This window comes from Hallella bergensis DSM 17361 (genome assembly GCF_000160535.1).
Lineage (GTDB): Bacteria > Bacteroidota > Bacteroidia > Bacteroidales > Bacteroidaceae > Prevotella > Prevotella bergensis.
The window spans coordinates 6,258-63,928 of record NZ_GG704784.1 but is presented as its reverse complement, the minus strand read 5'-3'; the positions used below and the strand labels follow the sequence as shown (position 1 = coordinate 63,928).

32 protein-coding genes (1 of these 32 only partly in view) are annotated in these 57,671 nt (G+C 51.8%); 13 read left to right on the top strand and 19 right to left on the bottom strand.

Features of this window, described 5'->3' with window-relative positions; translation table 11 throughout:
- Together HMPREF0645_RS11785 and HMPREF0645_RS11780 are read right to left on the bottom strand one after the other, a co-directional pair.
- Positions 1 to 85: the beginning of a polysaccharide deacetylase family protein gene (locus tag HMPREF0645_RS11785; RefSeq protein ID WP_007175262.1), read on the bottom strand. 527 nt of this gene lie to the left of the window's left edge; 85 of the gene's 612 nt are visible here — the first part of the coding sequence; its start codon is at positions 83 to 85; its stop codon lies off the left edge, out of view.
- Positions 86 to 135: 50 nt separating this feature from the next.
- A complete protein-coding gene (locus HMPREF0645_RS11780; RefSeq protein ID WP_007175261.1) occupies positions 136 to 3,525 on the bottom strand; it encodes a DUF2723 domain-containing protein in 3,390 nt (1,129 codons plus the stop codon).
- A gap of 367 nt (positions 3,526 to 3,892) precedes the next feature.
- Between HMPREF0645_RS11780 and HMPREF0645_RS14015 the strand changes: the two genes are divergently transcribed.
- Complete coding sequence (locus tag HMPREF0645_RS14015) at positions 3,893 to 4,069, top strand: hypothetical protein (protein ID WP_211205384.1); 177 nt, start codon at positions 3,893 to 3,895, stop codon at positions 4,067 to 4,069.
- A 302-nt stretch (positions 4,070 to 4,371) separates the two neighbouring features.
- Here HMPREF0645_RS14015 and HMPREF0645_RS11775 read toward each other — a convergent pair whose 3' ends face one another.
- The gene (locus HMPREF0645_RS11775; RefSeq protein ID WP_007175258.1) at positions 4,372 to 8,484 is read right to left on the bottom strand and encodes a hybrid sensor histidine kinase/response regulator transcription factor; all 4,113 of its coding nucleotides are present in this window, start codon (positions 8,482 to 8,484) and stop codon (positions 4,372 to 4,374) included.
- 308 nt (positions 8,485 to 8,792) lie between these two features.
- On the opposite strand from HMPREF0645_RS11775, the gene HMPREF0645_RS11770 reads away from it, so the two are divergent.
- The 8 genes from HMPREF0645_RS11770 to pelA all read left to right on the top strand — a co-directional run bounded on the left by HMPREF0645_RS11770 (position 8,793) and on the right by pelA (position 24,720).
- Positions 8,793 to 10,436: a carboxylesterase/lipase family protein gene (locus tag HMPREF0645_RS11770; RefSeq protein ID WP_007175256.1), complete on the top strand. Its 1,644-nt coding sequence runs from the start codon at positions 8,793 to 8,795 to the stop codon at positions 10,434 to 10,436.
- A gap of 93 nt (positions 10,437 to 10,529) precedes the next feature.
- On the top strand, positions 10,530 to 13,595 hold the full coding sequence (locus HMPREF0645_RS11765) for a SusC/RagA family TonB-linked outer membrane protein (protein ID WP_007175255.1): 3,066 nt from the start codon (positions 10,530 to 10,532) through the stop codon (positions 13,593 to 13,595).
- A gap of 28 nt (positions 13,596 to 13,623) precedes the next feature.
- Positions 13,624 to 15,192 (top strand): RagB/SusD family nutrient uptake outer membrane protein, encoded by a 1,569-nt coding sequence (locus tag HMPREF0645_RS11760; protein ID WP_044123649.1) that lies wholly within the window; start codon positions 13,624 to 13,626, stop codon positions 15,190 to 15,192.
- Between the two features lie 107 nt (positions 15,193 to 15,299).
- Positions 15,300 to 17,645, top strand: a complete 2,346-nt coding sequence (locus tag HMPREF0645_RS11755; protein ID WP_007175253.1) for a glycoside hydrolase family 3 C-terminal domain-containing protein — start codon at positions 15,300 to 15,302, stop codon at positions 17,643 to 17,645.
- Positions 17,646 to 18,761: an esterase gene (locus HMPREF0645_RS11750; protein WP_007175252.1), complete on the top strand. Its 1,116-nt coding sequence runs from the start codon at positions 17,646 to 17,648 to the stop codon at positions 18,759 to 18,761.
- A gap of 35 nt (positions 18,762 to 18,796) precedes the next feature.
- A complete protein-coding gene (locus HMPREF0645_RS11745; RefSeq protein ID WP_044123646.1) occupies positions 18,797 to 19,990 on the top strand; it encodes an esterase in 1,194 nt (397 codons plus the stop codon).
- Positions 19,991 to 19,997: 7 nt separating this feature from the next.
- Complete coding sequence (locus HMPREF0645_RS11740; protein ID WP_007175250.1) at positions 19,998 to 22,334, top strand: beta-glucosidase; 2,337 nt, start codon at positions 19,998 to 20,000, stop codon at positions 22,332 to 22,334.
- Between the two features lie 334 nt (positions 22,335 to 22,668).
- Positions 22,669 to 24,720, top strand: a complete 2,052-nt coding sequence (pelA, locus tag HMPREF0645_RS11735) for a pectate lyase (RefSeq protein ID WP_245544034.1) — start codon at positions 22,669 to 22,671, stop codon at positions 24,718 to 24,720.
- A gap of 163 nt (positions 24,721 to 24,883) precedes the next feature.
- Here the strand turns inward: pelA and HMPREF0645_RS11730 are convergent, their stop codons facing one another.
- From HMPREF0645_RS11730 to HMPREF0645_RS11690, 9 genes are all read right to left on the bottom strand, one after another.
- Positions 24,884 to 25,447, bottom strand: coding sequence for a flavin reductase family protein (locus tag HMPREF0645_RS11730; RefSeq protein ID WP_007175248.1), 564 nt, complete (start codon positions 25,445 to 25,447; stop codon positions 24,884 to 24,886).
- Positions 25,448 to 25,721: 274 nt separating this feature from the next.
- Entirely contained in the window at positions 25,722 to 26,174 is a 453-nt protein-coding gene (locus HMPREF0645_RS11725; protein ID WP_007175247.1) for a YqaA family protein, read from the bottom strand.
- Positions 26,147 to 27,088 carry a hypothetical protein gene (locus HMPREF0645_RS11720; protein ID WP_007175246.1) on the bottom strand — a complete coding sequence of 314 codons (942 nt, stop codon included), beginning with the start codon at positions 27,086 to 27,088 and terminating at the stop codon, positions 26,147 to 26,149. The genes HMPREF0645_RS11725 and HMPREF0645_RS11720 overlap by 28 nt, the downstream gene beginning before the upstream one ends.
- A 2-nt stretch (positions 27,089 to 27,090) precedes the next feature.
- Entirely contained in the window at positions 27,091 to 28,359 is a 1,269-nt protein-coding gene (purD, locus tag HMPREF0645_RS11715) for a phosphoribosylamine--glycine ligase (protein ID WP_007175245.1), read from the bottom strand.
- A 75-nt stretch (positions 28,360 to 28,434) separates the two neighbouring features.
- The gene (locus HMPREF0645_RS11710) at positions 28,435 to 30,645 is read right to left on the bottom strand and encodes a S9 family peptidase (protein WP_007175244.1); all 2,211 of its coding nucleotides are present in this window, start codon (positions 30,643 to 30,645) and stop codon (positions 28,435 to 28,437) included.
- Positions 30,635 to 32,179 carry a THUMP domain-containing class I SAM-dependent RNA methyltransferase gene (locus HMPREF0645_RS11705; RefSeq protein WP_007175243.1) on the bottom strand — a complete coding sequence of 515 codons (1,545 nt, stop codon included), beginning with the start codon at positions 32,177 to 32,179 and terminating at the stop codon, positions 30,635 to 30,637. Before HMPREF0645_RS11705 ends, HMPREF0645_RS11710 begins: the two co-directional genes overlap by 11 nt.
- 30 nt (positions 32,180 to 32,209) lie before the next feature.
- Positions 32,210 to 33,100: a serine O-acetyltransferase EpsC gene (gene epsC / locus HMPREF0645_RS11700; protein WP_007175242.1), complete on the bottom strand. Its 891-nt coding sequence runs from the start codon at positions 33,098 to 33,100 to the stop codon at positions 32,210 to 32,212.
- Between the two features lie 829 nt (positions 33,101 to 33,929).
- Positions 33,930 to 38,321 (bottom strand): acyl-CoA dehydratase activase-related protein, encoded by a 4,392-nt coding sequence (locus HMPREF0645_RS11695; protein WP_007175239.1) that lies wholly within the window; start codon positions 38,319 to 38,321, stop codon positions 33,930 to 33,932.
- A 238-nt stretch (positions 38,322 to 38,559) separates the two neighbouring features.
- Positions 38,560 to 39,792, bottom strand: a complete 1,233-nt coding sequence (locus HMPREF0645_RS11690) for a hypothetical protein (RefSeq protein ID WP_007175238.1) — start codon at positions 39,790 to 39,792, stop codon at positions 38,560 to 38,562.
- A gap of 254 nt (positions 39,793 to 40,046) precedes the next feature.
- Here HMPREF0645_RS11690 and HMPREF0645_RS11685 point away from each other — a divergent pair, with 254 nt between their 5' ends.
- A complete protein-coding gene (locus HMPREF0645_RS11685) occupies positions 40,047 to 40,736 on the top strand; it encodes a GIN domain-containing protein (protein WP_007175237.1) in 690 nt (229 codons plus the stop codon).
- Positions 40,737 to 42,126: 1,390 nt separating this feature from the next.
- Here HMPREF0645_RS11685 and galK read toward each other — a convergent pair.
- The 7 genes from galK to HMPREF0645_RS11650 form a co-directional block, all read right to left on the bottom strand.
- Positions 42,127 to 43,287, bottom strand: a complete 1,161-nt coding sequence (galK, locus tag HMPREF0645_RS11680; RefSeq protein WP_044123621.1) for a galactokinase — start codon at positions 43,285 to 43,287, stop codon at positions 42,127 to 42,129.
- 34 nt (positions 43,288 to 43,321) lie between these two features.
- Positions 43,322 to 44,563: an MFS transporter gene (locus HMPREF0645_RS11675; RefSeq protein ID WP_007175234.1), complete on the bottom strand. Its 1,242-nt coding sequence runs from the start codon at positions 44,561 to 44,563 to the stop codon at positions 43,322 to 43,324.
- Between the two features lie 96 nt (positions 44,564 to 44,659).
- Positions 44,660 to 45,754: an aldose epimerase family protein gene (locus tag HMPREF0645_RS11670; RefSeq protein WP_007175233.1), complete on the bottom strand. Its 1,095-nt coding sequence runs from the start codon at positions 45,752 to 45,754 to the stop codon at positions 44,660 to 44,662.
- A gap of 97 nt (positions 45,755 to 45,851) precedes the next feature.
- A complete protein-coding gene (locus HMPREF0645_RS11665) occupies positions 45,852 to 47,159 on the bottom strand; it encodes a bifunctional folylpolyglutamate synthase/dihydrofolate synthase (RefSeq protein ID WP_007175232.1) in 1,308 nt (435 codons plus the stop codon).
- Between the two features lie 92 nt (positions 47,160 to 47,251).
- Positions 47,252 to 48,424 carry a molecular chaperone DnaJ gene (gene dnaJ, locus HMPREF0645_RS11660; RefSeq protein WP_007175231.1) on the bottom strand — a complete coding sequence of 391 codons (1,173 nt, stop codon included), beginning with the start codon at positions 48,422 to 48,424 and terminating at the stop codon, positions 47,252 to 47,254.
- Positions 48,425 to 48,464: 40 nt separating this feature from the next.
- Positions 48,465 to 49,073, bottom strand: coding sequence for a nucleotide exchange factor GrpE (locus HMPREF0645_RS11655; protein WP_007175230.1), 609 nt, complete (start codon positions 49,071 to 49,073; stop codon positions 48,465 to 48,467).
- A 77-nt stretch (positions 49,074 to 49,150) separates the two neighbouring features.
- Entirely contained in the window at positions 49,151 to 50,770 is a 1,620-nt protein-coding gene (locus tag HMPREF0645_RS11650) for an ABC-F family ATP-binding cassette domain-containing protein (RefSeq protein ID WP_007175229.1), read from the bottom strand.
- Positions 50,771 to 50,943: 173 nt separating this feature from the next.
- On the opposite strand from HMPREF0645_RS11650, the gene HMPREF0645_RS11645 reads away from it, so the two are divergent.
- The 3 genes from HMPREF0645_RS11645 to HMPREF0645_RS11635 all read left to right on the top strand — a co-directional run bounded on the left by HMPREF0645_RS11645 (position 50,944) and on the right by HMPREF0645_RS11635 (position 57,065).
- A complete protein-coding gene (locus HMPREF0645_RS11645; RefSeq protein WP_007175228.1) occupies positions 50,944 to 51,855 on the top strand; it encodes a glycosyltransferase family protein in 912 nt (303 codons plus the stop codon).
- Between the two features lie 344 nt (positions 51,856 to 52,199).
- Positions 52,200 to 55,229 (top strand): PEP/pyruvate-binding domain-containing protein, encoded by a 3,030-nt coding sequence (locus tag HMPREF0645_RS11640; RefSeq protein ID WP_007175226.1) that lies wholly within the window; start codon positions 52,200 to 52,202, stop codon positions 55,227 to 55,229.
- An 18-nt stretch (positions 55,230 to 55,247) separates the two neighbouring features.
- On the top strand, positions 55,248 to 57,065 hold the full coding sequence (locus tag HMPREF0645_RS11635; RefSeq protein WP_007175225.1) for a MutS-related protein: 1,818 nt from the start codon (positions 55,248 to 55,250) through the stop codon (positions 57,063 to 57,065).
- Positions 57,066 to 57,671: the final 606 nt, after the last annotated feature.

Sequence of the window (57,671 nt, the reverse complement as noted above, 5' to 3'; positions counted from 1 at the left end):
ACACGGCGTGTTCGTTGGTATCCATTCGCCAGATGGCATTAGGATACAGCCATCGGAGCCATTTGGCCGGTTGTTCTATGAACATCTGCCCGAATCAATGATGCTACCTGATATTCCCATACGCCTCTCCATTCGCTATTGTCCCAAGGGTTTTCCGCCCTTGTTGATGTAGAGACTGTAGAAGTTATCGATGTGTGCCTTTTGCTTGGCGGCCAGTTTCTTGTCCACCATCCCTGTGATGTCGGCTATTTGCGACATGATGGTGAGCTGAATCATGCAGTCGCGCTGCGAATTTTGGAACCGTGAACCATCGAGACTCAGGTAGTAACTTCCGTATTGGCTGGCCTCTTTCCATACATCATTGATGATGGCGAGCGCCTTTTTGCTTTGCCCGAGCAGTGCGTATGCCTTGGCGATGTCGGTTCCCCCGCTCATGTAGTTCATCGGAATGTTGTATGACGGCATAACCTTTTCAGCCTTCTGCAACACCTTGAGAGCCTTGTCGCGCTTGTTCTCGGCAAGCAAGTTCAGGGCGAGCTGGCCGAAGAGGCGCCGGTGGGTGTAGCACATGCGCATGGTGGTCTCGTCGATATACAGTCCCTTGGTTTCGAGCCCGCCATAGCGGTAGCGGTGCATCAGGTTGTTGTAGGTGGCTTCGGTGTCGAAGTTCTTGGTTCCCGGCTTGTTGGTGAGGAATGGCGTGATGCGGTTGGCAAGGCCTTCCTGCACGAAGCTGTCGCCCAGATTCATATAATTGCTCTCGCCTACGGTCAGGGCTACATAGATGGGTCGAGTCCAGTTGCAGTTGGCAATCATCTCGAGCATCATCAAGTCTCCCTTGTAGAGTGCACGTTTACCGGCCAGCGAGATAACCATCTGGTCGGGGATGGTGTCGCTTGCCATCATCATTCCACTCTTCTTCACGGCCTCCTTGTCGATGGGGACATAGAGCGTGTCGGTAGGAATCATGTGCATGGCTTCTTTGACTTTGCTCTCCTCAACGCCGAAGACGGATGCCAAAATACTGGTCTGTTCATTGGTGAAATCACCGCGCACCCAGTATTTCATCACGTTGGCCACCTCGAAAGGATTCTTTCCGAAGAGCTTCTCGGCGGTCTCGCGGTCTTGCTTGTACAGCTCCGTGATGCTTTGTTTCATGTTGGGCATCACTTCCACATATTCGTTGGTGCCCGAGCAATAGTCGAGTCGGGGCCACGTGATCGGTACGGCAGGCGAGTCGTAGGCCGGGCGCTTCATCTGGTCGATATACCAGTCGGTCTGCAAATAAGAGAGGTTGCACACGCGCGTGTCGGTCCTAACGCCTTCCACGTCTTGGTTATACCAGAGTGGGAACGTGTCGTTATCGCCGTTGGTAAAGATAATGGGGTTGCCCTTATCCTGCAAAGTCATGAGATAGTTTTGGCCGAAATCGCGACATACGTAGCGGTTGGAGCGGTCGTGATCGTCCCACGTCTGACTGGCCATCTGTATCGGTACGAGCAGGCAGATATGCGCAACGATAGCCGTTGCAACGACGTTGTCGAGTTTCAGATATTTCTTCATCAAGTCGATGATGGCCGCCACACCCATACCGCACCAGATGGCAAAGGCATAGAACGAGCCGGCATAGGCATAGTCGCGCTCACGAGGCTGCACCGGCGACTGGTTGAGATAGACCACAATGGCCAGTCCGGTCATGAAGAAAAGGAAGAACACCACCCAGAACTGGCGTATGCCGCGCCGGCCGCGGAAGGCCTGCCAGAACAGGCCGATTAGACCAAGCAGCAACGGCAGACAGTAGAATGCGTTGCGCCCCTTGTTCTCTTTCAGGGCGTCGGGCAGCTTGCTCTGGTCGCCCAAACGGGCATTGTCGATGAAGGGAATGCCCGTAATCCAATTGCCGTGCTCCAGTTCTCCATGTCCCTGAATGTCGTTTTGCCGACCGGCAAAGTTCCACATGAAGTAGCGCCAGTACATGAAGTTGCACTGATAGGAGAGGAAGAACCTGATGTTTTCGAGTTGGTTGGGCATCTTGACCATTACAGGCTCGCCGCAACGGTCATACGGCACCTGCGTACCCTCGACGCCCCCCATCCAGGCTTCATAGTCCTGCGCATGGCTTGCATCGTGCATGCGCGGGAAGAGCATGTTCTGGGCATAGACATATTTGTCTTTATGCGATACAACGAAATAGGAGTCTTTCTCCTCAGGCGAGGCTTTTTCCTTGCGGCTGTAGATGGGCGCGCCCTGTTTCATCTTGGGTCGGCACATCTGCCCGTCTTGTTCGAGAGCCACCTGCGAGGTATAGGCCTGCCCGTAAAGCAACGGACGGTCGCCATACTGGTCACGGCTCAGATAGCTGCCCAAGGTAAAGATGTCTTCGGGAGAATTCTGATCCATAGGTGGGTTGGCCTCCGAACGAATGACGATGAGAGCATAGCTGGAATAGCCAATCATGAGCATCAGCATACAGAGCAGAGCCGTGTTTTTGAATCGTGAGGTGACCACATGCACGGGCTTTTTGTTGATCATCCGTTTGTAGTTGAGCAGGATGGCTGCAACGACCAACACAATCGCTCCAATCACTACTGCGCTCCAACCATATCCGTAGAACGGAATGCCGATGAGGCCGAAGGCCAGAAGGAACGAAATGTTTTCGCGACGAGCGTTTTGACCGATATAGCTTTCGTAGATTCCCCACAGCACTGCGGCTACGAGCAACACAATATAGAGAATGAGCCCCGTGTTGAACGGCATGCCCAAAGTGTTCACGAAGAACAGTTCAAACCATCCGCCGACGGTGACGACACCCGGCACCACACCATAAAGCACGGCGGCCACGATGACAAATGAGATGAGCAGCGCCACGAGCGACCCCTTGGTCTCCACATCGGGGAACCGGCGATAACAGTACACCAGCACGATGGCCGGGATGCAGAGCAGGTTGAGCAGGTGGACACCGATGCTCAGTCCCATCATGTAGAAGATGAGCACCAACCATCGGTCAGCGTGGGGCTCGTCGGCATGGTCTTCCCATTTCAGGATGAGCCAGAACACAATGGCCGTGAATGCCGATGAATAGGCATACACCTCGCCCTCTACGGCCGAGAACCAGAAGGTGTCGGAGAAGGTATAGATCAGTGCGCCCACCAGGCCGCTTGCCTCGATGGCAATGGTTTTGCTGAGCGTCAGGCTGTCCCAATCCTTCACAATGAGCTTGCGGGTGAGGTGGGTGATGGTCCAGAAGAGGAACGTAATGGTGGTTGCCGACAGCAGCGCACTCATGGTGTTCACCATGCGCGCCACTTGACTCGGGTCGCTGACAAACTGACTGAACAGGTTGGCCGTGAGCATGAAGAACGGTGCCCCCGGTGGGTGGCCGACTTCAAGTTTGTATCCGGTAGCGATAAATTCGGGACAGTCCCAGAAGGAGGCTGTCGGCTCAATGGTCGAACAATACACCACGGCGGCTATCAGAAAGGCCAGCCAGCCCAGTATGTTGTCCACTAATCTGTACTGTTTCATTTATATCTTTGAATCAATGTGTTATTGCAATACGCGTATGCAACGATTGTGCAAAGATAGTAAAAAGCAGAGAGAGAACGGATAAAAGCATGGAGATTTTTAACCTTTGTTCTCATCTTGACCACAATTCTGGCGCCTGAGCCGGTCAAAAACCTTTTTTGCCGGCTTAGTTATTTCGCATTCACGGAGTTAAAAGGGTGTGCTTTTTTCTTGACAAACCCTGCTCCATGCTTCGCTTATTTGAAAATAAAAATGCTGTGGGTCGAAATTCGCAAAAGAAACGCTATTTTGTATAAGTCTGATAGTTAGCGTGTTGTGTATTTAGGCCATTATGTGCCCTGTTTTCTCACCTGCGGTTGCATATGGAATGGCGGTGCGGTTCAAGCGTTATCGCACCGCGAATGGGCTTTCGTCGCACCGCGATAAGGCTGTAACCGCACCGCCATCAGGCCGTTATCGCCTGGTCATGGCTTTTTCCGAGCCATCCGGACTGATTTTGACGATCGAAACATGGCGCATTTCTGCCCAGATGATGGAAAAGTAAGCGTTGGAAAACAGTAATCTAATTTTACAAATTTAGCACTTGCGAGGGAAGAGTGTAACAAGTGGTCCGAGCGCAACAAAGGCATACACGCACGAACTATCATTTCCTACATTACAACATGAACAAGGACATGCAGATTATCGGACGATTGAAGGCAATAGGTGTCGTTATGGGTCAAATTGCCTGCAAACCATTGCTGAATTACGATAACGCTGTCTCCCAACCTTTTCTTCATGGGCGTTGACGCCAGTCCAAGTGCTGAATCTGGGCGACTCTCATAGTCTACGCCTCATGCGCTTACCCTATTTTTTCCCTTTAGGGACTGTGCTTCCATACTCGCTTGGCGTAACGCCAAACTGTTTCTTGAAACTGGTGGAGAAATGGGAGGGCGTGGAGAAACCTGTCATATAGGCAATCTCAGATGAGTTGTAGCGCCCCTCGCGCAATAGCTTGGCGGCTCGGTTGAGCTTATAGGTCTTAAAGAATGTAGATGGATTCAGGCCTGTTAGCCCTTTCACTTTATAGTAGAACTTCGTGCGTGAGATGCAGAGTATCTCCGCCATGCTGTTCACATCCAGTTCGCTGTTGGCCAGTTCTTGGTCCATGAGATGATAGAGGTCAGTCATGAACGCCTCGTCCTGTGGCGACAGCTCGCCCTCGCTCACCTCGTCCATCTGCGTGGCCTGCGAGAGATGGGAGCGTGTTTTGGCGCGGTTGGTGAGGATGGAGCTGATAAGTGCAAGGAGATAAGTGGGTTCGAAAGGTTTTGTGACGTAGGCGTCGGCATCGGTCTTCAGTCCCTCCACCTGGCTCTCCACCGTATTCTTTGCTGTCACGAGTATCACTGGTATATGGCACATCTGCAGGTCGTCTTTGATACGTCGGCATAGCTCGTACCCGGTTGTGCCCGGCATCACTACATCAGAGAGCACAATGTCGGGTGCGTTCTTGGCCATCGACTGGAAGGCCGTCTCTGCGTCGAAGTAATACACCACGTGATAGGTAGGCGAGAGCAGTTCGCGCAGATAATGCACCACGTCGGTGTCATCGTCTACAATCAGTACTGTAGGCCGCGAGCTGTCGCTTTCCTCGCTTTCGTTGTCGTTTCTCAGAGTCATCTGTGCGGCCACACGCAGCTCAGCCGGCGTAACGAGCTTGAGCGTCTCGTCTACAGCCGCCCGCTCTTCGCTGGTGTAGAATTCGTCGTCGAGGGGCAAAAGGAGAATGAATACCGCGCCTGAGCCTTCTTTGCGGTTGGACGCTGTGAGGGTGCCGTGGTGGAGCATGGCCAGACTGCGGGCGTAGTAGAGTCCGATTCCCGTGCCACGGTTAAAGCCTCCACCCTGATTGTCTGCCTGATAATAACGTTTGAAGATAATCTCCAGTTGCCCTTCGGGAATACCCTTACCACTGTCGGCTACTACAATTTTGGCATAGCGTTGGGCTCGTTTGGCCACACCCGTGAGTTCTTCAGTCACGGTCTCGGCGGGCACAATATCGAACGAGACGGAGATGCGACCGCCACGAGGCGTGAATTTCAGGGCGTTACTCAGTAGGTTGGTCATAATTTTGTCCACCTTGTCGGCATCTATCCACATCAGGCAGGAGTCTTCGATGCCATAGCTCACAAGCGTGATATCCTTCGCCTGTGCGCTTATGGTGAAGTTTTCCACGACGGGACGGAGCGTGGCAATGATGTTATCGCGACGCACCTGTAGGTGTAGGGTGTCGTTCTCCAGCTTGTTGAAGTCCATCAGCTGATTCACCAGGCGGAGCATCCGATCAACGCTACGACCGACAATACTGAGCAGGCGTTTGTCGTCGCTGGTCACAGAGTCTTTGTGCAGCAGCTGGGTTATAGGACCCGATATCATGGTCAGCGGTGTACGGAACTCGTGTGAGATGTTGGCGAAGAAACTCATATTCATCGTATTAACGCGTCGTTCCTGCTCCTTCTCGAACTCCGCCCGACGAACTGCTGCGCGCTCGCGCTGTATGTTGCGGGTTATCCTGACAGCCAGTATAGCGAGACCGAAGGCCAGCAGCAGGTAGATTGTCCATGCCCACCATGAGTTCCACGGAGCAGGACTGATGGTGATGGTCAGTTCTTTCTCGTCTTCCACCACATTGTTCTCGATGTTGGTGGCTCTTACTCTAAAGGTATAGGTGCCGGCGGGCAGATTGGCGTAGAACGCCTCGCGATTGTTGTGCGCATCAATCCAGTACTTGTCGAAGCCCTCCATCTGATAGTAGAAATGCACACGGTCGTAGTCTGAATAGTCAATGGCGGCAAAGGCGATACTGAATCCGTTCTGCCGGTGATTCAAACGGATGTGGGGCTGGAGAGCCATGCTCTGTTCGATAGGACCGCCTTTCGATGGGCGCACCAGCTGGCTGTGTATCTTCAGGTTTTCGAATGTCACGCGATAGGCATGCTTGTTGGTCACCTCCATGGGGTTAAAGGCTGTAACGCCGTGGGTGCCGCCAAACATCAAAGTGCCGTCGGCGAGTATGGTTGAAGCACGGTCTTCAAACTGGTTTCCGCCGATACCGTCGGGTTCAAAGAAATTGGCGATGTGGCCGGTAGAGGCGTCATATTTGCTCATTCCGCTCATGGTGCTCACCCAGATATGTCCCTGCTGATCTTCCTCGATGCCGGAAATATCGTTGCAAGCCGTGCCTCGTACGGAGGTGAGTGAGCTGTCGGCAAGCGAATAGCGAAGCAAACCGTTACTGACGGTACCTATCCACACGTGCCCGCTGCGGTCCTGATGTACCGCTGTGGGGATGAATACTGAACGTGAGATGGCCTGCTTCATATCGCCCTCGCGTATGGGCAGATCGCTGACCATGCGCGAGCGTGGGTCGATGGTGCGGATAGGGCGATAGAAGGCTGCAACGAGGATGCGTCCGTCAGCAAGCTGGGTGATGCTGGGAATAAAGGTGAAGTCATTGTCGGCAAAGGCCTGAAGGCTCTTGAACTCTTTCTCGCCGGGCAGGAGGTAGCATACATTCACCGAGGCCGTAGTCACCCAGATGGTGCCGAGGTTGTCTTCGATGATGTGCATCGGGAATGTTACATCATAGTGCTCCACTACGGTCAGCCGTCCTCCCTCCATCTTACAGCGTAGCACGCCGGCATCGCTCACAGCCAGCCACACCTCGCCCGAACGGGTCACACAGAAGTTTCTCACATAGCTGTCGCCACGCCGCTCACGGTTGGAGCCGAGCAACTGGTCGAGCGTGATGCGCGCCGAGGCGTGTGTCTGGGTGTTGTAGATAATAATTCCTTGGTGGCAGGTCGATACAAGCACCTCTCTGTCATGACTTGCTATGGCGGCTACAGGACACCCGTCTACCAGTCGTTGCAGATAACGGTCGGCATTGAAATGGTCCTTTTGGCTATAGGCTACGGCAAACCCCTGATCTACCGAGCCCATCCAAAGGTTACCCTGTGAATCAGTAAAAAACTTATCCACCCTGAATCGTGGAGCTTCGAATGGGAATCCTGCCTCAGTCTGGTCGATGATGACATTCTCACGATTGTTGTAGTAAAACAACTTACCCTCCGTCGAGGAGAATACCATGCCGCCATACGGATAGTCGGTCATGGCCAAGATGGTGGCTGAAGTCAGTCGGCCCGACGCCAGTGCGGGGGGCAGAGGCATGAAATGGCGGTTGGTGGTGTCGAACAGCCGCATCTCGTTGTCGAAAGCTATCCACAATTCATGGCCGTTGCGTAGATAGGATGTGCGTGGCACCCGGTTGAGGGTGATGGTATGTATAAGTTTGCCGGTCTTGGTGTCGTATGCCTTCAGTGACGTGTCCCCCACCAGCCACGCCATATCCTTGGAGTCGATAAAGAGACGTGCAAAATAAAACGACGTGTCGAGTCCCCTGATGAACGGACGAATCACATCGTCTTTCTCGTTGTAGGCATAGATGTCCGTGCCGGTATTGAAAAGTATTTTGCCACTGCGTGTCTCGGCTATCTGCTGTATATAACGGTTATCCACCTCCAGACGGATGCGTCGGAAATTGTCTTCGTCGGTGTAAATACACGTTCCATTGACGGTGGATACCCACAGACGGTTTTTTGAGTCGCGGTAGACGGCGGCCACATGATTATCGGGTATAGAGGTGGAGTCGTCGGTGACAAAATACTGATAAAATTCTTTCGATACATAGCGGTTGAGACCACGGAAAGTGGCCAGCCAGATGTGCCCCTGCGCATCCTCGGCCATCGAGAGAATCTGGTGGTTGGAAATACTGTTGCTGATGACAAGGCTCTGCTCGTCGTCGGGCTTCACATCGTCGCACGAGTCTGTTCGTCCGCACGCTGACAGAAGAAGGGCAGATAAGAATGCAAGGAAAATCAGCACGTTTTGTCCGCCATCCGATTTCTGGTTTATCATATTCTGGTTTGCTTTCCGATTGTTCGAATTATTAGGTATAAATAGTGATGCAAAGATAGTAGTTCGTTTCAGAAACAACGAATAAAAAAAGTACAATTTTCCGTTTTCTGGTTTTTCTTCTCTTTTTTACTGTCTCGTATATGCTTGTGTATCAATGCTGTTTTACATATACGAAAGCATTTGAACAAATCGGACAGCCTGTTTTTTACAACTTGACAACCCATTTGAACGCTGGCAATAGACTTCCTACGATATCTACCATACTTTTGTCGGTGAAATAAAAACCTACAATTATCAAAACTCACAACATGATGAAAACAGCATCCATACTTCTTGTTTCGTTTCTCGCGCTTTCGTGCGGAGGACAGCAAAAGACAACTACCGGACAGCAGGAGGGTGAGGGGCTCGTCACCTCTGAACAGCAGACTGTGGCCACCACCCAGTACGGCAAGATAGCCGGCTATATAGATCGCGGGGTCTATATATATAAAGGTGTGCCCTATGGCCAGGCCGAGCGTTTCATGGCTCCCACGGCTCCCAAGCACTGGGAGGGTGTGAGAAGCTGCCGCACCTTCGGTCCAACTTGCCCGCAGGAGAAGCGTGCAGGATGGCAGAATGACGAGATAGCCTTCGCCTTCAACTGGAACGACGGATTTGCCGGCGAGGATTGTCTGCGTTTGAATATTTGGACTAAGGGATTGCGCGACGGGCAGAAACGTCCCGTTATGATATGGCTGCACGGCGGAGGATATGCTACCGGTAGCGGTCAGGAGTTGCCCTCCTACGATGGCAGAAACCTGGCGGATAGAGGCAATGTGGTGGTTGTGACCATCAACCATCGTCTGAACGTGCTGGGATTCTTAGACCTCTCTGCCTATGGCGATAAATATGCTCATTCAGGCAATGCGGGACTGATGGATATTGTATCCGCTCTCGAATGGGTGAAGGCTAATGTCAGCGAGTTTGGCGGCGACCCGACCAATGTGACCATTTTCGGTCAGTCGGGTGGTGGAGGCAAGGTGTCGACACTTCTGGCTACGCCCAGTGCCAAGGGACTTTTCCATAAAGCTATCATAGAGAGTGGCTCCATGCTGCGTACAATGAGTCAGCAATGGTCACGCCAGATTGGTAAGAGCACCGTGGAACAGCTCGGACTCACCCCAGCCACTATCGACCAGCTTAAGAGCATGCCTTACGAGAAGCTACTTGCTGCCGGTACTGCTGCCATAGCCAAAGTGAAGGCTGAGGCCGAGAAGGAGGGCATCACCACATTTATGTTTGGCTGGGCTCCTACGGTCGACGGCGACATCCTGCCCCGTCAGCCATTTGACCCGCAGGCTCCCGAGCAGTCGAAGGATATTCCTCTGCTTATCGGCACCACCAAGCACGAGTTCACCACGACTACTTATGTGCCGGCACTTCGTAACATTTCTGAGAAAGAGGCTGTAGAGCAATTGCATAAGAAGTACGGTGAGCGAACCGACGAGTGGCTGTCTGCCTTCAAGGAGGCTTATCCCGAATACGAGCCCAAGGACCTTATCGACATCGACCTGGTGTGTCGTCCTAATGCTGTGGAGCAGGGGCGTCTGAAGGCTGCACAGGGTGGGGCACCGGTGTGGATGTATCTCTTCACATGGCAGTCGCCGGTGCTCGATGGCATTCTCCGTTCTACCCACTGTATGGAAATACCCTTCGTATTCAACAACGTGGTCCTGCATGCCAGCATGACGGGCGGGGGTAAGGAGGCTGTCACATTGGGCGAGACCATGAGTGATGCATGGGTCAGCTTCGCCCGTACGGGCAGCCCTGTCACCAAGGCATTGGCTGATTGGGAATCGTTCACGAGCGAGGGCGGTGCTACGATGATTTTCGACACGAAGTGCAAAGTGGTACATAACCACGACAAGAAGCTCATCGACCTCTCTCGTAGCTTTCCCATACGCGGGTTTTAACCGAGTTTTCCACCGCCCGGTTTAGGCCGGGCACAAACCATAGGCAAATTTTATCAAACACTATTACCTAAAAAATAACTAACAAGCAAAACTATGAAAAGTCAATCACTGCGGCAAATTGCCATCATGGTTCTTCTATGGACCATGTGCATCCCTCTTGCTTTAGCACAGACTATGCTGAAGGTGCACGGAACAGTAACAGACAATCAGAACGAACCTCTCATCGGCGTCAGTGTCAGGGAGAAAGGTACGAACAATGCCTCTATATCCGACCTTGACGGTAACTACACGCTCTCGGTGAGTAAGGGTTCTACTCTCGTGTTCACCTATGTGGGCTACACCTCACAGGAGCAGAAGGTGACATCGTCTACGCTCAATGTGACACTCCTCGAAAACAAGAAGGTGCTGGAGGAAGTGGTCATCGTGGGATATGGTGTGCAGAAGAAAAGCTCTGTGACAGGTGCCATCTCCCAAGTTCGTTCTGAGGACATGCAGAACCGCACCATCAGCAATGCCCAGCAGGCTCTGCAGGGTAAGACGGCCGGTGTTCAGGTCATCTCCGCAGCTGCTCCAGGTGGTGCTCCTACCATCCGTGTTCGTGGTTATTCCTCTAACGGCCCCTCTAATCCACTATATGTTGTCGATGGTGTGCGCTTGAGCGACATATCGGGGGTCGACCCCAACGACATCGCCTCGATAGAGGTGCTGAAGGATGCTGCCTCGGCTGCTATTTATGGTGCGGAGGCTGGTAACGGTGTGGTACTCATCAGTACGAAGAAAGGTAAGGAAGGTCTGGGCAAGATCACTTACGACTTCCAGCTTGCCTCACAGGGATTGGCCAAGATTCCCACGATGCTCAATGCTGAGGAATACATCAATTATATGGATGAGGCTAAAATCTTCAAGCGTGCGGATGTCATGAATGTGTGGGATGGCAAGACCGATACCAAGTGGACTGATGTAGCCTTTGAGAACAGCCTCATGACTAAGCACAGCATAGCCTTCCAGAATGGAAATAATAAGGGCAATTACTATCTCTCGCTGGGTTATCTCAATAATAACGGTATTGTCAAGGGTGATGCTGATATTTACGAGCGTCTCTCAGCCACCATCAACGGCGAGTATGAAATCAAGCCGTGGATCAAGGTAGGATCGACCAATCAGGTTATGAAATACAGACATCGTGCTGTGTCGGAGGCCAACGAGTATGGCTCGCTGCTCACCTCTGTCCTTCTGATGGATCCGCTCACTCCCGATACTTATGCTCCCGACAATCTTCCCGCCAGTATGAAGAACGCTATCGACCAGGGCTACACACTCCTGAAAGACTCCAATGGCAACTACTACTCTGTGTCGCAGTTCTATCAGAGCGAGCAGTATCATCCTATGATCATGCGCGACAGCAGCATTCCCAAGAACAGCGGTTTTAGCATCAGTGGTTCTATCTATGCCGACCTCAAGCCTTTTGACGGCTTCACCTTCACCTCGCGCTTCGGCTACCGTCTGTCGGGCAATCGCTCCAGTACGACAACCCTGCCTTCTTATGGCAATTCGCGCTCGTTCACGCGTTATAATGCACAGAGCAACACCTCCTCAACAAGAATCTATTATCAATGGGAGAACTTTGCCAATTATATGAAAACCTTCGGAGGACACACCCTAACAGCCATGGCCGGTATTTCTTTCCAGCAATCGTCATACGACTACGTCACCGGTACACTCTCTGCTAATGGAGAGGATGCCCTCCTGAAGAATGAGCCGGGCTTTTATTACCTCAACTTCCCTAAATCCTCGGCTACCAAGGGTGTTGCCGGCGAGACCACTTACACTTCTAAATACTCTTATTTCGGCCGTCTCTCATACGACTATCTTGGCCGTTACATGCTCCAAGCCTCTCTCCGTGCCGATGCTGCCGACCTCGCCTATCTGCCGTCGACCAACCGCTGGGGTTATTTCCCCGCAGTGTCTGCTGGTTGGGCAATCTCCGAGGAAAACTTTTTCCAGCCACTGCTTAAGGTTGTATCCAGTTTGAAGCTGCGAGCTTCTTGGGGTCAGAACGGTAGTCTTGCCTCACTTGGCAACTATCAGTACTCCACCGATATGACCAAGGGCACTCCTTATGCCCTGTCACCCGGTCTGGCCTATACTACAGCAGTTTCACCTGCTACCATGGGTAACGACAAACTCAAGTGGGAGACGTCAGAGCAAATCAACTTCGGTATTGATGCCCGTTTCTTCAAGAACCGCATGTCACTGAGTATTGACTATTTTGACAAAAAGACCAAGGACCTGCTGATGACGGGTACTACTCCCTCGCTCATCATCGGTGGTACAACATCGACAGTGAATGCCGGTAATGTAAGCAACAAAGGTTTCGAGATGGAGCTCGGCTGGCGCGACCAAATTGATGACTTCTCTTACAGTGTGCGTGGCAACATGGCTACCCTGAAGAATAAGGTCACCTATCTCGATCCGTCACTCGTACGTGTAGGTGGTGCCAGTTTCCACAACCAGTTTGTTACCTATTTCGAGTCTGGTTATCCCATCTATTATTTCCGTGGCTATAAGTTCAAGGGCATCGACGCTGCTACAGGTGAGCCTGAATTCTACGATGTAGACGATGACGGCAGTTTTACAGAGAACGATAAAACTGATATTGGTAACGCCATTCCCAAGGTGACCTACGGTATCACCCTGACAGCTGCTTACAAGGGCGTGGACCTTACCGTGTTCGCTACAGGTGCTGCCGGCAATAAAATCTGGAACTGTATCAACCGACCCGACTATGTTCAGTCCAACAAGCTGAAGAAAATCTTCTATGATAACCGCTGGACGGAGAGCAACCCTAATGGTACAGTGCCTTTTGCTGGTGCAAGGGGTATGGAGACCTATCTGCGTTCAGACGCTCTTGTCTACGACGGCTCTTACCTCAAAATAAAGCAAATCCAGATTGGCTATACGCTTCCGAAGAGTCTGCTCCCGAAGAACTTCGTCAAGAATGTGCGTATATATGGTTCGCTTGACGACTTCTTCACCTTTACTTCTTATCCCGGCTTCGATCCGGAGACATCTGTAAACGCAGTGAATGGTATGGGTATCGACAAGGGTTCCTATCCTGGTTCCAAGAAGATGGTACTCGGTATCAATGTGGAATTCTAACAACTAACTTAAACTGACTTTTATCATGATGAAAAAAACAATTTATGCCCTCGCCCTTGGTGCAATGTGCCTTCTGACAACAGGTTGTGAGGACTATCTCGATATAGAGAAACATGGAAACATGGGAAGTCTGGAGACTTACTATCAGACCGATGAGGAAGTGCAGGGAGCCACAGCATCGCTCTTCCAGTCGTTGAACGGTGTCAGCAACAACTGGTCCTTTATCAACAACCTTCTCTCTGACGATGTGTGGGCTGGTGGCGGCTCGCGTGGTGATAATGCTACCTTAGAACAGTTGAACGAGTTTAACTTCGGCTCTGACCACGGCTCGGTACAAGATCTCTACAAGAGTCTCTATACCATGATTTATAATGCGAATCTCATTATCGAGAAGACGGCTGGCGACACCCCGCTGCAGAAGCAGGCCATTGCTGAGGCCTATTTCTTCCGTGCGTGGGCTAACTTTCAATTGGTAGCCCTCTGGGGTACACCAGCAAAGGTAGACCATCTTCTTGCACCTAACGAATACCGTCAGGGCAATGCTACCCCTGAGGAAATGTGGGCCTTTGTAGAGAAAGACCTCAATACAGCCATCAGTTCTGGTAACCTGCCCTCGAAGAGTGGTGTCAACGACGAGGCGAATGCCATTCGCATCACTAAAGAAACGGCACTGGCTATGCTCGGCAAAGCTCAGGTGTTCCAAGGCAAATACAGTGAGGCTGCCAAGAATCTCGATGCAGTGATTGAAAGCAAGAAGTACGATCTCTATCGTGGCGATTACGCCGACATCATCCAGCCGGCAGCCAACAACAGTTGCGAATCGATGATTGAGGTTCAACGACGCAAAGACGCGGAGAACGGAACGAATTACTACTTCACTTGGTACTACACCATGCTAGGATGGCGTACCGACAAACACCAGCCCACTAATCCCGGTTTCTATAAGTTTGCTCAGGGCACATGGGGCTTCTGCAATCCCCGAAAGAGTCTCTACGATGCGTTCGTAGCCACAGAGGGTAAGGATGGCTATCGCCTTAACAGCACGCTCCACACCTATGCCCAGATGAAAGACTTGGGCCTGGAACTACAACCTGGCAAGTCACTTACTGGGCACGAGGGCTATTACAACTGGAAAAACCGTGCAATGGCCGAGAACGAGATAGTCCCGTTCATGGGTGCGTTCATCTATACCAATATCAAGGTGATGCGTTATGCCGAGGTGCTGCTCCTTGCAGCCGAGGCACACGTTCAGAGCGGCAATGTCGCAAAAGCTACGGAATATGTGAATATCATCCGTGAGCGTGCCAAGCTGGCTCCGCTGGCTACCGTGACGATGGACGATGTGAAGAACGAGAAACGTTTGGAGCTTTGCTTTGAGAATGTGCGTTTCCTTGACCTCGTGCGCTGGGGCGATGCACCGAAGATGCTGGGCAATCAGGGAAAGGAGATTTATAACTTCTCGTCTGACGGTAAATCCTCCGTTCAGTTCACCAATACCAGTGCCGGTTTCGTGGCAGGGAAGCATGAGTATCTCCCCATTCCACTCAAGGAACTGGAGCTCAACCCCAACATGAAACAGAACGAAGGGTGGAGATAGAAAGCATAGGCCAGAGACGGGAAGGCGAAAGTTTGTTCCTGTCCTGGCCTTTTCACCATTACTAACAACTTTCCCCTTGTGGGAAATGCAAACGATAAGAAACAACAATGATGAAAAAAATATTCAGCCTCGCTGTCGTTGCTACCATGTGTGGTAATATGGCCGTGCAGGCACAGGCGCCGCAACTCAACGCCAACAATATCGACGAGGTGGTGCAGGCCATGACCCTTGAGGAGAAGGTACACATGGTGCTTGGCTGCGGCATGTCTTTCGGCGACGACGTTAAGTTCCCTGGCACCGCAGGCCGCACTTATGCCATTCCTCGCCTGGGCATACGCCCGGTGTATCTCGCTGACGGCCCCCACCGGCTCATCATGAAACAGAAACGCCCTTACGACAGCAACACATACATCACAACGGAATTTCCCTCCAGCACTACTGTTGCCGCCACCTTTGACACCGAGGCGGCAAAGGCTGTGGGCACCGCTCTCGGCAGAGAGGTGAAAGATTACGGGCTCGATGTGCTGCTGGCTCCGGGCATCAATCTGATGCGCTCGCCGCTGTGTGGCCGAAACCATGAGTATTATTCCGAGGACCCAGTGCTCACGGGGAAAATGGCCGCTGGTTATATCAAAGGCATCCAGAGTAACAATGTAGGTACGAGTCTGAAACATTTTGCCGTGAACTCCCAGGAGACCAACCGCAACAAGATGGACTCCCGGCTCACACCGCGTCCCTTGCGTGAGCTTTACCTGAAAGGTTTTGAGATTGCTGTGCGCGAGGCAGCCCCTTGGACCATCATGACCTCTTATAATAAGGTGAACGGGCGGTACACCTGCGAGGACATCGACCTCACAGAGAAAATCTTACGCGATGAGTGGGGATTCAAGGGTCTTGTTATGAGCGACTGGAACGCCGGTACCAATGCTGTTATCTCTATGATAGCTGGTAACGACATGATGCAGCCCGGACAGCAGAAACAGTATAATGATATACTTGAAGCTGCCAAAAGCGGTAAGCTTCCAATGAGCGTTCTCGACCGTAGCGTGCGCCGCACACTGGAACTGGTGGTGCGCTGCAACAGTTTCAACGAGTATCGCTATGCTAATCGTACCGACTTCTATGCTCATGCTGCAATAGACCGCAAGGTGGGAGCCGAGGGCATTGTGTTGCTCGAAAACAATAATATTCTCCCTCTGAGAAACACAAGAGTAGCCCTCTATGGTGTTACTTCTTATAGCATGGTACCTGCCGGCGTAGGCTTTGGTTCGGTCAATGTGGGCTACTATTGTGTGTCGCTCGTGGAGGGCATGCGTGGAGCAGGCTACACAGTCGACAACTCGCTGGTGAAGAAGTACACCAAACACCTCGCTGATGAGGAGAAACGCCTCTTTCCTAAAGGTCGCCCGTCGTTCACCCTCACTCCGTTGGAGCGTCCGGCCGAGTTTATTCCCTCTGTCGAGGATCTGGCCACTCAGGTGGCTGACAACGATGTAGCCATCATCACCTTAGGCCGCACCTCTGGTGAGGGTGCCGACCGTCGCATCCGTGATTTCGAGCTGAAGATCGGCGAGCGTGAACTCATCGAGACGCTGTCTAAGGCTTATCATGCCGCTGGCAAGAAAGTAGTGGTGGTACTCAATATCTGCTCGCCCATGGAGGTGGCCTCCTGGCGTGGAATGGTCGATGCCGTTGTATGCGCTTTCCAGCCCGGTCAGGAAGCTGGTAACTGTGTGGCCGATGTTCTCTCTGGCAAGGTGAATCCGTCAGGTAAGCTCCCCATGACTTTCGCCATGAAGATTGGTGATGCTGCTGCCGACAAGAACTTTCCCAACGACATGGAGTTCCGTATGCCCAATTTTGCAATGGGGACGGGCATGAACTTCAAAAAGAAAGAGGAGGAGATTAAGGCGAAAGTTGAGGAGAAAGACTATGACTACACCCTCTATGAGGAGGGCGTGTATGTGGGTTATCGTTATTTCGATACCTTCAATAAGCAGGTGGCCTATCCGTTTGGTTATGGAAAGAGTTACACTACATTCGCCTACAGCCTGAAGCGTGCCACTATCGAGGGCAACCGCTGTGTGGCTGAGGTGAAAGTGAGCAACACCGGTAGTGTGGCTGGCCGTGAGGCGGTGCAGCTCTATATTGCTGCTCCGAAGGGCAGACTCGACAAACCTATCAAGGAACTTAAGGCCTTTGCCAAGACAAGGATGCTGGCTCCGGGTGCGTCAGAAACTCTTACACTCACATGGAACCTCATGGATATGGCATCTTTCAATGAGAAGACCAGCGCGTGGGAATTGGCCAAGGGCGACTACACAGTGATGGTAGCTGCTTCGTCGGCTGACGTGCGCGACAAGGCTGTAGTGAAGGTGCCCAAGGCGCAACGCCAGAAGGTACATCGTGCCATGTTACCGAAAGTGAGGATTACAAACCTTACTCATAAATAGATGATGAAAAATAGAAGCGTTGCTGTGGCACTCTTTGCCACGATGGCCATTTCGGGCCAGGCTCAATCGTTCAATCGCGTGCCTACACCTAATGATACACTCCAATCTGTGCGTCAGCTGACCAATGGAGATGTGCTGTTCAGCATCTATGCTCCTCAGGCTAAGACTGTGGGCATCACAGGCGACATTATGCCTTGGGACCGGCAGCCCCGTGTGGTGAAGAATGATAATGGTGTGTGGACGATTACCGTGTCGGACGTGAAGGCCGGGGCTTATAGGTATGCTTTCTTGGTCGATGGAGTGAGAGTGTATGATCCTAAAGCACCGATGGCTCACGAGACTTCGGCTGTTGCCAGCCTGCCACAGAATGGTAGCGAGTTCTTCCAGATGAAGGATGTACCCCACGGGGCAGTGGCTCAGCGCTACTACCACTCGAAGGCTACTCATTCCACTCGCCGACTTCATGTGTGGACTCCTGCGGGCTATGAGAAATCTGACGAAGCACTGCCGGTGTTCTACCTGATTCATGGCGGTGGCGACACCGATAATGCTTGGCCCACAGTGGGATGTGCCGGTCATATCCTTGATAACCTCCTCGCCGAAGGCAAGATCAAACCAATGGTGGTGGTCATGCCCAATGGCAGTATTGAGGGAGCCGATCTCTACGCGGAGGTGCCGCTCTTTGAGAAAGACCTTATGGGCAGCATCATCCCCTTTATCGAATCAAACTATAGGGTGCTGACCGATAAGGATCATCGTGCGCTGGCAGGATTGTCCATGGGCGGTCTGGAAACACTTGAGACGTTCATGGCCCATCCGGATATGTTCGCCTACATCAATGTGATGAGTTCCGGCTGGTGGCAGGAGCAGAAACAGCTCTTCGAGCAGGGCGACCAACGACTGAAGGAGATTGCTCCTGTACTTAATAAAAGCGTCAGGCATCTTCTTTTCACCCAGGGTGGCCCCGAAGACATAGCCTATAAAAACGGGCTTGCCATGCTTGAGGTGTTTAAGAAACATGGAGTGAAGTACGACTTCAGCGAAATGCCGGGCGGACACACATGGCATGTGTGGCGTCACGACCTGTGCAATTTCGCACAGAAACTGTTCAAATAGATTATTAATGTTAAATACAATAACAATACATGATGATGAAAAAACTATGTTTTTTGGCAGTGACCATGATGGTCAGCCTATCTTCGTTTGCACAGCAGGCTCTGTGGGGTGTTCCACAGATCACATCGCCTGAGGTTCATGCAGACAACACTGTGACGTTCCGCATGAAGGCTCCTAAGGCCGTGAAAGTGCAGGTGACAGGCGATTTCCTCCCTACTCAGAAAATTCAGACTCCTTACGGAGAGTTCGACGGTCCGGGCGTGGCGGACCTTAAGGAAGGCAAGGACGGTCTATGGGAGTACACCACGACGGAACCGCTCGCTTCAGAACTGTATAGTTATTCGTTTGTGGTGGATGGTCAGCGCATGATGGACCCCTCGAACGTATATATGATTCGTGACGTGGGCTCGGTGACCAACGTATTTATCGTGAAGGGTGGTGTAGGCGACTTGTACAGTGTGAACAACGTGCCCCATGGCACCGTGAGCCGTATGTGGTACGACAGCCCTAATTTGGGCATGAAGCGCCGTCTCACGGTATATACCCCGGCTGGCTACGAGACTAGTGGTAAGAAGTACCCCGTATTCTATCTGCTCCACGGTATGGGTGGCGACGAGGAGGCATGGATTGCTCTCGGCCGCACAGCCCAGATTCTCGACAACCTTATTGCACAGGGTAAGGCCAAGCCTATGATTGTGGTGATGACCAATGGCAACGCTTCGCAGGAGGCTGCCCCCGGTGAGACACAGTATGGATTGGTGCCTCCTACTACACAGCTACCCAAGACCATGGAGGGCTCGTTCGAAACCGCTTTCCCCGATGTGGTGAAGTTTGTTGATAAGACATTCCGCACACAGGCCAACAAGAGGGGACGCGCCATCGCCGGTCTGTCGATGGGTGGTTTCCACTCTCTGCACATCTCAAAGCAGTATCCCGATATGTTCAACTACGTGGGGCTGTTCTCGGCAGCTATCCTGCCCGACAAAAAAACTGAGGCCCCTATCTATCAGAACTTCGAGAAGAAACTTGCCACACAGTTTGCCAAGAACCCTGCACTCTACTATATCGCCATCGGCAATCGGGACTTCCTCTATAAGGCCAATACCGATTTCCGCAAGATGCTCGACGAGAAGGGTTACAAATATACTTATAAGGAAACGGGCGAGGGACACATCTGGAAGAACTGGCGTATCTATCTGGCCGATTTTGTCCCCCGACTTTTTAAATAGACTAATTATGAAGAAAATATTATGTACAACTGCCGTGGCCGCTACGATGCTGGTGGCCTGCGGTCCTAAAGTTCCTCAATTGGGCGATGCTTCCATCGACGAGGTGATTGCTGCGATGACTCTTGAGGAGAAAGCACATCTTGTCATTGGCACGGGCATGGCCGGCTTTTCGGGCGACAGTGCCGTGGTGGGAGCTACGAAGAAACTCGTGCCGGGCGCTGCCGGAACCACCTATCCTATAGAGCGTTTGGGCATCCCTTCGGTCGTTTTGGCCGATGGTCCTGCCGGACTGCGAATCGACCCGAAACGTGAGGGCGACAACCAGACATATTATTGCACCCATTTCCCCATCGGCACGCTGTTGGCCTCGACATGGGATCAGGAATTGGTGGAGAATGTGGGTAAGGCCATTGGCAACGAAGTGCTGGAGTATGGGGCCGATGTGCTGCTTGCGCCTGCGCTCAACATCCACCGCAACCCACTCTGCGGGCGCAATTTCGAGTATTATTCAGAGGACCCCGTCGTGTCGGGTAAGATAGCTGCGGCCTATGTGCGTGGTGTCCAGAGTAATGGGGTGGGAACGAGCATCAAACACTTCGCCACCAACAATCAGGAGAGCAACCGCATGATGAACGACGCCCGTGTGACTCCTCGTGCCCTGCGTGAGATTTATCTCAAAGGATTCGAGATTGCGGTCAAGGAGTCTGAGCCGTGGACGGTGATGTCGTCGTACAATTACATGAATGGTGTCTATACTTCTGAGAATCCTGAGTTACAGACCACTGCGCTGCGCACAGAGTGGGGATACAAGGGTATGGTGATGACCGACTGGTTTGGCGGCAAGGATGCTGTGGCGCAAATGAAGGCAGGAAACGACATGCTCCAGCCAGGTGTCGACAAGCAGTACACTGCCATTGTGGCTGCTGTTAAAGACGGCTCACTCGATGAGACTGTGCTCGATACCAATGTGCGCCGCATTCTTGAGATGATTCTCAAGACCCCACGCTTCAAGGGTTACGAGTATAGCAACAAACCTGACCTCAAGGCCCACGCCAAGGTGACCCGTCAGAGTGCTACGGAGGGAATGGTGCTGTTGGAGAACCGCAACGGAGTGCTGCCCATGACTGCCAGTGTGAAAAACATTGCTCTATTGGGCTGTACCAGTTACGATTTCATTGCCGGTGGAACTGGATCGGGCAATGTGAATCGTGCCTACACCGTGTCGCTGCTCGATGGTTTGAAGAATGCGGGCTACACATTCGGCGTAGACCTGAAGAAAACCTATGAGGAATATATCAAGCAAGAAAACGAGCGTAACAAGCCGAAGGGCGACGATAAACTAACGGCCTTTCTGCCCACACCACGCCCCACAGAGATGTCTGTGAGCAGTGAGCTGATGACGCAACTGGTGGCTAAGAATGATATTGCTCTAATCACAATCGGCCGTAATTCTGGCGAGTTCATTGACCGTTCGCTGGCCGACTTCTCGCTTTCTGCTTCCGAGCTGGCCCTCATCCGCCAGACAACCGCAGCCTTCCATGCTGCTGGCAAGAAGGTAGTAGTGGTGCTCAATATCGGCGGTGTCATCGAAACCGCTTCGTGGAAGCAGCTTCCCGACGCTATTCTCTGCGCTTGGCAGGGCGGACAGGAGGGTGGCAACTCTGTGGCCGATATTCTTTCGGGCAAGGTGTCGCCTTCGGGTAAGCTCCCCATGACGTTCCCTGTAGCTTGGGCCGATGTTGCCTCGTCTAAGAATTTCCCTTCTGAAGGTCGCATGAGCGACTTTGGTTTCGATCGCAGGAATACCGACAAGAAGGAAAATCTATGGGATTACACCAATTATGAGGAGGACATCTATGTGGGTTATCGTTATTTCGACAGTTTTCACAAGCCTGTGTCCTATCCCTTTGGCTACGGTCTGAGCTACACCCGTTTTGAGTACAGCGACGCAGTCGTGAAGCCTGAGGCCGACGGATTCACCGTGACCCTGAGTGTGAAAAACGCAGGCACCGTTGCTGGCAAAGAGGTGGTAGAGCTATATGCTGCGGCTCCCGATGCCCAGAAAGCCAACAAACCCGAGAAAGAACTGAAGGATTTTGTCAAGACCAGAGAGCTGAAGGCGGGTGAGTCCACCAAGGTGACACTGAAGGTAAAAAGCGCTGACTTGGCCTCATTTGACGAGAAGACCTCATCATGGGTAGTGCCGGCTGGCACTTACAATTTCCTCGTTGGAGCCTCGTCGCGCGATATCCGTGCCACGCTACCCGTTACCGTAGCGGCATCTTCTGTGAAAGCTAACAATATTTTCAAACCGCAGACTGCGCTGAAGACGCTGACGCGATAAGTTGCATGCGGAAGAACGCATGATACTTCGGTAACACCTTCAGGTGCAGATAAACAATGGATGCTGAGTCACTTTGATGTGACACAGCTTCTATTGCTTTTGCTGGACAGACAGTTAGGTGTATCCCATCGATTTTCAACACAAAATGACTATTTTGTCGTATTATTTCCCTAATTTTGTCGATATATTAGACAGTTGGCATGGACGATGTATCTTTCACCCCCCTCCATGACCTCAACACACTACAAACTAAAAACTAAAACTACGAACAACGATGAGTTATCAGAAAATGATGCTGTCCCTGATTCTTGCTGCTGCACCATTTGTCGGCGGCATGGCACAGATGTCGAAAATCACGAATACGATGCGACGCACCGACAAGGCCTTTTTCAAAACCGAAGAGGCACGCCGCGTGGGCGACGAGATATTGCTCTTCCAGCGTGTAACTGGGGGCTGGCCCAAGAACATCGACATGACCCGCCACCTGTCTATGGAAGAGACTGAGCAGATAAGGCAGGACAAAGGCAGGCGCGACGACTCTACCACCGATAACAATGCCACGTCCACACAGCTTAAGTTTCTGGCCCGGCTGTGGCAGCAAACCAAGGACAACAAATATCGCGAAGGGTTTGGCAAGGGTGTGGAGTATTTGCTGAGCGGGCAATATGACAATGGCGGATGGCCACAGTTCTGGCCCCGCAATCGGGGATACCAAGTGCATATCACCTATAACGACGATGCCATGGCCAACACCATGCTGCTGCTGCGCGACATTGCCGACAGCAAGGAGCCTTATCAAGGCAAGCTCGTTGGCAAGGACTTGCGCCGCAGGGCGGCCAAAGCCTTCGACAAGGGTGTCGACTGTATTCTGAAAACCCAGATCATCAGCAACGGCAAGCCCACCGTATGGTGCCAGCAACACGACCATGTGACGCTTCGCCCGGCTTATGCACGTGCCTACGAACTGCCATCATATTGCTCGGCCGAGAGTGCTGCCCTCATACATCTGCTCATGTCGATTCCCCACCCTGACGAAGGAATAAAGCGCGCGGTACACGGTGCCATGCAATGGTTCGATGACCATAAGATAACAGGCTACCGGTATGTGCACGGCCGACGTGGCAATCTCGACAGACTCTCGTATCTCGAACGCGACAACACGGCCGAACCTATATGGGCCAGATTTTATGATTTGGAATATGGAAGTCCCTATGTGTGCGACCGCGACGGCATTCCCCGTCGGCATTTGGAGGAAATTGGTGCTGAGCGACGCAACGGCTACGCCTGGTACACCAACAAGCCGGCAGCGCTATATCCCCTCTATAACCAATGGGCTGACAAGCACGATCCTGTTGGCAAACTGCCGCTTTCGCTCAACAGCAAGGGCGGCAACGAGCGCGGTGTGTTCGAGATGTTTCGCAAGGATGTTGCCAAGATAACCGATTTCGACGCGGTGGTGCATGCCGGTGAGCGCATTCAAGATGCCATTGCCAAGGCTCCCGTGCAAGGCACGCGGCCTTTCAAGATATTGGTGCGCAAGGGCACCTACAACGAAAAAGTGGTTATCGATCGCCCCAACATTGTGCTCGTGGGTGAACAACGCGACAGCACCCGCATCGTGTATGCCGAACTGCAGAGCAAAATGAAGGAACAGACATGGAACGGATCTCCCGTGGGACCAGGCGTCATCACCCTGCTCGAGAATGCTGACGACTGCGTGATTAGTGGACTCACCGTGTACAACAACTATGGCACCATGGTGGAGAAAACCACCTCTCACCAGTTTGCCATCTTTGGCCGGGCCACACGCACCATTGTCATCAACTGCAACGTATGGGCCGATGGCAACGATGCCCTTGCACTATGGGGCAAGGGAGGCATGTATTACCACGCCGACCTCAACCTGCGTTGTTTAGGCGTAGACTTCCTGTGCCCGCGCGGTTGGTGTTATGCCACACGATGCAACTTCATGGGCGACGGGCATGACATTATCTGGCACGACGGACGCAGCGACAAGAAAGCCAAACTGGTTATCACCAACTCTAATTTCGATGCCATGCGCCCCACTCCGCTTGGACGCTATCATCACGATTCGCAATTCTACCTCGTGGAGTGCAAGCTCTCTGAGAACATCATCGATCGCAACATCCGGTATGCCTACACCGATAAGGTGCTTGACCCGTGTCCATGGGGATTGCGCGTGTATTATTACGGTTGTTCACGTGACGGCGGACACAGCGGGTGGCTCAACGACAACCTAGATGAAGCGGAGGGAGCACCCCAGTTTCATGCCATCACTGCCCAATGGACTTTTGACGGGAAATGGAATCCTGAGAAACGCGTGCGCGACCTATGGAACGTGCTGGCATACAATACGCTGCACTAAATCGTGCCTCTCGACGACAAATCGAGTCGAGCATGAGCATCGGAATGAAGAAACCTATGGAAGTCAATAGATGCGTCATGTCATTCTTAGCACTTGCGAAGGAAGGGTGTTGGCACCATGCGCAGCCGCATGGACAGGGAAATTTCATTGGTATGCCAATTTCCTACTTAAGCTGTGTGCCGTCTTTGAAGGCATTACCCACGCGCTTGCCTATCTCCAGATAGCCTAAGTGTACTGGGTCAAAAGTCAACAGGTGCATTTTCTCTAAGTCGGGCTTGCCGTCCTCCGCAAGATATTCCTCGCTGACACGGATATTCAGGATTTTCGCAACGATATAGCAGCCGGTTTCCGACTCATCAATCTTGCGATCAATGCGGCACTCCAGGGTCATTGGAAAGTCGGTAAATATGGGGGCATTGACAGTCTCGCCTTGTTCAAACTTCCAGCCAGTTCTTGCAACCTTATCCTTTACTTTTTTGCCACTCACCACGCCCACATAGTCGGCTGCAACCATCGTCTCTGTGGTGGCAAAGGCAACCGTAAAGTCGGGATTGGCTTTGAGGTTGGCGGTCGTTTGGTGATTACCCATTGAAATCATAATCCTGTCATTGTCCCACTGACCTGACCAGGCCGCATTCATTGCGTTTGGTGTACCGTCGGCATTGTATGTGCCGATAACGATTACTGACTGTGGCATAAACCACGCTCTTCCTTTGAAACTCTTCATGATGTCTGGTTTTAAATGTTATGATTCTCCTATAATATCTTCAATCTTTTTATTGGTGACATACGCTCTGCTGCCATTTCAGGCAATATCTCCTCTTCCGGCAGCATATATTTCAACGAATGGTCTGTTGACAAAGATACATTTGCAATATTTTCGCAATAAGAAGTCAGGTTTCACTTGTAGGCGTGGACGGTTTATCTGATATCGGAATCCCCGGTTCCAAACCCAGAAACAGGGCGGCATGGGGAACCTGTGGGGGGAACACTGTCCGTGATTAAAAAAACAAATAGGCTCCATACACAAGGAGCACATAGCGCAGGGCCTTGCCCAAGGTGACGCTGGCCAGGGTGATGATGACGTTGGCGCGCATCAGGCCGAGCGAGATGGTGATGGCCGACCCCAGAATGGGCAGAAAGGCGAAAAAGCCCATCCATGCCCCACGGCCTGCCATGAACCGCTGGGCCCGATGGAGGCTGTCGGGCTTCACGTGGAGATACTTCTCGATCCATTCCATCTTGCCCATGCTGCCTACGAGATAGTTGAACATGCCGCCCGCAACGTTGCCTACTGTGGCGTAGGCAATGAGTGGAACGGGAGCCAGTCCGCTTGCCATTAGGCCGATCAACACCACTTCGCTGCTGAAAGGGAAGAAGCTACCGGCACAAAATGCCGACAGGAGCATGCCCCAATAGCCATAGTTTATGAGAATATCGTTAAGGGCATCCATAGGTTATAAAGGGTGATGATGAGTGCCATGGCGATGAGTGCCATAAAGCAGATGTTGGAAATTCGGGTGTGTGACAGGGCGGAATAATGGCCGATGAGTGGGGCGGTGGTGACGATGGCCATGGCCAATAGTGGGTCGGAATATTGGGGCAGGATGACGATGAGTGCGAGACAGAGCATGTCGAGAGTGATGAAGGTCTCGAAAATCATGCGTGTGCGTATCTTGTCCTGATAGCTATAGGTGAGAAAATGCAGGCCCCCTATGGCAGCAAGCAGGAAGACGAAGGTCAGCGTGATGATGCGGTGCTCGTCGAGCAGATCCAGGTTGAAGACGGAGTTCAAGCGGATGAGTTCGGTGAAATGGCGGGCGAAATAACCAATGTCGCCCGCATGGATATAATAGGCTGCGGCAAACCAGTAGGGCAGGGCTATGCCCAGAAGTGTGGCCAGGAATGTGCGGCTGTTGAAAGCCATGACGTTGGTGGCCATGAGAATCCATAGCACAGGCAGGAAAAACAACACGTGGACGAAGGCCATGCTGGCTATGCCCAGTGCAACAAAAGCATAGAAGATCCAACCTGCCGCCGTGGGGGCTTGGTAGGCCTGGAAGAAACAGAGGTAAAAAACAATGAGGGAAATTCCGGTGACGGCGGTTGCGGGCGTGGCGAGCAAGGGTGCCGCCATGGCGACCATGATGAGAAACGCACAGGGCACGGCCTGACTGTAGATGCGGATGAGGTTGTGAACCTTGTTGAGTTCGGCCATGAGGACGGCGGACAGGGCAAGCAGCAACATCTGCACCCAGAGTCCCTGGGCAATGGCTCCGGAGACGATGCACACCAACACGGCGTAGACGGCCGTCACGGGGAGTGCCCATCGCGATTGCGCTATCTTGGTCTGGGTGTATGTAGTCATTCCTATAGGTCTTGCCCGATGTCCTTTCTGAAGTATTTTCCGGTGAAGTTTATCTTCTGTGCCTCGGTGAAACTCTTTTGCAGGGCTTCCTCCTTGTTGGTCCCGTATGAGGAGACGGCAATCACACGGCCGCCGTTGGTGACCACCTGCCCGTCTTTCTCGGCCGTGCCGGAGTGGAACACGATGCTGCCCTCCACGCTGTCGATGCCGCTGATGGGGTAGCCTTTGGTGTAGTTTCCGGGATATCCGCCGCTGACAAGCATCACACACACGGCTGCACGCGGGTCGAACTCCACGGTTTTGGTGTCGAGATTTCCCTCGGCCACGCCCTCAAAGAGGTCGACGATGTCGCTCTTGAGGCGCAGCATCACGCTTTCGGTCTCGGGGTCGCCCATGCGACAGTTGTACTCGATGACCATCGGTTCGCCGTCCACGTTGATGAGTCCGAAGAAGATGAAGCCCTTGTAGTCGATGCCATCTGCGGCGAGTCCGTCCACGGTGGGGCGGATGATGCGGTCTTCCACCTTCTTCATCCATTCCTGAGTGGCAAAGGGGACCGGCGTCACGCTGCCCATACCGCCGGTGTTCAGACCGGTGTCGTGCTCGCCAATGCGCTTGTAGTCCTTGGCCTCGGGCAGAATCTGATAGTGCTTGCCGTCGGTCAGGACAAATACGGAGCATTCTATTCCCGAGAGGAACTCTTCGACAACAACTTTGGCCGAGGCATTGCCGAACATGCCGCCGAGCATCTCGCGGAACTCCTTTTTGGCTTCCTCGAGCGTAGGCACGATGAGTACGCCCTTGCCTGCGCATAGTCCGTCGGCCTTGAGCACGTAGGGAGCTTTGAGGGTTTCGAGAAACTTGATGCCCTCTTCCACGGTGGTGCCGTCGAAGGTGGCATAGGCAGCCGTAGGAATATTGTGTCGTTTCATGAAGTCTTTGGCAAAGTCCTTGCTGCCCTCCAACACGGCACCCTGCTTCGATGGGCCGATAACGGGCACGGAAGCGGTGCGCGGGTCGTTCTTGAACTCATCGTAGACGCCTTTCACCAAGGGTGCTTCAGGACCCACGACCACCATGTTGATGTGGTTGGCCACGACGAATTCCTTCTGCTCGTCGAAATCGTTGACCTCGATATCCACATTTTCGCCGATTGCGGCCGTGCCGACGTTGCCAGGGGCAATGAACAGTTTTTCGCATTTGCTGCTCTGTGCTATTTTCCATGCCAGTGCGTGTTCACGGCCTCCGCCGCCTAAAAGTAATATCTTCATGATGCTTGTCTTTGTGATTATTCCTTGTTTTGTCTTTGTGATTGTGCCGACTTCTTCAGGAGCTTGCTGTCTTTTTTATTTCAGAAAATCGTCGAAATATCGGGAGATTCGCTCGTGGAGGTGGGTGGACTGATGACCTCTCATGTTGTGGGGTTCGCCCGGATAGACAAAGAAGTCGGGCTGTGTGCCTTCCAAAATACATTGTTCAATAAAGGTGAGACAATGTTGGGGCACCACGACGGGGTCGTTGAGTCCAGTTATAATTTGTAGTCTTCCCTTCAGGTTTTTGGCCTTGTGGAGCAGGCTCGACTGCGCGTAGCCCTCGGGGTTGGTTTGCGGGGTGTCCATGTATCGCTCGCCGTACATCACCTCATACCATTTCCAATCAATGACCGGACCGCCTGCCACGCCCACCTTGAACACGTCGGGATGGGTGGTCATGAGGTTGATGGTCATGAAACCACCGAAGCTCCAGCCATGCACGCCAAGCCTCTGGCTGTCGACATAGGGCAGGGATTTCAGGAAGTCCACGCCCTTCATCTGGTCCTGCACCTCGATGTCGCCAAGGTGTCGGAAGGTGGCTTGTTCGAAGTCGCGCCCCCTGTTCTCACTGCCGCGGTTGTCGAGGATGAACAGCAGATACCCTTTCTGTGCCATGTAGGTTTCCCAAGAACGGCTGCCGTAGTGCCAACTGGCCTCTACATTGTGAGCGTGTGGGCCGCCGTAGACATAGACAATGGTGGGATATTTCTTGCTCGGGTCGAAGCCGATGGGCATCACCATGCGATAATACAGGTCGGTTGTGCCATCGGCGGCTTTGATGGTGCCGCATCGGTAGTCGGGTATGTTATAGCCCTTCCATGGGTTTTCGGCTGTGAAATAACGTTTTGCTTTCTTGCCCTTAACATCCACAATGGTGATGTTGCGGGGCTCGGTGGGGGTGGAGTAGCGGTCGAGGAGGTAGGCGCCCGAAGTGCTGAGGCTGCCACGATGGTATCCTTTGCCGTTCTCGTCGAGCAGTGTGCGCTTGCCGTTCTTGACGTTTACGCTGAACAAATTGCGCTGAATGGCATGGCGTTCATTGGACGCGATAATGACGCTTTTGTCTTTCTGGTTGAAACCCAACAGTTCCATGACCACCCATTGACCGCGGGTGAGCTGCTTGATCAGGTTGCCTTTTTTGTTAAAGAGGTACAGATGGTTGTAGCCGTCTCGCTGACTTTGCATCACAAACTTGCTGTCGTCCCAGGGCAGAAAAACGATGGGGTGCAGGGGCTCGACATATTTTTCGTGGCTCTCGCGATACAGTTCGGCAATCTTTTCGCCCGTTTCGGCGTCGTAACTCACCAATCGACAGTCGTTCTGGTCGCGGTTGAGCTCGAACAGATACACCGTTTTCGCGTCGGGACTCCATGCGGGATTGGTGAAATATCGGTCGGTGGGGTCGCCGGTTTTCAGGTAGATGGTGTTGCCATTCTGCAGGTTGTGTATGCCGATGGTAACCTTGTGCATGGGCTCTCCGGCCATCGGATACTTCTCCGGAGCCGGTGTTGCGATGCGACTTTGGCCTTCGCGGGGTTTGCTGTCGGGGGTGGGGATGTTGACCAAAGGGAAGGAGGTTACCATGCTTTGGTCCATACGGGTGAACAAGAGCTTCTGTCCGTCGGGGCTCCAGAAGGTTCCTTTGGTGTAGCCGAACTCGTCGCGGTGAACGCTTTGGCCGTAAACGATGTCGGCAGAACCGTCTGTTGTGAGTTGCTTGCTGCTGCCGTCAGCCTTGCGAACAAACAGATTATGCCCGTCCTTACCGATATAGGCGGAGGCTTTTGACATTGCATTCCACTCCAACACGTTGATGTTCTTCGTCTCCGAAGACCATTCTATCTGCTGCGTTTTGAAGTTGAGCAGGGTGCTCCGGCTGCCATGTTGAAGCAAAACAATGGGCTTGTCGGCATAGGGAAATGAAGCATAATAAAGGGATTGAACACGCTTTTCCTTGTCCTTAACTAACCATTCATTGACCTCTTCGAGGGTAAGGAGCTGTGTTTCCTTGCCTGTTTTCTTGTCAACGAGGTAGCATTTGTCGAGGTCGAGACGCACCAATTCATCGCCCCACCATGTGGTGAAGCGATTCTTGGCGGTCATGTTGTGATAATTGTTGCCCCCGTAATTCAGGTCTTCCAGCGAAAACCTCTTCAGTGGTTCCTGTGCTTGGGCTTGTTCTGAAAGCCCCATCATGCTTGCCATAGCCAAGACTCCTGCGATGAGCCAGCTGTTAATCCTCATTGTCAATATCAAAATCAAACGATTTTTTCCTGTCAAACTTCTTTCCTCCCCGTCGGTCTCCGCCCTTGAAATCTCTGCCTCCACGCGACTTGAAGCCGTCGTTCCGGCGGCGTGGGCGGAAGTCATCGTTATCATCTTCCCTCGGTTTGTTGCGGTTGCCCTTGAAGTCGCGCTTCTTTCCATACCCGTAGTCATCTCCACGGCGGTCGAATCGCTCTTTTCTGTAGGCTGGCTCGTTATCTCTCAGGGAGTGGAATTCGAACGAACGGATGTCTCCCTCTTCGTTGGAAGCCTCTGCGTCAACCCTCTCTTTGAACTCGCGGTTCTTCTTGAAGCGGTGTTTCTGCGCCATTTCGCGCTTTTCCTCTTCGGTCTTTACCACGCCACCTTCTTGCCGGAATTCCTTCATCTTGCCGTCAAAGAGCGTGTATTTTCGGAACTCGCACTCCAGACTGCCGTTGTAGAGCGGTATCTTGATGCTTGGTTTCAGACCGATCTGCTCGAAGCATTCCTCGCGATAGCTCAGTATCCAGGCATCGTTGCCGCCAAACTCATGCTTCAATCGTTCGCCGATCATCCTGTAGGTGCCCAAAAGATTAGGCGTGGAGATGCGTTCGCCGTATGGCGGATTGGTGATGATGATGCTTTTGTTGGCGGGTTTGGTGAAGTCCTTGAAGTCTTGTTGCTCAATGGTGATGTCATTCGTAAGGCCTGCTGCCCTGACGTTGTGGCGAGCTGTGTTTACCGCTTTCATATCGATGTCATAGCCATAGATATGATGTTTAAACTCGCGCTCTTGGGAATCATCATTGTATATGGTATCAAAGAGATCCTGATCGAAGTCGGGCCATTTCTCAAAGGCATATTCCTTTCTGAACACGCCGGGTGAGATGTTGCGGGCGATGAGTGCTGCCTCAATGGCCAGTGTGCCCGACCCACACATGGGGTCGATCAGGTCGGTGTCGCCTTTCCAGCCCGTCATCAGCACCATGCCGGCTGCGAGGATCTCGTTTAGCGGAGCCTCCACACTTTCCTGTCGGTAGCCCCGGCGATGCAAACTCTCGCCACTGGAGTCGAGACAAAGGGTGGCATCGTCGTTGGCGATGTGAATATGGAGCCGGATATCGGGATTGCTAACAGAAATATTGGGACGTGTACCATGTTTCTCGCGGAATTGGTCGACAATGGCATCCTTGACCTTGTAAGTCACGAAGCGAGAGTTTCTGAACTCCTCCGAATACACCACGGAATCTACCGAGAACGTGTTTCCCTTCAGAATATATTCACTCCAGTCCACCTTCTGAATCTCGTCATACACTTCCTCGGCCGACCTGGCCTTGAAATGCCTGATGGGCTTGAGAATGCGAATAGCCGTGTGCAACTGGAAGTTGGCACGATACATCATTTCTTTGTCACCGGTAAACGAAACCATACGCCTACCGATCTGTACATTGTTTGCACCCATTTGGGTCAGCTCTTGTGCCAAGACCTGCTCTAAGCCCATGAAAGTTTTGGCGATGAGTTCAAATTCCATTGTTGTTATTTTGCTTTTTATGTTTTGCTTTTATGCTTTATTGTATATCTTGGTTTGCGGAGCCATGTCTTCCAAGACCCATGTATTGGCGCCCACCACACATCCTTTGCCGATCGTGATGCGCCCCAACACCGTGGCGTTGGCATAGATCACCACGTCGTCCTCGATGATTGGGTGGCGGGCGGTGCCCTTGATGGGGTTGTTGTTGTCGTCCACGGGGAAGCTCTTAGCGCCGAGTGTCACCCCTTGATAGAGTTTCACATTGTTGCCGATGATGCAGGTTTCACCAATCACGACACCCGTGCCGTGATCGATGGTGAAAGAGTTGCCGATGGTTGCGCCGGGATGTATGTCTATGCCCGTTTCCGAATGGGCCATCTCAGTCATCATTCGCGGGATGAGGGGCACATCGAGCAGGAAGAGCTCGTGAGCCAACCGATAGTTGGTCAGCGCCTTGATGATGGGGTAGCAAGATATGATTTCGCCGTAGCTTTTGGCGGCAGGGTCTCCCCTGTAGGCTGCCGACACGTCTGTTCCCAGCGTGTGTCGCAGTTGGGGAAGCTGCTTGATGAGTTTGGCGGCCAAATCATTGGCTTTGGTTTTCTGCGCCTGGAGAAACTCCCGGCTCTTGCCCTCGCTGGAGTATCCCAGTCCGGCGAGAATCTGCTCTGAGAGCAGGATGTACAGGTTCTCCACATCCACGCCGATTTGGTATTGAATGGTCGAGATGTTTACCCGCGACTTTCCGAAATAGCCGGGAAAGAGAATGGCGCGCGACAGTTGGATAATTTTTTCAAGCACTTTGCCGGAAGGGAGCGGGTAGCCGTCGCGGTGCTGTCGGAACAAGCCTTTCAGCGACTCCGGCTCTGAGAGCTTCTCCACGGTGTCGGTAAGCATGAGTGTCATGTTGTGAGCAATCATCTCTTTGTGTCAGTGAATTTAAGCGCAAAGATAATAAATTCCATGGAAATGGGAAACAGAATGCCTGTTATTTTTGGTTCATCCGACATTTCGAGTGATACGACAGTCATGTAGCGCATATTCTTCCCTCTTCCCTCATCCCTCTTCCCAATTAACCTTCCACTGTTTTTGTTGCATCAACTTGCTCAACACGCAGCCTAATTGTGAATTTTGAATTATATTACCCTCTTCATTCTTCACTTTATAAAATAATATTACCGTTTTCGGCCATTTCCTTACGTCTCATCTGGACAGAAATGCGCCATGTTTTTGCGGATAATTCCAACCCCGAAGAGTATCAAAAACACAAGGCCGATGCGGTTACAGCCTTGTGGCACCGCGATTCGAGCTTATCGATTGTGCGACCGAACCTTTGACGCATCGTGATTAGAGTTTAACCGCAGTGGCGTTTGATATCTAATCGTAGACGACAAAAATCGCATTGTAAAATCATATTTATTAAAACGCTGATTGTCAAACTACTACGAATTGTCTCAAATTTCACGAATTTCAAACCAATGGATTCATATTTTTAAATTCGCGAAATATAGAGAGATGTTTGTCAGAAAAAATATCAGTATCTGTTGTCTCAGGATTCATCCTGAACAACTGTTGATGAGAACAAACCTGCATGGATGAACGATGATCCATTTAGTTGATGTAATAGGACACAGAAGCCACCCTCGTCAGGAATAATCTTGCTTCTCGTGTTAAATAAGGGTTATCACTCCAAATGTCGGATGAACCTTATTTTTTTGAAGCACACGCGCCATGTGCTTGGGGATTTGTACTATATGGCGATGTTGTCCAGAAAGAGTAACAACCGGTTCGTGACGTTTACAGACGACACCCCTGAATCGAAGTCAAGAGAGACAAGGTTGAGTTCCGGGTAAAGTTTTTTCAATTTGTTTTCAATTCCTTTCGACACAACGTGATTAGCGATGCAGCCAAAGGGTTGCAGGCTGGCCACATTGTTAACACCTTGTTTTACCAAGCTGATGATTTCGCTTGGCAGAAGCCATCCTTCGCCAAACTGGGCGGCCAGCGACACCACTCCGTTCACGTCTTTGGCCTCTTCGAAAATGTTAGTGAATGGTCGGAAATAGCGGAAACGGGAGGCAATCTGATTGATTTTCTTCTCCCTGCGCCAAATCAGACTATAGATGCTCTTCACGAGGAAGTCGGGCACATTGCTGCATCGCAGTCCCATGTGCTTCTCCACAATGACATTCACGAAGTTTTGCAGGAAGAAAGGAGAGAGCAGTGCGGGCACCACCTCGTAGCCTTTGTCTATAATTTTCTCAGCAATAAACTGATGGGCAAAGGGATTGAACTTCAGGAATATCTCACCCACGATACCCACTGCGGGGAGGTCGCGGTCTTCGGTTATGTTGTCAAATTCTTCAGCCGCTTGGGCGATGAGGTCCATCAATCCCTTTGGACTGTTCTTCAGGAGCGGTTCTGAGGCCAATCGCAAATACTTATCGCGCAGCACTTTGGCCGGATTCGTGTCTTCTCCGCCCACAGCATAGGCGTCTTGCTTCAGCCGCACCACAGCCGCATGATACATCTTGGAAATGGTGTCGCCATACAGGAACATGGTCACAATGATAGGCGCATATTTCAACCATGGCACATCAAGGGCTCCGTCCTGGTTCTTGTCTTCCTCCTCGGCACTGGTGGCCACACCCAACGTGATGAGTGGCACGTGCTCAAAACCGTTGGCATTCATGGCCCGGCGAATGAGCGCCGCATAGTTGGTGGCGCGGCATTGGCCCCCGGTCTGGCTCATAACAAATGAAATCTTGTCGGTATCGTATTTCCCGGAGCGCAAGGCTTTGACAAAATCGCCCACAATCAGCGTAGCCGGATAGCACACTTCGTTGTTGGCATATTTCAGCCCATACGCTGCACTTTCTGCGTCGCTGGGCGGCAACACTTCCACATCCCAACCGAAAAGTCGACATACGGGAGGGAGCAGGGGCGTGAGATACTCTGTGAAATAAGGTGCCAGGATATGGCGTGAAATAGGCGGAAGCGACGTGTCGGGCATGGCCTGACGTGCCGACTCCTTCGCCTGTACGTCCGAGGCCTCACCTCCCTGTAACGACTCGATGAGCGATCGCACCCGGAGTTTCAGGCTGCCGGTGTTGCTTACATCGTCTATCTTTAATAAGGTGAAAGGTTTGTTATGCTCTCTCATGATGGTGCGAATCTCATCTTGGATAAAAGAGTCGGGACCACACCCGAAGGAGGTCATCTGCACGAAGTGTATGTCGTTGGGCTGTTCGGCACACCACTGGCCGGCCTTGATAATCCTGTTCATATAGGCCCATTGCCGCACGAGGTAGGTGTTGCCCGTGCCCGTGTTCAGATCTCCGCGCACGATGTCTTCGGAGATGACGTTCACGCCCAGCGAGGCAATCATTCCGGACAGCTTGTGCTGTATGAGGGGGTCGGTGTGGTAGGGGCGACCGGCCAGCAAGATGGTGAGCATGCCGTGCTCGCGGCTGTCGGCCAGTATGGCTTCGGCTTTTTGCCTGATTTGCCGCATGTATAAATCCTGTGCCTGTCGGGCGGCATTGTAGGCCTTGCTGATGGTCTTCCTGTCAATGCCCAGTCCTTTCAGGTAGCCCGACACCTGTTTCTTCAGCAGTTTCTCGTCGCGGAAGTTGATGATGGGCGAGTCCATGCGGGTGTGCAGCGTCATGGCACTCCGAATCACATCCGAATAGGCCGACACGATGGGACAGTTGTAGCTATTGGTGTTGCGCTTGTCGTCCTGATGCTCATACACCACGTAGGGCATGAAGATAAACTTCTGCTCCGTCCCTTCCAAGGCCGAGAGTCTCTCGTCCAGCTCTTTGACATGCGAGTGAACGAGCTTGGCCGGGAAACAGATGTTGTCGCTCATCACGCTGCCGAGCGCACCCTCGTAGCGACGAAACACCGACTCGCTGCTGAGCACCACGCGCATACCGGCGGTGGTGAAGAGTGCATGCCAGAACGGATAGTTCTCATACATGTTCAGGATACGCGGAATGCCGACTATCTTTTCATGCTCCGTTTCGGCCATCACCTTTCTGTCAAAGAGCAGGTGGTATTTATAATGGTAGATGTTCTCGCCCTGGCGCCCGCCTTCGCCCTTGTTGTTGAAGACACGCTCGCACTTGTTGCCCGAGTAGAAATTTCGTCCCCCGGCAAACGTGTACTTGGTCACAAAGCAATTGTTCTCGCACCCCTTGCAGTTCAGCATTCGGGTGTCGTAGGCGGCCATGTCCAGCAGGTCGTCAATTGTTGCGGCTTTTGCGGATGGTTGCCGCGACAGCTCGTTGATGGCATTCAGCGCACAGCCGTAGGCCCCCATCATCTCCGGCATGTTGCTGCGGGCCACACTTACGCCCGTGAGCAGCTCGAAGGCGCGCACCACGGAATCATTCTTCATCGTTCCGCCCTGCACCACGACCTTGTTTCCGAGATGGTCGTTGCCATGTAGTTTCAACACTTTGTAGAGACAGTTGCGCACCACGGAGTAGGACAGGCCGCAGGCTATGTCGGGCACCGAAGCTCCCTCGCGCATCACCTGCTTGACCTTCGAGTTCATGAACACCGTGCAGCGCGTGCCCAGGTCGCACGGGTTGGTGGCCATGCAGGCGAGCCTTGCAAAGTCTTCCACGGTGTATCCCAGGTTTTGGGCAAACGTTTGGATGAAGGTGCCGCATCCCGACGAGCAGGCCTCGTTGAGTTCCATGCGCACCACGGCTCCGTTTTCCACGAAGATGGCCTTCATGTCCTGTCCGCCGACATCGAGTATGAACGACACGTCGGGCATCAGTTTGGCAGCGGCATGATAGTGGGCCATGGTTTCGATAATGCCCTCGTCGAGACCGAAGGCCGCCTTGATAAGCTCCTCGCCGTAGCCCGTGGAGCACGACCCCACGATGCTGATTTCGGCTCCGGCCGCCTGTGCGGCCTCCTGCAACCGTTCGAGTGCATCGGCCACGGCCTTGATGGGGTTGCCTAAGTTCATCGAGTAGTCCTTGAAGACAATCTGGCCACGCTCCTTTCCACTGGCCCTCACGGCAACGAGTTTGGTGGTGGTGGATCCCGAGTCGATGCCTATCACCACTTCCTCCTTGCCCTCATGCATGGGATAGAGGGGCGTGTGGTGCTTCGTCTTGTCCTTTTGCCAGGATTCGTATTCGGCTTGGCTGCTGAAGAGCAGGGGTAATTCTTCCTCCGTGTCGGCACCGTGTTTTCCGGCCGACCCGTGTTGTGAGTTTTCCTCTTCGCAGCAGTCGCACGACTTGCCGTGGTTGCAGTTTTCTGTGTGGTCTGCGTGAGTGTCTTCCCGTTCGTACGCGAGCGCTGCCCTGAGTTCGGCAATGCCTCGCGACGGGGCATCGGCTGCGCGCAAGGCACAGCCAAGAGCCGGTATGAGGTTGCCCTCGCCGAGCACAATGAAATCGCTTAGGGGGATATTGAGATAGTTGGAAAAGGCTTTCCGCAAGGATGGGAGAAACGTCAGCGGACCTCCGCAGAGCAGTATCGGCGGTGTGAACTCGCGTCCCCGACTTAGCGTAGTCACCGTCTGCACGGCGATGCTATGGAATATACTTGCCGCGATGTCACTCTCCGGGAGGTTGCGCGACATGAGGTTTTGAATGTCGGTCTTGGCAAACACGCCGCATCGTGCGGCCATGGGATAGATGTGGGTTGAGGCCTCGGCCAGTTTGCTCATCGTGGCATTGCTGCATCCCATGAGTACGGCCATCTGGTCGATAAACGCCCCGGTGCCGCCGGCGCAGTTGCCGTTCATGCGCAGCTCCATGCTTTTGCCATTGAAAAAAACGACTTTGGCGTCTTCTCCGCCAATGTCGATGAGCGTTTTGGCTTGCGGAAACCGGTTTCGGGCAAAGACTGTGGCTGCCACCACTTCTTGAACAAACTCGGTGTTTAAGAGTTCTGCCGTATGCATTCCCACCGAGCCTGTGACGCAGAGCCGCAGCCGGCAGTTGCCCAACCGTGCTTCGATCTCCCTGAAATAATCGGTCACGAGTTCGGTCACCTTGGCATTGTGGCGTTCAAATCGTGAATAAATCAGGTTGTCATCGTTGTCGAGGACGGCAATCTTTGCAGTGGTGGACCCCACGTCAAGGCCCACCCGATATACTGTGTTCATCTACAAGTCTCCAGCTAATATTCTTTAAAAGTTATAATCTACTCAAATTACTGCAAATTTACTAAAAAGGTGGAAGTATAACAAACATATCTGTATATTTTCAATATTGTTCGTATTTTTTTGCTCGGTAAATCTGCTTGGCAGAAAGTAATATCCAGCCTAACAACGCGGCGTCCAATCCTTGCTCCATTCTGAAATCTCCTGATGGAGATATGAGAGACTACACATTATTTCAATATTACCAAATATCGTTCTCTATATATCTGGTATATGAGATGACTTTAGCAGAATATTCTCCATCATCAGATTTCGTTATTCTATAGACAATGTCAGCATACCCTTCTTGATAATATCTGTTTATTCTTAGCAGAAGTCCATCTTCATCTTTCGTGAGCTCCTCCATATAATCACTGCAACTGAAATCATGGTTTAATTGCAGTAATGGAAAATCTAAACCATAGATTTGCTCACCCGATTGATAGTAGAAAGGTTCTGCTGGTATTAAATGTGCAGAGTTGCCTTCCATAAGAACAAGTGGAAGATGTGGCTGACATGGAGTTAGGTGGTCTTTAGAATAGCTGTTTTCGTAATTCATGGTTGTCAGAAGTGTAAGGCTGTCAAGAGTGACTGGATGAGTAAAATCTAAATCGACCACTCTGTAGATATTTCTTCCGTCCACCCATTTGCCATCCTGTTGATTATTGCCGATCTTAACCATATGATATTGATTGCATTCAACATCGTTCTCAAGGTTTTTCTCCCATGTTTTGTCTACTTGTAGGATATTGACAAATTTTTGTTCGGACAGTGAAAAAGCAATCTTCTGTGGTGCTTTAGATGGGGTTGTATTAAAAGATTTATGGGTTAGTGTAAATTTATAGAACAATGTAGGAATCGTATCCTCATCAGAAATTTTCCCAGAAGCATAGAGCGTCGTATCACTTGCCCAAAACAGATCGTTAGCAATCCATTCGTGGGTGCTATAAGACACAATTTCTCCTATAGTATCATCTTTAAATCTATATAGGTGTAATTCTGTTCCAAAGTCACTATCTTGGTTTTCCAAGGAGGCCCAATACCCAGATCGTGAGAAACTGTCCCCATGATGTACTTTTCCTAAAAACTCAGAATTATCTTTGCTGAAGAGGTATGAATACATGTATATTGGTTCTGAAAATACCGCTTCGTAGATTTTGTCTTGAGGGTAATACTTAAAATCGGCGAAGCCAAGTCCTTCTTCGTTAAAAGCATCAACCTTATCTTTGTCAACAAGTAGTCGTGTCAAGGATATTAATTTCTCTTTTTCTTTTTTTGAAACACCAATAGCTTCCTGTTGATAACTTGCTGACTGAGGTTTCTTCCGCAAGAACTCCTGCTGATTAATTTTTGCAATATCAAGGTATACTCTTACTGTCTGTGACTTAACAGGAAGAACTAATAATAATGAAATGATAAGTGGTATAAACTTCATGCTTAAAACTTTTTTATTCAAGCAGTCGTCGAACCGACGTCAAGACCTGCCCGATAGGTGTTGTTCATTTACAAACCTCCAAAATCATTATCCCATTAATATTAATAATGTATAGCATCCAAATTTTGCTGCAAAGTTAGCAAATAAGGGGGAGTTTCGATAAGAATATGAACTTTTTTCTATAAAAAGAGACAATAATTGCAACCTTATGACTTACTTTAGCGTCAAACGAACAGTAAACAACAGATAAACATATGAAAAAATTAGCTTTATTATTTGTAGCTGCGCTGGTCTTTGCTTCGTGCCAGACCAATAGCGCACGCAATTACGGTTCTGAAGTGACCAGTGTTCGTCACGCCAAACCGTTTGAGAAAATCGAAGTGAAGGGTGCCTGCAACGTCAATTTCGTGCAGGGCGACACGTACTCCGTGAAGGTGGTGGGCGCCGAGAAGCTGGTGAAGGATGTGGAAACAGTGTTTTCCGGTTCAACGCTGAGCATCAGGATGAAGGATGGCAGTCAGAAGCTGGTTATGCCACGCCACAAGAACATGCCGGAGGTCTATGTCACCTCGCCAGACCTCATAGCCATTCGCATGGAGGGTGCGGGCGACTTTGAGGCAGAAGGACTGATCGACACCGACACGCTGAACGTTTTCCTGAAGGGTGTCGGCGATGTGGAGCTCAAGCGTGTGGTGTGCGATGAGTTCTACGGCTCGTTGCTCGGCAAGGGTGATATTGAGGTGGACGAGCTCACGGCCAAGCACTCGGAAATTTCTCTCAAGGGTGTGGGCGACGTGGATGTGCATTTTGTGAACAGTGGCACCGCGGTATGCACGCTTGAGGGTGTTGGCGATGTCGAGCTTTCGGGAACCCTGCAGTCTCTCGAAAAACATGTCAGGGGAACTGGGAATATCCAAATGAATGAGCTGAGACTAAGCAGATAGTTTTGCAATTCACAATTCAAAATTCATAATTCACAATTGGGCTAACGCGTTTGCAATTCACAATTCATAATTATTCGCAAGCTCATCAACTCGTCACAATTCATAATTAAGCTGGCGCGTTGGCTTTGCAATCCAAAATTATTCACAAGCTTATCAACTCGTCACAATTCACAATTGGCTGCGCGTTGATTATTAACTCTTCACTCTTCACTCTTCCCTTTTATAATGTCGTGAACGTCGTTGTGAAATACGCTTTGTGTCGTTGCTGATATTCTAATATTGTTTGCGAAGCAAACGCAAATATATTTTGCGATAAGCCTTATGTTTATAAAAAGATATTCTCCTTATATTCTAAGATGCCGCAGAGCGGCGCGGAGGAGTTTTTAATTCACAATTATTCGCAAGCTCATCAACTCGTCACAATTCACAATTGGATAACGTGATGTGAAATAACTAACAACCCGTTTATTTTCAGATAACGTCGGGAAAGAGAAGGATTGAACTGAACCAGTTGATGCTCTTAGCCCTGCTGCCGTTGAAATTCGTTCTGAAGGTCTGTGTTCGCTATTGGTGCTGTAACGCTCCATCTGACTATCTTGATATTCAATCCTATTGGTTATTTTTGCGTATTTACGCAAAAATCAATAATATTAGAAAGAGAGATTATATGTAAAGCGCTGTAACCAATTGTTTCGAAAATATAAATAAATGAGGAATATATAAGTGAAGAGTGAAGAGTGAAGAGGGAAGAACGAAGAATTAACTCGCAGCCAATTGTGAATTGTGACGAGTTGATGAGCTTGCGAATAATTGTGAATTGCAACCGCGTAGCCAATTATACATTATACATTGTCATTTATAAATTGTTCAAATGTTTTGACATATGGTGGTGAAAACCTGCTTAAATTCTCGCGTATTTGAAAATTGAAAATACATTGCTGGGAAAACGCGAAAAATAGGGCAGGTTTGTAAATGGTTGATAGTAAAGATGATGTGGTTTTTTACTCTTTTTGAGACCAAAAAATGAGATTTTTGTGCTTGCCGTTAGGGTGTAACGGCGGTGCCACGAAGGCTTATTGGCAGGACGACAGAGGCTCGGAGGCGGGATGACGAGGCCTTAACTGCAGTGTGATTGAGATTTAATCGCGGGCGCGGTCCAACTTTACGAACTGCCGAATGACTTTTAGTTTACTTATCAAGTGGATTTGTTTTCTGGAACACCAAATTTCAATGACTTGTTTTGAAGGGAAGTTTTCCTGACAAAACGAACATGCTTACGGGCATGTAAAACAGCAGGAGACCTATATAAAAACCCGTTGCTCCATGTGGGAACAACGGGTTAGAGGTCTTGTAGCGGTGCATGTGCACCGTTCTGCGGAATGGTGTTGGCTTAGCAGATCTTGCGCGAACCGTCGCCGATCACCACGTCGATGACCTGTGGTTCGTGACCATACTTGGCATTAAATTTCTCCTTGGCGTCGGCAATAAACTTGTCGTAGAGTTCGTCTTTCACCAAGTTGATGGTGCAGCCGCCGAAGCCACCGCCCATGATTCGGCTGCCGGTAACGCCGTTTGCCTTGGCAAGGTCGTTGAGGAAGTCGAGTTCTTCGCAGCTCACCTCATATTCCTTGCTCAGCCCGTGGTGGGTTTCGTACATTTTCTTGCCCACGGTTTCGTAGTCGCCCTTGACCAATGCGTCGCAGACGGCGAGTACGCGATCCTTCTCACCAAGCACGAAGTGTGCGCGGGTGAAATCTTCGCTGCTCACTTTAGACTTCACGGCGTCGAGTTCGTCCCAGTCGGCATCGCGCAGGGTCTCGAACTTCTTGTCGGGGAATTGCTCGTTGAGCGCTTTCACCACATTCTCGCACGACTTGCGGCGGTCGTTGTAGGGCGACCCTACCAGTTCGTGCTTCACCTTGGAGTTGAGCAGCACCAGCTTGTAGCCCTTGGGGTCGAAGGGATAGTATTCGAACTCGCGGCTGCGGCAGTCGAGGCGCATCAGTTTTCCTTTCTGGCCGAAGACCGAGGCAAACTGATCCATAATACCGCAGTTCACACCCACATATTTGTGCTCTGTGGCCTGTCCGGCAAGCACCATGTCCCATTTGGACACGTTGTTGTTGCCAAAGAGATCGTTGAGCGCAAAGGCAAAACAGCTTTCCAAGGCAGCGCTCGAAGACATGCCGGCACCCAATGGCACGTCGCCAGCAAAGGCAGCATTGAAGGGCTTGACGTCAACGCCAAGCGCCCTCATCTCCTGTACGATGCCATAGATGTAGCGTGCCCAAGTGGCGGTGGGACCCTTGGGGTCGTCGACCTTGAAGTTCACCATGTCCTTCAAGTCAATGGAGTAGATGTTGCAGGTCTGCTGCCCGTTGGGGCGCAGTTCTGCCATAATGCCCTGTTCTACGGCTCCGGGGAACACAAATCCGCCATTGTAGTCGGTGTGTTCGCCAATGAGGTTGATACGTCCGGGCGATGCGTATATGTTTCCTGTCTTGCCGTCAAAGTGTTTGATGAAACGACTTCTTACAAATTCTATGTCCATAGTCATTGCGTTTTAAGATGTGAATAGTTATCGGTTATTTTTTTGAGAGTCCAATCTTGGACCCGAAGTTACAGAACCAAATGATGTAGGCGTAGAAGATGAACAGGCAGCATGTTGCAGCGATAACGCCTGTCAGGTCTACGATAATGCCCATGAGGGGCATGAGCAGGGCCGCACCGATCACGCCAGTGTTGATGACACCGGTAGCGGTCTTGGTGTGTGGGCCGAGTTCCTGGAGCCCGAGGTTGAAAATCAGGGGCCACATCACGGAGTGGAACAGACCGGCGGCAAGCATGGCATAGATGCCGGTCATGCCGGGCAGCACAATGGAAAGTGCGATGCAGGCCGCACCAAGCATGAGGCATGCGGAGAGGAGTTTCCGGGGTTCGAACTTGGCCAGGATGGCCGCGCCGACGAATCGGCCAACCATCATGCCGCCCCAATAGAAGGCCAGGAATGATGTGGCGATGGCGGCATAGTTGTCGGCATATTCGGGCATGGCCTTAAACTTGTAGGGCAACATGGACGGAACGCCAATCTCCACACCCATGTACATGAAGATGCCAAGTGCGCCGAGCCAGACATGCGGGTATTTGAACACGCTGCTCTTGTATTCGTGGTGCATGCCTGATGCCTCGGCCTGCTGCCGCTCATCGATCTTCGGGAGTTTCAGGAACACGAGAATGCCGCCAATGATCAGTGTGAAGATGCCGAGACCGAGGAATGGACCGGGCACCGCGGCGGGCGTGGGAGCCTGACCCCTGATGATGACGTAGGTGATGAACAGCGGGGCGAGCGTGGTGGCCACGGAGTTGAGCGCTTGGCTCAGCGTCATGCGGAAGGCGCCTTTCTCTGGGCTACCCAGCACCATGACATAGGGGTTGGCCACATTTTGCAGCATCACCACACCACAGGCAACGAGGCACATGCTGAGCAGGAAAACGGTGTAGACGTTGGCCTGGGCTGCAATGGCTGAGTTGATGCCAATGGAATTGATGACAAAGCCTATGCCGGCCACGACAAGTCCCAGAATGAGCGTGCCCTTGTAGCCAATCTTGTTCATCAGCATGGCAAAGGGGATGCTCAGCAGGTAAGCCCCATAGAATGCCGTGTTGACATATTGACCCTGCTGAGCCGTGAGGTCGAAAGCCTTGGAACAGAAGGCAATCATGGAGTTGTTCATTGTGGTGATGAATCCGATGAGGAAGCACACAATGAAGACAACGACAAGAGCGAACGTGTAGTTCGGTCTTTCATTTGTTAGTTTTTTTTCCATTTTTAGTATTGGTTATTGATTCATTTCATGGTGAAGGCAGAAAAGGGAGGACAGCCAACGGTTGCCTTGCGGTACCTGTCCTGTCCTCCCTTTTTCTTATGCTTGCTTGACGCCGAAGCGGTAAATGGTTTTCTGCTTATACTGTTCCCCCTGCTTTAACACGACGGAGGGGAAGTAGGGGCGGTTGGGCGAGTCGGGGAAGTGCTGGCATTCGAAGCAGATGGCCGAGCGACGTGGGAATGTGGCCCCATTCTGGCCCTTGTAGCCGTCGGCCCAGTTGTCGGTGTAGAGTTGCACGCCGGGCTCTGTGGTGTATACCTCCATGACCCTGCCACTCTTCGGCTCGGTGATTCTGGCTGCAAAACTGAGCTCGCCTTCCTCCTTCTTGTTCAGCACGAAGCAGTGGTCGTAGCCTGCTCCATTCTTGATTTGCGTGTCGTCAGCGTCAATGTCGCGGCCCACTTCCTTGGGTGTGCGGAAGTCGAAGGGTGTTCCTTCTACGAAGCGAATTTCGCCCGTGGGAATGGACGTATCGTCGATGGGGAGATAGAAGTCGGCGTTGATTTCACAGATAAGGTTCTCGATCGTCGGTGTGGGGTTGCCGATTCCTGCGAGCGAGAAGAAGCCGTGGCTGGTGAGGTTGATGACGGTTTTCTTGTTGGTGCAGGCCAGATAGTCGATGTGGAGCTCGTTGTTGTCGGTCCAGGTGTAGACGACTGTGGTTTTCAGCTCGCCTGAATAACCTTCCTCACCGTATGCGGAGACGTAGTGGAGAACGAGTGTTTGGTCGTTCATCATTTCAGGATCCCACACGCGTGCGTTAAAGCCCTTGAGCCCACCGTGGAGTGCGTTGGGGCCATTGTTGACGGGCACGGAGTATTCCTTGCCGTGCAACGTGAACTTGCCTTTGGCTATGCGGTTGCCATAGCGTCCGATCAATGTGGAGAGATAGGGTTCGGGAGAATTGATGACATCTTGAATGTTGTCATGCCCTTGAATCACGTTGGCTCTCTTGCCGTTTTTGTCGGGAACCATAATGGCAACCAATGCACCTCCGTAATTGGTGATCGCCACCTCGTTTCCCTCACTGTTTTTCAATATAAAAAGGTCGGTCTTCTTTCCGTTTACTGTGGTCTGAAAGTCTTCGCGTTTCAGGCCACAGCTATTTTCTGTCTCAGCAGTCTGCATCATAAAAGTGAGTTTTTAGTTATATAATTGCTTTCTGCAAAGTAAGTAAATTAAAATGATAATTACAAACGAATATATGACAAAAATATTCGATTTTGTGTTAAAAATCATTTAAACTCAGTAAATCTGCAACAATATAACTGGAACCCCCAATAAATATGAAATCGTCTGCGCGGGCATCGGTCAGGGCTTGGCGATATGCCTCGGCCACGGTGCTGTAGGTTGCCCCGTGCAGGTTGTGCTTTCGGCCTCGCTCTTGGATTCCCTGCGCGGGGATTGCGCGCTTGGAGCTGGCCTGCGTCCAGTAGTACACGGCATCGGGTGGCAACAAGTTCATCACGCCGTCGATGTCTTTGTCGTCCACCATGCCGAAGACGATGCGCAGGGTTTGGCAGGACTGTGCCTTGATTTGGCGGGCCAGGTGTTGCCATCCTCCAACGTTGTGGCCTGTGTCGCACACGACTGTGGGAGAGGTTCTGAGTGTTTGCCACCGCCCCATGAAGCCGGTGAGGGCAGATACATGGGCAAAGCCGTCCCTGACGTTTTCCTCCGACAGGTTGAGGAGAGCGCCTTTCCCGGGATTGCTGCGACGCAGCACGTTGATGGCGGCGAGCACGGTGTTGGTGTTCTTGACTTGGTATTCGCCGCCCAGTTCGGCTTGAAACGTGCCGTAGTTTCTCGTCTTGTATGTGATGCCCCCGACGTGATGCAATTCGGAGGAGATGACCTCGGGATGTGATTCGGCAAAGGTGATTTCGGCCTGTTGTTTGGCGGCCACTCGCTCGAACACAGGACGGGTTTCGGGCAGGGCTTCGCCGATGACGACAGGGATGCCCGGTTTGATAATGCCGGCTTTCTCTCCGGCAATCTTGTCAAGTGTGTTTCCTAAGAATTGGGTGTGGTCAAGACTGATGTTCGTAATGATGGACAGCAGGGGTGAGATGATATTGGTGCAGTCTAATCGTCCGCCCAGTCCCACTTCGATGACGGCAACATCTACATTTTGCTCCTTGAAATACAGAAAAGCCAAGGCTGTGGTCAGTTCAAAAAAGGAGGGATGAAGCGGTTCGAAGAAGCCTCTGTGTTCCTCAACAAACTGGATAACCCTTTCCTTACTGATACACTCGCCGTTGACCCGTATTCTCTCGCGGAAGTCAACGAGGTGGGGCGAGGTGTATAGGCCTACCTTGTAGCCTGCCTGCCGGAGTATGGCCGCAAGGGTGTGGGAGCACGAGCCCTTGCCGTTGGTGCCGGCAACGTGGATCGTCTTGTAGCTTTGGTGTGGGTGGTGGAAATAATTGTCGAGGGAGATGGTGTTGTCCAAGCCCTCTTTGTAGGCGCTACCCCCTACGTGTTCGAATACGGGATAGCAGTTGAACAGGTAGTTTACGGTGTCCTGATACGTCATGGTTGCATCTGTGATAAAAGGTTATGGGTGATGAAAAAGCAAAATGGTTATGCTCCGAGACTCTCTCTTTGCATAACCATTTCGAGGTTGGCTTAGTTGAAGTAGTTTCTGAACTTGTTGAAAATACTTTGCTTCGTTGCATGGTCTCCCTGGAAGTTGCTGCTGCCTTTCAGTCCTTCCACGGCCGTGCGCTCCTCTCGGGACAGCGTCTTAGGCACGTACACGCTCATATTGACGATAAGGTCGCCCATGCCGCTGCCATATCCCTGTATGGCCGGGAGTCCCTTTCCCCGAAGTCTGACGCTCTTGCCGGGTTGTGTGCCCGGTTCCACTTTCATCCTGACACGCTTGTTGTCGATGGTTGGAATTTCCACTTCGCCGCCAAGAGTGGCCGTTGGGAAGTCGAGCAGCAGGTTGTAGATTACATCCTGATGGTCGCGAACGAAGGTGTCGTTCGGCTCTTCTTCGACCACCACCTGGATGTCGCCGTTGATGCCATTGCGCGGTCCTGCATTTCCTTTTCCGCTCACATTGATGATCATGCCTTCCTCAACACCGGCCGGGATGTTGATTTCCACGATATCCTCACCCTTTACCGTGCCCGTGCCACCGCAATGCTTGCACTTGTTTTTGATAATCTTGCCCTCGCCATGGCAGGTTGGGCATTCGCTTTGGGTGGTCATCATGCCGAACACTGAGCGCACGGTCCGGTTCACCATACCGGATCCATGGCAGGTGGGACAGGTTTCAGGGGTGGCATTGCCCTCTGCTCCGGATCCGTGGCAATGGGTGCAGGTGATATCCTTGCGAACCTTGAATTTCTTGGTGACACCGCTTGCCACCTCCTGCAGCGACAACCTGACTTTCAGACGAAGGTCGCTGCCGCGATACACGCGCTGCTGACTCCCGCCTTGGTCACTGCCGAATCCTCCAAAGCCTCCGAACCCTCCGCCGTGGCCGCCAAAGATATCTCCGAACATGGAGAAGATGTCGTCCATGTCCATGCTGGCCCCTCCGCCAAAGCCGCCAAAGCCACCTTGTGGGCCGTTAAAGCCAAACTGGTCGTATTGCTGGCGTTTCTGGGGGTCGTGCAGAACCTCGTAGGCTTCTGCCGCCTCCTTGAATTTTTCTTCTGCTTCCTTATTGTTGGGGTTGCGGTCGGGGTGGTATTTGATGGCCATCTTGCGATACGCCTTCTTGATTTCGTCTTCCGATGCGCCTTTGTCCACTCCAAGCACCTCGTAGTAGTCTCTTTTCCCTGCCATTTGATGTTCCTTGTTGAGAAATAATTGTTACCTGAATCTATTACTGACCGACAGCCACTTTGGCATGGCGAATAACCTTGTCGTTCATGATATAGCCGGTCTGAACACAGTCGATCACCCTGCCTTTCTTGTCATCGTCCACCCCCGGCACCATGGCCACGGCTTCGTGATAGTCGGTGTTGAAGTCTTGGTCTTCGGTGTCGATTTGTTTGACGCCGAGGCTTTCGAGGGTTTTCACAAACTTGTTGAAGATAACCTTTGTACCCTCCTTGATGGCTGCGGCGTCTTCGCTCTTGTCAGCGACGGCGCGCTCAAAGTCATCGAGGATGGGGAGGATGGCCGCAACGGCCTTAGCTCCGCCGTTTTGTATCAGTTCCATCTTCTCCTTGATGGTTCTCTTTTTATAGTTGTCGAACTCGGCAGCGGTGCGCAACAGCTGGTCTTTCAGGGCAGCAATCTGCTCCTGCGCTGCCTCCAGCGGATCCTGAACAGTTTCTTCGGTGTCCCCGTCGTCCTGTGTTTCCGCCTCATTTGTGTCTTCAGCCTGAGTCGCCTCATCGTTTCCATCCTCTGTTTGGGCATGGTTGTCCACTTGGATGTCTTTGTCATCCATCTCCAGATCTACTGTATCTTTATTCTTATCTGCCATAATTATAAGTATTTATGTTTAGCAAGGAGCAAAAAACATGCCATTATCCATTGATGGCGGATAATGGCATGTTTTGATTAGTTGTACATCTGCGCTTTTTGTTCCTTGATTTGCTCATCATAGATGTATTCATCGTAGGGTATGAGTTTGTCGATGGTGCCCTGGGGAGTCAGCTCTATGATGCGGTTGGCCACGGTTCGGATAAACTCGTGGTCGTGGCTTGCAAACAGTATGTTGCCCTTGAATTGTATAAGGTTGTTGTTGAAAGCCTGAATGCTCTCAAGGTCGAGGTGGTTGGTCGGTGTGTCGAGAATCAGGCAGTTGGCGTTCTGCAGTTGCATTCGTGCAATCATGCAGCGCATCTTTTCACCTCCCGAGAGCACGTTGACCTGCTTGTCTACTTCCTCTTGGCGGAACAGCATGCGGCCCAAATAGGCTTTCATGGCCACCTCATTGCCCGGGCCATACTGGCTGAGCCAGTCTACAAGGTTAAGGTCGCTATCAAAGAAGGCAGTGTTGTCGAGTGGCAAATAGGCTGTGGTGATGGTCACTCCCCACTTGTAAGAGCCTCCGTCGGGCTCCCGGTTGCCATTGATAATCTCAAAGAGCGCAGTCATGGCCTTGGTGTTTCGGCTAAGGAACACCACCTTCTGACCCTTTTCTATGTTGAAGTTGACATGGTCAAACAGCACCATGCCGTCTGCATCGACAGCTTTCAGATCCTCTACTTCCAGTATCTGGTTGCCCGGCTCACGCTCCATTTGGAAAATAATGCCGGGATATTTGCGGCTCGACGGGCGAATCTCCTCCACGTTGAGCTTGGCCAGCATCTTCTTGCGCGAAGTGGTCTGCCGGCTTTTTGCCACATTGGCAGAGAAGCGGCGGATAAATTCCTCCAATTGTTTTTTCTTCTCGTCGGCCTTCATTTTCTGGTTCTGTGCTTGGCGCAGGGCCAGCTGTGAACTCTCATACCAGAAACTGTAGTTGCCGGAGAATACCGTCACCTTGCCAAAGTCGATGTCGATGGTCTGCGTGCTCACCGAGTCGAGGAAGTGTCGGTCGTGGCTCACCACAAGCACAGTCTGTGTCTCATCGATATTGCCCAAGTAGTCCTCCAACCATTCCACGGTTGCGAGGTCAAGGTCGTTGGTGGGCTCATCGAGCAGCAGGTTGTCAGGTTTGCCAAAGAGTGCCTTGGCCAGCATCACGCGCACCTTCTCGTTGTTCGACAGGTCGCCCATTATTTTCTGGTGCATCGGCTCCTGCACGCCAAGGTTCTGCAACAGCTGTGCGGCGTCGCTCTCGGCCTCCCAGCCGTTCAGTTCTGCAAATTTTTCTTCTAATTCTGCGGCTCGGTTGCCATCCTCTTCGGTCATTTCCTCCTTCGCATACAGTGCCTCACGCTCCTTCATGTTGGCCCAAAGGGGTTCGTGCCCCATCAGCACCGTGTCCATCACGCTGTAGGCATCATACTTGAAGTGGTCCTGTTCCAATACCGACAGGCGTTCGCCAGGCCCCATCTCCACGGTTCCCTTGTTTGGTTCAAGGTCTCCGCTGATAGCCCGCAGCAACGTAGACTTCCCAGCCCCGTTGGCCCCAATAACTCCATAGATGTTACCCCGTGTAAACTTGACATTCACATCCTTGTAAAGCACTCTTTTGCCAAACTGGATGGCGATATTCGTAAGTGTGATCATTGATAGTTCTAACCTCTTTTAATTGTTGAAATTCTGTGCAAAATTAGATAAAATTCTCGAATAATTAGCCACTTAGCCTCATAATTCGAGAATTTTACTTAAATTTGCACATGGTGTAACTCCTTCTGGATGGACACGTGTTGACCACATTATTATTAACTAAAATATAGCAAATGAAACCAACATTGTTACTCCTTGCTGCGGGTATGGGCAGCCGCTACGGCGGTTTGAAGCAGCTCGACGGTCTGGGACCCAACGGCGAGACTATCATGGATTATTCTATTTACGATGCCATCAAGGCCGGCTTTGGGAAAATTGTTTTTGTCATCCGCAAGGATTTTGAACAGCAGTTCCGCGAGCAGGTGCTGTCAAAATACGAGGGACATATCCCTGCAGAACTTGTGTTCCAAAGCCTGGATGCCCTTCCCGAGGGATTCTCAGTGCCTGAGGGACGCGAAAAACCCTGGGGCACCAACCACGCCGTACTCATGGCCAAGGATGTGATCAAGGAACCTTTCTGCGTGATCAATTGCGATGATTTCTACAACCGCGACTGCTTCATGGTGATGGGTCGGTTCCTGGCCAATCTTCCTGAGGGAAGCAAGAACCGCTATGCCATGGTGGGCTACCGCGTGGGCAACACCCTGAGCGAGAATGGCACGGTGGCTCGAGGCATTTGCTCGAAGGACGCCGGGGACAACCTGGTTGATGTCGTGGAGCGCACGGAAATCGAGCGCCACGGTGAAGACATACAGTATAAGGATGAAAACGGCGAGTGGGTGACCGTGGCCGACAATACTCCGGTATCGATGAACGTGTGGGGATTCACACCTGACTACTTTGATTATAGCGAAGACTATTTCAAGTCTTTCCTCTCCGACCCTAAGAATTTGGAGAACAAGAAGGCTGAGTTCTTCATTCCGTCGCTGGTCAATAAGCTCATTCATGATCAAACCGCTACGGTGAAGGTGCTCGACACCACCAGCAAATGGTTTGGTGTCACCTATGCGGCCGACCGCCCGGGTGTGGTGGCCAAGATCCAGAGCTTGGTAGACGAGGGCACCTATCCTGCCAAACTGTTCTAAGAAGATTAGATAAGAACGGATCAGAGCCGAACGGATAAGAAATGGCTGCACGATGCTATAGGCATTGTGCAGCCATTTTGCATGAAGATAGCTGCGGTCAATCCGCAGTCCGGAACGGTTTATGCCTAATCGTTTGACAAGATAATCCTCCAGTTCTTCCTTGTGATGATGCCCCGATATCTAAAATAGAAGTACTAAATTCCGACATTTTTTATGATTCGTATTGACCTTTTGTCAAATTTACTTCGTAATTTTGCCATACTGACAGGAGCCTTATTCCCAGACGGCGACCCCAAGGGGAGGAGACGCTCCAAGCCCGAACAAACAAAATTGCCACAGCACACATGGAAGAGAAAATAACACAGTCGTGGAACAAGTTCATACTCAAGGACGTGACGTTCGTCAACCTCATGATGCGCCGCATCTACAACGTGCTCATCGTGGCCAATCCCTACGATGCCTTTATGCTCGAGGACGACGGACGAGTGGAGGAGAAAATTTATAATGAATACATGGAGCTGGGGCTCCGCTATCCGCCGACGTTCACCCAGGTGTCCACGACAGAAGAGGCCGAGAAGATTCTTGCCACCATGAAGATAGACCTTGTCATTTGCATGCCGGGCACCGCCGACAACGATGCGTTCACCGTAGCGCATGCCATCAAGGAGAAGTTCCCCGAAATTCATTGTGTGGTGCTCACCCCGTTCTCGCATGGCATCACTCTCCGTATGCAGGACGAAGATCTCAGCATCTTCGACTACGTGTTTTGTTGGTTGGGCAACACCAACCTCATTCTTTCCATCATCAAACTCATTGAGGACAAGATGAACTTGGAGCAGGACGTCCTTGAGGCGGGTGTGCAGATGATTCTGCTCGTCGAGGATTCGATTCGGTTCTACAGTTCTATTCTTCCCAACCTCTACAGCTACATCTTGCAGCAGAGCCAGAACTTCGCTACTGAGGCCCTCAACCGCCATGCTGCCACACTGCGAATGCGCGGTCGGCCCAAGGTGGTGTTGGCCCGCACCTACGAAGAGGCCATGGCCGTGTATATGAAATACAAGGACAATTGCCTCGGCGTCATCAGCGACGTGAGGTTTCCCATGAAGTCTACACGTCGCTCAGAAATTGTGGGGGCGGGGGCATCCTCGGTGGAAAAGGATGCTGAGGCCGGCTTCAAACTCCTGAGAGCCATTCGCCGGGAGGACGAGTTCCTGCCACTCGTCATGGAGAGCGTGGAGTCCGAAAACCGTGCGCGTGCTGAGGCCGAGGGCTTTAAGTTTGTGGACAAGAATTCCAAGATGCTCAGTGTGTCACTGCGGCATCTCCTGGAGGAGCACATGGGCTTTGGCGATTTCATCTTCCGCGACCCCACGACGCACGAGGAGGTGTTGAGGGTGCGGAGCCTGAAGGAGTTGCAAGACAATATTTTCACCATTCCGCGCGACTCGATGCTCTATCATGTCTCGCGCAACCACATGAGCCGCTGGCTCTGCGCGCGTGCCATATTCCCCGTGAGCAACTTCCTGAAACATGTGACGTGGGAAAAACTCCGCGACGTGGATGCCCACCGGCAGATTATCTTCGATGCGATCGTACAGTACCGCCACATGAAGAACATTGGCGTGGTGGCCGTGTTCGACCGTTTTAAGTTCGACCGCTATGCCCATTTTGCGCGTATCGGCGACGGCTCTCTCGGTGGCAAGGGTCGGGGCCTGGCTTTCCTCGACCATGTGGTGAAGATTCATCCGCAGTTCAACAGCATCGAGGGCGTTACGGTGCAGATACCCAAGACGGTGGTGCTCTGTACCGATGTTTTCGATCAGTTTATGGATCAGAACAACCTCTACGACATTGCTTTGAGCAATGCCAGCGACCAAGCGATACTGGATGCCTTCCTCAAGGCACAGTTGCCCGACAGCTATATCGAGGACTTCATGGTCTTCTTCGAAGCCACCCGCAGTCCTATCGCCATCCGGTCGAGCTCACTCCTGGAAGACAGCCATTATCAACCTTTTGCAGGAGTCTATTCCACCTACATGATACCCTACCTCGACGACAAGCAACAGATGCTCCACATGCTGGCCGCGGCGATCAAGAGTGTCTATGCCTCGGTGTATTACAAGAGTTCCAAGGCCTATATGGCAGCCACGGCCAATGTGATTGACCAGGAGAAGATGGCTGTCGTGTTGCAGGAGGTGGTGGGCAAAACATACGCTGACTGCTATTATCCCAACATCTCGGGTGTGCTCCGGTCAATCAACTATTACCCCATTGGCGACGAGAAGGCCGAAGAAGGCATAGCCTCGCTGGCCCTGGGACTTGGCAAATATATTGTGGATGGCGGCCAGACCTTGCGCGTGTCGCCTCAACATCCGCACCAGGTGTTGCAGATGTCGGAAATGGACTTTGCCCTGAAGGACACGCAGACCACTTTCTATGCGCTCGACAGCCAACACGTGGGCACGGATTTCCAGGTGGACGATGGCTTCAACATCCGGAAACTGAAGGTGAAGGAAGCCGACAAGCATGGGTCGCTCAACTACATAGCCTCGACTTTCGACCCCTACGACCAGGTCATTCGCGACGGACTCTATGAGGGCGGCCGAAAAATCGTATCGTTTGCCGGCGTCTTGCAGCACGATGTGTTTCCCCTGCCCGAAATATTGCAAATGTCGATGAAATATTGTGCAGAGGCCATGCGTCGCCCGGTGGAAATAGAGTTTGCCTGCAATCTCAATGCCGACCGAACGGGCGACTTCTATCTGCTTCAGGTTCGTCCCATCGTCGATTCCAAGCAGATGCTCGATGAGGATGTGGCCGCCGTTCCTGACAGCCAATGCTTGCTTCGCAGTCACAACTCATTGGGCCATGGCATCTCGGACGATATAACCGATGTGGTCTACGTCAAGTACGACGACCAGTTCTCGGCCATGAACAACGACCGCGTGGCCGCAGACATTGAGCGAATCAATGATGCGTTCCTGGCCTCACACAATCATTACATTATCATTGGCCCGGGGCGGTGGGGCTCGAGCGACTCATGGCTGGGTGTGCCCGTGAAGTGGCCGCATATCTCTGCGGCGCGCGCCATTGTGGAGGTGGCCTTGAAGAACTATCGGGTGGACCCCAGCCAGGGCACCCACTTCTTCCAAAACCTCACGTCGTTTGGCGTGGGATATTTCACGATCGACACCAATTGTCCCGGCGAGGGCGGCCTCCTGCGCAAGGATCTATTGGATGCCATGCCGGCCGTTGAAGAGACGCCGTATGTGCGTCATGTGAGGTTCGACCAGCCCTTGAAGATGATGATGGACGGCATGAAGCAGGAGGGTGTGGTGATGCTGGGAGAAAATATGAATGAACAACAATAAAATAACTGACCATTCCCTATGCGAGAATTTTATAAAAAACAGTCAGCCGACATCGCCGGACGCATCAAGGCGCTGAGAGGCCGTGCCCATGGCTTTGTGATGGGCGAAATCCTATCTTTTTTGGCAGCCGTGGCTGGCTTGGTGATGATTACCTTGAGCGACAATCCCAACCTCCGAATACTGGCACTTGGATGGGCCATTCTGTGTGCGATAATCTATATGGTTGTAAGACAGCACGACACGAAGAACGACCAGCGCATCCGACATCTTGAGGATCTGAAGCGTGTTTACGACAACGAACTGCAGGCCATGGACGGCGACTTCTCGTGTTTTGACGATGGCCAGCGCTACGTAGACCCACACCATGCCTACACCTACGACCTCGACATCTTTGGCCGGGACAGTCTGTACCAGCGCATGAACCGAACCGTGACCACGGGGGGATGCGATGCCCTGGCCGAACGGCTGAGCAGTCTGGACGGACGGGAGGGGTTTCGGAATGATATCGACAGCTATGACGAGACTTATCGGAAGCATGTTCAAGCCTTGGCCGAGGACGTGAGGTTCCGGTCGGAGTTCATCTCCTTTGGGGTAAGACAGAAAATAGACACCGCGGCCATTCGCCAGGCATTGCAAGCAGCTGGCACGGTCAGGGTTAACCCATTCTTTGCCCATCCCGTGGTGCTTGCACTGGCCGTGGCCGACTTGGTTGCCTTCCTGGCTTGCATCCTTCTGGCTGCGATGGGTAGGGTAGACGGACTGTTGCCTGTTTGGTGGGGCATACTCCAGTTTTTTGGTGTCTATCTCCTTTGCATGGGAACACTGAAGAGGGTGAGCACGGCCATCGACAGGTTTCATGGACAAGTCAGGCAATTGGCCAAGGTGGTGGACTTGGTGGAAAGACGTTCTTCAAACCCTGGCCACGGGACAGCAGACGCGGCTCCACATGGGGACCGCATGACAGCTCCCGGGTCGGACAATGTGTTTCGCCGACTCACCGCGTTGCTCGATGGCCTGGACAAGCGGGGCAATATCATGGGACTGTTTGTCGTCAATACCTTTGCGCTCTATGATTTTTTCCTTGTCCGAAAATTTGTCAAATGGAGTCGCGACGACAAGCAAGAACTCGACCGATGGATCGACCGGGTGATCCGCATGGATCAGGGGGTGACGATCGCCACGTTCCTGTATAATCATCCCTACACCTGCTGGGCAACGATAACTGATGACGAGGGAGTGTTCTGTGAGGCTCAGGGCCTCTGCCATCCATTCTTGGGCGAGAAAGCCATTCGCAATGATTTTCGAATCGACGACCGGCATTTCTACATCATTACCGGAGCCAATATGGCCGGGAAGTCAACTTTTTTGCGTGCGGTGGGCGTGAACTATATTCTTGCCCTGACGGGCATGCCGGTCTTTGCCAAATCCATGCGGGTCTCAAGGTTCAAGCTGTTCAGCAGCATGCGCACCACCGACGATCTTGCCCATGGCATCTCTTATTTCAACGCAGAATTGCTCCGCCTGAAGCAGTTGCTGGCCTATTGCAGGAACAACGACCACACGCTGATTATCCTCGACGAGATTCTCAAGGGCACCAATTCGTTGGACAAGCTCAACGGGTCGCGCCTGTTCCTCGAACACATCTCCCAATTGCCCGTGAGTGGCATCATTGCCACCCACGACTTGGAACTGTCCAAGATGGAGGGCGAGCGCTGTCACAACTATTGTTTCGAAATCGAACTGGGCTCAGCCGTCACCTATTCTTATAAGATAACTCCCGGTGTAGCACGCAATCAAAATGCCACATTCCTCCTGAACCAAATACTGACCGAGTGAGGCTACGCCGAGATTTGGGCTGGGAATAGGACGCAAAAACTGTTCTATAGAATTTCCCGCTTGTTTTTTAGCGCGCCATAGCCTTTTGCGTGATGCCGCCCCGTTTGTAAACTTTCTTGATAATTTTCCGGCCAGTTTTTTCTGATCATCCAGCGCAGAAAGCGCCATGTTTCGGCCGATATTTTTAGCCGGGAAAGCGGCATAAATCCAAGTTCGCTGCGATTACAGTCTTTTGGCACCGCGTTTAGGCCCCGCAGGCGACGCGTCGACAGCCTTGCCGTCGTGCGGGTAGGGCTTAACCGCCCCGCCGATCGATATCCAACCGCAGGGAATAAAACTATGGTGAAAAGCCCTTGTTTTGCAATCCGCTGACAGTCAGCGTCTTGTAAACCCCGCTATTTTTCGCGTATTTGGAGCCACGTGGTTTTTGTTTTGAAATACGCGAAACTGAGCGCACCTTTTGTCAGAAATTATACACATCGGTGTAATGGACATAGGATAGGCTGAAAAGATCCAGTTGTCCTTTCTTGATTACCTTTGTATCATTTGAGAACCTATGAGTAAAAAACATGTTCCTTACCCTAAAAATTGACTTGTTAAGCTAAT

Bases quoted from the DNA above. Each gene is read 5' to 3' on its own strand.
- HMPREF0645_RS11775 (WP_007175258.1), bottom strand. From the start codon at position 8,484: ATGATAAACCAGAAATCGGATGGCGGACAAAACGTGCTGATTTTCCTT.
- dnaJ (WP_007175231.1), bottom strand. From the start codon at position 48,424: ATGGCAGGGAAAAGAGACTACTACGAGGTGCTTGGAGTGGACAAAGGC.
- epsC (WP_007175242.1), bottom strand. From the start codon at position 33,100: ATGATTGCTCACAACATGACACTCATGCTTACCGACACCGTGGAGAAG.
- HMPREF0645_RS11655 (WP_007175230.1), bottom strand. From the start codon at position 49,073: ATGGCAGATAAGAATAAAGATACAGTAGATCTGGAGATGGATGACAAA.
- HMPREF0645_RS11645 (WP_007175228.1), top strand. From the start codon at position 50,944: ATGAAACCAACATTGTTACTCCTTGCTGCGGGTATGGGCAGCCGCTAC.
- HMPREF0645_RS11640 (WP_007175226.1), top strand. From the start codon at position 52,200: ATGGAAGAGAAAATAACACAGTCGTGGAACAAGTTCATACTCAAGGAC.
- HMPREF0645_RS11665 (WP_007175232.1), bottom strand. From the start codon at position 47,159: ATGACGTATCAGGACACCGTAAACTACCTGTTCAACTGCTATCCCGTA.
- HMPREF0645_RS11755 (WP_007175253.1), top strand. From the start codon at position 15,300: ATGATGAAAAAAATATTCAGCCTCGCTGTCGTTGCTACCATGTGTGGT.
- HMPREF0645_RS14015 (WP_211205384.1), top strand. From the start codon at position 3,893: ATGGCGGTGCGGTTCAAGCGTTATCGCACCGCGAATGGGCTTTCGTCG.
- HMPREF0645_RS11705 (WP_007175243.1), bottom strand. From the start codon at position 32,179: ATGGAATTTGAACTCATCGCCAAAACTTTCATGGGCTTAGAGCAGGTC.
- pelA (WP_245544034.1), top strand. From the start codon at position 22,669: ATGGCACAGATGTCGAAAATCACGAATACGATGCGACGCACCGACAAG.
- HMPREF0645_RS11720 (WP_007175246.1), bottom strand. From the start codon at position 27,088: ATGACTACATACACCCAGACCAAGATAGCGCAATCGCGATGGGCACTC.
- HMPREF0645_RS11725 (WP_007175247.1), bottom strand. From the start codon at position 26,174: ATGGATGCCCTTAACGATATTCTCATAAACTATGGCTATTGGGGCATG.
- HMPREF0645_RS11710 (WP_007175244.1), bottom strand. From the start codon at position 30,645: ATGAGGATTAACAGCTGGCTCATCGCAGGAGTCTTGGCTATGGCAAGC.
- galK (WP_044123621.1), bottom strand. From the start codon at position 43,287: ATGGACATAGAATTTGTAAGAAGTCGTTTCATCAAACACTTTGACGGC.
- HMPREF0645_RS11685 (WP_007175237.1), top strand. From the start codon at position 40,047: ATGAAAAAATTAGCTTTATTATTTGTAGCTGCGCTGGTCTTTGCTTCG.
- HMPREF0645_RS11750 (WP_007175252.1), top strand. From the start codon at position 17,646: ATGATGAAAAATAGAAGCGTTGCTGTGGCACTCTTTGCCACGATGGCC.
- HMPREF0645_RS11730 (WP_007175248.1), bottom strand. From the start codon at position 25,447: ATGAAGAGTTTCAAAGGAAGAGCGTGGTTTATGCCACAGTCAGTAATC.
- HMPREF0645_RS11745 (WP_044123646.1), top strand. From the start codon at position 18,797: ATGAAAAAACTATGTTTTTTGGCAGTGACCATGATGGTCAGCCTATCT.
- HMPREF0645_RS11695 (WP_007175239.1), bottom strand. From the start codon at position 38,321: ATGAACACAGTATATCGGGTGGGCCTTGACGTGGGGTCCACCACTGCA.
- HMPREF0645_RS11675 (WP_007175234.1), bottom strand. From the start codon at position 44,563: ATGGAAAAAAAACTAACAAATGAAAGACCGAACTACACGTTCGCTCTT.
- HMPREF0645_RS11770 (WP_007175256.1), top strand. From the start codon at position 8,793: ATGATGAAAACAGCATCCATACTTCTTGTTTCGTTTCTCGCGCTTTCG.
- HMPREF0645_RS11740 (WP_007175250.1), top strand. From the start codon at position 19,998: ATGAAGAAAATATTATGTACAACTGCCGTGGCCGCTACGATGCTGGTG.
- purD (WP_007175245.1), bottom strand. From the start codon at position 28,359: ATGAAGATATTACTTTTAGGCGGCGGAGGCCGTGAACACGCACTGGCA.
- HMPREF0645_RS11635 (WP_007175225.1), top strand. From the start codon at position 55,248: ATGCGAGAATTTTATAAAAAACAGTCAGCCGACATCGCCGGACGCATC.
- HMPREF0645_RS11780 (WP_007175261.1), bottom strand. From the start codon at position 3,525: ATGAAACAGTACAGATTAGTGGACAACATACTGGGCTGGCTGGCCTTT.
- HMPREF0645_RS11760 (WP_044123649.1), top strand. From the start codon at position 13,624: ATGAAAAAAACAATTTATGCCCTCGCCCTTGGTGCAATGTGCCTTCTG.
- HMPREF0645_RS11765 (WP_007175255.1), top strand. From the start codon at position 10,530: ATGAAAAGTCAATCACTGCGGCAAATTGCCATCATGGTTCTTCTATGG.
- HMPREF0645_RS11650 (WP_007175229.1), bottom strand. From the start codon at position 50,770: ATGATCACACTTACGAATATCGCCATCCAGTTTGGCAAAAGAGTGCTT.
- HMPREF0645_RS11670 (WP_007175233.1), bottom strand. From the start codon at position 45,754: ATGATGCAGACTGCTGAGACAGAAAATAGCTGTGGCCTGAAACGCGAA.
- HMPREF0645_RS11690 (WP_007175238.1), bottom strand. From the start codon at position 39,792: ATGAAGTTTATACCACTTATCATTTCATTATTATTAGTTCTTCCTGTT.